Below are 57,671 nucleotides of genomic sequence, written 5' to 3' on the forward strand. Positions count from 1 at the left end.
CGCAGGTTCTAGCGGCGCTGCGCAAGATAGCGCGCCGGTCGCTGGCCCATGGCCTTCCTGAACATGGCGATGAAGGCACACATCAGGTCGTGGCCCCGGTCACGGGCCACCTGCTGCACCGAGGCCTGAGGTCAGCCATTGCAGCGCAACGATCAGCCGCAGACGTTGGCTCCAGTGGCCGAAGGACCTGCCCGTTTCGAACTGCACCAGGCGGGGCAGCGTCCGCTCGCTCATGGCCAGGCGCGACGCCCACTGCGCTGCCGTGGTCCGGTCCGACGGGTCGCGCATCAGTGCATCCATCAGACGGCGCAGGCGTGGCTCCTTCGACACCGGCAGATGCAGGACCTCTGTCGGCATGCGCACCAGCTCGTCCAGCAGCACGACATGCCATCGCTGCGCCCGCGGCTCGCACGGCAGACCTTCGGCCCTTCCTGGCATATGCCTGAACACACATCTGAAGGCAGAGCAATCAACGCGGCGATGATGAGAGCGCACGACTCCAGTCTTCGCGCTCTTCGTCTTCCAGTTGCAGCAAGCTTTCTGGTGAACCGCCTCCGCCGACGACCTGAAGGTCTTGCAGTTGCTTCTGCACCTCGGGCTTGGCGAGCACCTGTGCCACGGCTTCCTGCAACAGGCGATTGGACGCGGCATCCGAATTCGCGGGCGCCCAGAGGCTGAAGTGGTCGTACGCCGTGTAGCCGGTCAAGGGCGCGCTCGAAGCCAGCGTCGGCCACCGCACACCCTCGAAGCTCTGGGGGTGCGCCGGGTCGGCGGTGGTGCCCAGCACACGCAACTGGCCGCGCTGTACTGCCACTTTCACGCCGTTCACTGGCGCGAACAGCAGGTCCACCGCATGCGCTTTGGTGATGACGTCCGAGTCGGGGTGCATGCCGTTGAAGACCACGCGCTGCACGTCGACGCCGCTCAGTGCGCGGAACTGGCCGAAGGCGAGGTGGCCCGTCCAGCCGTCGTCGCCCGTGCCGATGCGCAGGCTGCCAGGGTGGGCCCGTGCGTAGGCCAGCAGGTCATCCGTGCTGTGAATGCCCAGCGTGTCGGCCTTCGTGCTGTCGATGACCAGCACCAAAGGCTCCGACGCCAGCAGCGTGACGGGGCGAAGGGAATGCATCAGCGCATCGATCGGCGCGGCCTGGTGCACGCCCTGGATGCCTCCGCGCGGCAGCCGCAGTGCGGCGAGCAGGACCTTTTCGTTGCCGCCCTCGGTCATCAGCCGGCGATACTCGGCCTCGGTGGCTTTGGGCACGTGATCGACCTGCACGTTCCGACCCAGCAGGTGTGGCAAGTGGGTGGCCAGCATCTGGGCATAGTGGCCGCTGCGACCACCGGGCGGAACCAGCGCGGTCAGGTGCAGCGCAGGCTGCGCCACAGGGGCAAGCCATTGCCCCGCATCGTTCAACAGGCCAAACCGAATGACCCATCGCCCGTCAGTGGAAGCGTTGTGCACCAGGGCTTCAGCCACCCAATAGCGGCCCATGCGAGCGAATTGTCGGATGATCGGGCGGTTCTCTTGCCATCCGGGCGGCCGCCAGTCCTGTGGGAACTCGTTTGCGACAACGGCGTAGCCATTTCGGAACCGACGCGCTTCGCGGAATTGCGGCGCGATCACCCATTGGTCCTGTGCGTTCTGGTACCCCCAGCGGCCGGTGCTCACCTCCTTGACCGGCCGCAGCGCAGGGTCGGCATGGCTGCCGCGCAGCCGCTGCCAGCGACACACACGGGGCGTGCTGGCATTGCGTTGCAGATCCAGCCCAACGGCAGTGCACAGCTGAACGCGCCGCTTGGCAGTCACATCGGGCAAATCGCCGAAGATGAACGGAATCACCATTCTTCCTCTCGCGTCGATCAGGCCCGAGCCCGTGGAGCCAGGTGTCACCATCTGCAGCTTGTAGTCCATCCATTGCGCAGTGGTGATATCCCGCGGCGGGGCCGGGGTGCGCCAGTGTCCCCGTGCATCGCGCAAGCCGGGCTGTGCGTACACCGTGCCCACCTGCAGCTCGGAAGCCCCTTGCGTGAATTCGCCCGGCATCAGGTAAGAGAGGCCGCCGGGGGAGTTGATCGATATCGTCTCCTTGCCATCGCAACTCACGGGCGGAACAGTCCATTGGCCTTGCTCATCAATGCGCGCGATGGACGAGGCGGTCTGCAGTGCGCCTCCAGGCTTTCGCTCCACCAGCCACACGCGGTGCACCGGCTGTAGTGCGGGATTGAGGGAGATAGATGTCTGCCGCACCACCTGCCACCGGCCGTCGCAGAAGCTGAGCGCTTTCGGTGAAAGAAAAAGCGCACGCCCCTCGAGCGAATCGAACAGCCCGGGGGCAAGCTCACTGTGCTTGTTCGGATTCAGGCTCAACCAACGCACCCGGTCAACCAGGTTGAAAGCAATGCCGATGGTGAACGTGAAGATGTCGTCCCACGGCGGCGCTTGCGCATCCACCGGCTGCATTTTCCAGGTCGGCTGCACCGGCATCGTGAGTCCCGGATTGGCATACAGCTCCTGGTAACTCGGCGGCGCTGCGTTGGCCGAACCGAGGGTGATGCCGAGCCACAGCAGGGCTGTGAAGACATTCAGGCGCTTCATCGGGTGATCACCGCAACCCGCGCGACCGAGCATCGCTGCGGTGGTGCGTCCGTAAATTCATACGACTGCGCCTCGTCTGAGAGGCGCCGCAGACTGATGGACCTACCCTCGAGGTAGGGACCGGAATCAGGCATCGATAGCGATAGCTCTGTTGACATGATTTCTAGCGGCCGGCGGGGACGACCACTGTTGGGAGCAGGGGTTTGCGGCCAGATCGTGCCACAGCGTCGAAGGTCTATTCATGGCCGACTTCAGCCGTGGAGCTTCGCCCGCAGCAAGTGCACTGGAAGCCCTTTGTCGGCGCTTCGGGATCGACCTCAGAAGCTCACCCCAGTACATGAAAAGCCATCGGCGGCCCACACGGCAGCCCGAGCAGACCCAAGATGATGGTCAGTCCAATCCAGAGCCAAGGGCGCATCGACAAGGCTCAGACACTCCCTCATGCCAGATCGATGGCCATCGTGCGGACGGCCCATGGTTCTGTTGGAAGTGATGCCTCATGTCGATGCACATCTAGGGCTGGCTGCCCAAGGCGCCAGTTTCACGGGGCCACCACGCCGAAATTTCTCGCACAGTTTGTGCGAGAAAGCACACGCGAGACGCCACGCCCCAGGAATCCAAAGCGCGGCGGCCACCAAGCGGTCAGAACTGCACACGGTGGGGAGTGAAGCATGAGACGTTGTCGCACTGGCCGAGCGTCAGATCCGATCGTGCTTGCCCTGCTTGCTCGCGCCGATGATGGCTTCAACGACCGCCCTGCCCCGACGATTGCCCGATCCGTGCCCTGAACTGCCGAGCGGCCGGACCATCGCTCCAGACCACGGCCCGGCCTTCGTCCACGGGCTGACGTCCGTAGACGATCCATGCATCGCAAACGGTGCCGATGGGCTCGACCACTTCGAAGCGACTCGCATGCGCCGCCGCGAAGGATGCGAAGACGATGCCCGCGTCGTAGCGGCCTTGCGCCAGGCCGGACTGGACCGCGAGCACCGTCGGCTCGTGGACGACGGTCGACCAGCCGGAAAGGTCCGCGTAGGTCTGTGTGGCAGGCTGCACGCCCACCCTGCCGGCGCCCTCCCCGTTTGCCTTGGACCGCACCAGCGCCATGGGCTGACTCGGAGAAATGAAGGCATCGATTGCCGCCATCGCCGTGCGGTACGTGCCGGTGATCTCGGCAGCCGCTGGATGCACGGCGCACTGGAGCACATGGTCCGTCTCACCCGCGATCAGCGCGCGCGCAGCGCTGTGGAAGTCATCGAACAGCGCGATGCCACAGGCCTGCGCGATCCCCAGCGCAGCCAGGTATTGCTCGAGGACGAAGTGATGGTTGCTGCCCTCAGGGCCCAATGTGGAAAAGATCAGCATGTGTTCACCCTGTCGGCTGCGCATCGACCCGCCGAGGGGATCGGACGCGACCGCGGCCCTTGCATGGTTCGCGGCATGCACGAGCCCTCGCAGGTCCGATACCCGCGCTCGTGCCTGCGCAAGACAGCCGGCTTCATGCCGAGCTCGAAGGCACACCGATGATCTCGTCCTCCAGCCGGCAGGTCTCCGTGATGATCAGTTCGTAGAGGGCGCGCAGGAACGCGGGGCTCACCCCGTGCTCGGCGCCGAACGCGGCCGCGCGCTCCTGCACCACGCCGATGCGATGGGGCTGCATCATCGGGATCGCATGGTCACGCTTGTGCAGGCCGATACGGCAGCAGCAGTCGAGCCGTCGCTTCACGGTCTCGAGCAGCGTTCTGTCCAGGCCGTCGAGCTCGTCGCGCAGCAATTGAAGGATGCGCTGCGCGTCCTCGCCGCCGCCCGGAAGGGTCGAGGGCACACCACCGGCTGGGCCCTCGGTCTCGCCATCGCTCGGACGATGCGGTTCTGAATTCATGGGGATCTCCTTATTCAAGCTTGATGCCCCGGCTTGCGATGATTTCGGTGAGCGCGGCCGTGTCGGCCTTCACCCGGCGCACCAGCGCCTCACCCGAGATGCCGGCCGCCTCGTAGCCGTGCTGAAACAGCTTCTGCCGCACCTCGGGCAAGCCGACGACCTCTGCCAGGACCTGGGACAGGCGCTGCGCGAGCGGCGCGGGCAGACTCGCGGGTGCCGCCGCAGCGGTCCAGATCTCGAGTTCGAAATCCTTCAGGCCTGCTTTCTGCAGGCTTGGGTAGTCCGGCACGAGTTCGGAGCGGCGCGCCGAGGTCACGCCGATCGCGCGCAGCTTTCCGGCCTTGACCTGCTCCTGTGCGAGGCCTGGGGGCAGCAGCGCCAGCTGCAATTGACCACCGATCAACGCGGTGACGACTTGCGGGTTGCCCTGATAGGGGACGTGCACGGCGCCCATGCCGGTGCGCGCCTTCAGCAGTTCCATGCCGAGGTGGCCGATGGTCCCGATGCCCGGCGTGCCGTAGCTCCACCGGGCGCCGGCCGCCCGGGCCGCGTCGATGAAGATGCGGCCCTCCGACTTCGAGACCTCCGGTGTCGTGGCGAGCACCAGCGGTGCGGTGCAGATGATGCTCAACGGCATCAAGTCCTTCTGAGGATCGTAGGGGGTCGCCGGATTCAGGATCTTGGCGATCGTCATGTTGCCGTTGATGAGGATGCCGACCGTGTGCCTATCGGTCGACTTGGCCACGATGTCCGCCGCGATGTTGCCGCTCGCGCCGGGATGGTTCTCGACGATCACCGGTTGACCCAGGCGTTGTGCCATCGGTGCGGCGAGCACGCGCGCCACGAAATCCGGCGAGGAGCCGCCGCCGAAGCCGACGACCAGGCGCACCGGCTTGGTCGGCCAGCCCTGCACTGCTGCGGGCGCCGCGGCAGACGGCGAGGCTTCGGCGCGAGCCGCGCCGGACGATTGAGCGCAGGCAAGGCTGGCGCAGCCAAGCAGGCCGGCACCCCACAACAGACGTGCGGCCAGCAATCGAAAAGGAAGGAGGGACATGGCAGAAGAAGTTGGAGATCGGGGAGCGAAGTTTTTCTGCGCCAGCGCGCCGAATCAACTGCTGCTTCAGACGCAAAACGCCCGCGCGTCGCCCACCCCTTGCGGCTGGGCATCTGCAGGGCCGAAACGCACATCGCGGCAGTTCCCCGTTGCCTGCGATGCAATTTCAATGGTTGGCGTCAGTGACCTGCGCACGCGTAGCCCGGCCGCTCCTGTGCATGATTTGTACCTTGCTGCAGCAGCGCGTGCTGCACTCCGGCGCGGGCATGCAAACAAGAGCCGCGCTGTGCCCGAGAAAACCAGTATCGCGCGATAACCGCCACAACGGCGGCGGACGGCACTCGCACGGTCCTACCGTTCAGGGAACGTGACGCCGGCCAGCACTGGGGGATCGGGGATATGTGTCTTGCGCCGCGTGAGTGATCGACTGCCGTACCAGCGCAAGCGCGGCGTCAGATCACCGGCCGAGGTTGCAACGACAACCTGACGGCATCTTCAGGACGATCTAGAGGTTCATGGCGATGCGTTGGTACGCGTTGGCAGGCGCACGATGCCCTGCAACTGCCGCGCAGTGGGCAGCTTGCCCTTCATCTCTGCCGGCAGCTTGTCCTGGAGCTGATACTCGGCCACGCCAATCGGGTTGGACTTGCTCTTGAGCGCGAACTCCACTTCCAGGTTGTCCTTCTCCGCGCACAGGATGATGCCGATCGATGGCGCATCATCGGGGGCGCGCTCCTTCTCGTTGAGCAGGTTCAGGTAGAAATCCATCTTGCCTGCGTACTCGGGCTCGAACTTCCCGATTTTCAGTTCGACGGCCACCAGCGATTTCAGGAAGCGGTGATAAAACAGAAGATCGATGAAGTATTCGTTGCGCCCCAGGGTCAGGCGATGCTGGCGGCCTATGAAACAGAAGCCGTAGCCCAACTCGAGGATGAAGTCGCGCAATTTTTCGATCAACTGGTTCTCGAGCTCACGCTCCTTGACCGCCTGGCGGATGCCCAGGAACTCCAAGTTGTAGCTGCTCTTGAGCGCCTCCTCGGCCTGTTCGGCCAAGTTGGCGGGCAATGCCAGCGGGAAATTGTGGCTCTTGCCCGCGGACTGCGACCGGCCGTGGGCATCGGCCTTGATCTGATTGAGCAAGACGTTGCGGCTCCAGCCGAAGGCGGCGCATGCGCGCAGATAGAAAATCCGCTGCGCGGGCGCATCCAGCTTGCTGAGGATCAGCAGGTGGTGCCCCCAGGGTACTTCTGCGACAAGCTGTCGCAGAACTTCGGTGTCGCGCGTCGCAGCGGAGGCGACGGCAGTTGAGCGCCCCGGACGCCGCAGCGCCGGCTCGCCGCCTTCTGCGGCAAGCTGTCGCAGTACTTCGGGCGCACGTATGCGTCGTAGAACCGGCGCATGTCCCACACGTTGCGCGCCGAGAAGCCCCTGCGTCCCCGGAAACGAGGCGCGCAAGTCACGCGCGATCTGCTCGACCACGGACTGACCCCAGCCAAGGCCGATTGCTTGTCCACGATGGCCTTGCCGATGTCCCAGTAAAGCGCGATGAGGTCCCTGTTGACCGCGCGCGCGGCGGACAAGCGAGCCGCGGCGACACGGGCCTTCAGTTCACCGATGAACAGGGCGTAGTCGCTCGGAGCGTCCAGTTTCGAAATGCGGGTCATGGACACAACTGTAGGCCAGCATCGCAGTCTCGATCGCGGACTCGAAGTCGGTCCACAGCGTCGCGCCGAGGAAGCGCACGCCGTCGATACCAACGCGTCACCATCGAGCAGATCTGTATGGCGAGGAGGTTCGACCAATAAAAGCGAGCGCTCACCTTGTAAACTCCCAACAACGCAGGTCGCGCTGAGAACTCCTTCTCCGGCCCCGCCCCAGATTCGTCGCACAGAGGCGCGATGGGCCGAGTCCTCACACGGCGCCCTCTTCATCACCCTGCATGATGCATGCTTGTCGTGCCGTTGCGCCGAATGAAGCGAGCATTCACATATTCAATTGCAAGCCAACGGTCCATACCGGGACAGCTCCTCCTTTCCGGCTCCCGACGCGGTCGGCAAGAACATCACGTCCCCTCGCGTGAGACGCCGCCGATGCAAAAGCACACCAGGGGTCGCGGCAGGTATTCCGCCGTGAAAAGCGCATGCTCTGATTCCGCCCCGAGTTGCTCCGCGTGGACATGTCCCAGAGAGAAGCACTGCACAGAGAGCGTCGTGCACCTGGAGTGAATGCATACTCACAAACAGTTGGATAGTCGATGCACCGAGGCCGGTGACGTTACGCGTCACACCTGCGGCGCGACAGCCGGCGCTCAGGCGGCTTGTGACAGCAACGGCGCCGCGTTCCAGTCGGCGCCATAGGTGGCGGTCGCATAGGTCTGCACCACCACCGAGCCCAGCAAGCCGTGCATCACATCGCCCTGCGCGGCGCGGCGACTGATGACGGCGGTGAGCAGACCTCGGGCAGCGAGCGACTGCAGCGCCAGTTCCACCCAGTGCTGGCGCACGGCGCTGTCGAGCGCCTCGACCTCGCGGCGCATGGCCCGAATCCGTTCCCCCGCGGCAGCGTCGTCGCCCTTGCTGATCGAGGGCATGGTCACCGCAGCGGGTGGCGGCGCATTGGACACACCAGCAGCGGGCGATGCCGCTGCCTCCGCCTCGGCGGCCTCTGGCGCGTCCGATGCGCCGCCCTGCCGCAGCAGGGAGCGCAGATAGGAATAGGCGTTGTCGACCGCGCGCAGGGACGTGTTCGCGGCGCGGCGCTCCAGCATGTCGAGCTTGGCGCGCACCGCCACATCCCCGAATTCCTTGATCAGCCCGTCCAGCTTGATCTCCCTGATGCCGAGGGTCTCGGCGCGCATCACGAGGTTCGCATCCACCGGTTGCGGTGCACTCGTCTGCGTCCCGCTGCGAGGGCGCCGGCGCACGGCGAACTGCACCTCGTCGACCACCCTGCCCTGGCGATGCTCGATGAGTTCGATCTCCAGGTCGGTCTCCTGGTTGATCTCGGCCACCGCCTCCTTGATGCGCTCGTTCTTGAACTTGCGCCACTCGCGGCGGTCGCCACCCGGCATGTTGCTCAGCGCATCGGTCCACCAGCTCACCGGCTTGCGACTGGTCACGCCGCCCGGGTTGTCGCGGTAGCGCACGCAGATCTCGTACAGGGCGATGGCCGCGTAGGTGCTCAGGCGCGCCAGCACATCCAGGTCGATGCGTGCCCAGCGCGCCGGCTCGCGCAGCGCCGACATGATCGACGGCGGAAAGGACCAGCTGACCCAGGTCTCGCCGCGGCGCACCTCGAGCGCGACTTCCGACAGCATGGAAAAACCGCGCCATTTCACGCCATCGCCCGGCGCCGTCGACTCCCAGTCGACTTCTAGGCTGCGCATCTCGCCCAGGTAGCGCTTGGCGGCCGTGCGGTCGGTCCCGTCCGAACCCGTGGTGCGCAACACCGCCGCCAGCGGCGCCTCGAAGAGGAAGTCCGCCAGCGGCATGGTCGGCATAGCACTCAGCCGAGCCTGTGACACCTGCAGCAGCACCGTGTAGATCCGCCGCGCCGTCAAGGTCACGCGGGCCGAGCGCGGCACCATCACGATCATCTCGTGCGGTTTGCGCAGTTCCCGCTGCTCACCACCCGTGCGGCCAGGGGCGGCGGGAGGCAGAGCAACGTCGGGAATGTCCATGGGCCACGATCATATGTCCGCGCCGCGTTGGACACAAACCCATCGCACAACGTCCGCTGCGCCAGCACCGCCCCGCCGAAACCGAGTAAATCACGGACGCTTGGCCATCAAGGCCGCCTTCCAGGCGAGTAAATCACGGACGGATGGCTCCCAAGGCGCGCTGCAATCCCGAGTAGAACGCGGACGCAGTCCCTGCTGGGACTGAATTTCAGGGCACACAGGTCGAGTAAATCGCGGACGTGGCGGGCAAACGGCTCCCGATCGGCACTGGTCCCACGCTCCTAGGACCGCCCTGTGGATAAATCCCCAGGGCCGAGCAGCGCACGGACAGGAGGCGAGCAGAACACGGACGCTAGCGAGTAATCTGCGGACGCATCCGAGCAAACCACGGACACTTGGCATGGGTCGACGCATCCAACTCCTTGTCCCCATTGAGGATTTCGGCAGAAGGAGGGCCCAGTAATTATCTGAATTCTTAAGAGTTCTATTTGAACTCGGGAGGTGTAGAGTCAAACAACCCCCCAGGGGACCCTCGGAGAACAATCGGACAAGCAAGCAGTCGCAGATTCTTCGATTTTTCAAGGGTGATGGGCATAATCGCGCGACAGTCAAACTTTTAAGGTTTCTTCGCGTGGATATCAAACAAACGATCCGTCGTCAGTCGCTCGAAGATATCGAGCTTCAAGCCCAGCGCATCGCCGGCATGATGGACCATATCCGCAAGGCGATGCTCGCGCCTTCGGCGGTCAAGATCGCTCCCTCACTCACCAGCGCACAACTGGCCGACCTGTGCGGCGTCGACAAGTCGAAGATCGCTTACCGCTTGACGCGGGGCGATCTGCCGGGAGGCGCGATCCACGGCAATCGTCGCGAGTGGACGATGGCCGAGGCGCAGACCTGGTCGCGCGACTTGCGCGAGAGCCACATGCGGCCCGAAGGCGCTGCAGGCATCACCATTACGGTCGCCAACTTCAAGGGCGGCGTGGCCAAGACGACCTCTGCCGTCACGCTGGCCCAGGGCCTGTCGATGCGCGGCCACAAGGTGCTGCTGCTCGACCTGGATCCGCAGGGTTCGGCCACTACCCTCTTCGGCGTGCTGCCGGATGCGGAAGTCGAGACCGAACACACGGCCATGCTGCTGTTCGGTGGTGAGGAAGAGGACCTGAGCTACGCGGTGCGTCCCACCTACTGGCCGAACATCGACCTGGTGTGCGCCGCGCCCTTGCTCTACGGCGCCGAGTTCATCCTGCCGGCACGCCAGGCCAAGGATCCGGGCTTCGAGTTCTGGCGGGTGCTCGATCGCGGGCTCGACGCGATGCGCGAGAGCTACGACGTGATAGTCATCGACACGCCGCCATCGCTGAGCTACGTCACGATCAATGCGCTCATGGCGGCCGACGGCGTGATCATGCCGCTGCCGCCCTCGGCGCTGGATTTCGCCAGCTCCGCCCAGTTCTGGGATCTGTTCTCCGACCTGTGCAATCAGCTGATCCGCAGCCGCGGCAAGAACAAGAGCTTCGAGTTCATCGACGTGCTGCTCTCGCGCGTCGAAGCCTCGGACGCGGCCAGCTCGGTGGTTCGCCAGTGGGTGCTCGAAGGCTACGGCGACAAGGTGCTGCCGATCGAAATCCCCAAGACGGCGGTCGCCGCCACGGCCAGCGCTGAATTCGGCACGGTCTATGACCTGCCGCGCGGGTCCGTGAATTCCAGAACCTTCGCCCGTGCCCGCGACGCCTATGACCGCCTGTGCGAACTGGTGGAACAGCAGGTGGAAGCGGTATGGGCCCGTCAACTGGCCGAACAGTCCGAACTGGAAGCAGGAGTTTGAAATGAGCCTGAAGTCCAAAGCCTCGAAGATCGATTTCGCCTCGATGGTCAATGCCCATGCACAGGTGCCCGACGCGCGGCAGCCCAAGACTGCACCGGGCGCCATGATGGCTTTCGCCAACGACCAGCGTTCGGACTTGCTTCGCGAAAACGAGGAATTGCGCCAGCGCGCGGAGCGCGCTGGCGAGCTTGAATCCAAGCTCGGTGAAGCGCTCGAGGACCTGCGTGGCTGGGAGGAGGCCAAGCCCACCCGCCTGCTCGATCCCGCCCAGGTGCTGCGCAGCCGCTATGCCAATCGCCACGACAGCAGCTTCCTGAACGACGACTTCACGCGGCTCAAGCGCGAGATCCAGGAAGCCGGCGGCAACGTGCAACCGATCAAGGTGCGCGCGCTGCCAGCCGTGGACGGCACGCCGCGCTATGAGATCGTGTTCGGACACCGCCGGCATCAGGCCTGCCTGGAGCTGGGCCTGCCCGTGCTGGCGATGGTGGACAACCTGGACGACCGCTCATTGTTCGTGGAAATGGAGCGCGAGAACCGCGAGCGCCAGGACCTGTCACCGTGGGAGCAGGGCGTCATGTACGCCCGCGCGCTCGAGACGGGGCTGTTCAGCTCGAACCGCCAACTGGCGGCGCAGCTGGGGCTGGACCACAGCAACATCGGCAAATCCCTCGCACTGGCCCGGCTGCCCGAAGAGGTCGTGGCCGCTTTCAGCAGTCCGCTGGAGATCCAGCTGCGTTGGGCGCCGCTGCTGAACCAGGCGCTCGAGGTGGATCCCGACGGCCTGAAGCGCCGCTCACAGGAGATGGCCACGGGGCGCGGCAACCGTTCCTCCAAAGCCGTGCTCGCCTACCTCGTCAACCAGCTGACGGCCGAAGACCTGGGCGCGTCCAAGCATTTTGAGACCGACGGCAGGCGCGTGGCGACCGTCGTCTATGACGCGGTCGGACGTGGCTCGGTCCGGTTCAACGTGGCGCTGTCGGCAGAACGCCGCTCGGAGTTGGAGCGGTTTGTTGATGATTTCGTGCAGAGACTGAACTAACGCCGGCTGTCGGTGGGGGCGGAAAAGGGGGTGTGGTTCGGAACCACACCCCCTTTTTTCATTTCTCAACACCTCAGTCGGACTGGGCAGGAAGCGTCGGTCAAAGCACGCCCGGTGTGCCGGACCCGTAGATTTCCGCCAGCGGTTCGATGGGCCAGACGTCTTCGCAAACTGGCGCAGACTGGGCCTATCTCCTGCGAGACGCGGCTGCAAATGCCATGAAGTGTTGTGGCCCCAGCGGAGATGACGACACGGGCTCCCACGTCGCGCGAGGTCGCGGGCAGCCTCGCTACCCCGAAAAGAACAAGAATCGACAGCGGCATCGCGTCACAAATCCGGCCCAGCGATGAGCGAAGGGGACCGGATCCAGGCGCTGGCCACCACCCATCCGTCACAGATCGCCACGCCTTCTCAACTCAGGGACGGGAGCCGCCTGGATGGGCTGGGGCCACCCCGTCAGGGCAACTGCAAGCTGGGACGAATGCGTGGCGCGCGGGTCCTGGGCGGTTGAGCAAAGCACTCGTCGGAACGACGTGCACGTATCCCGACGATCCCCATCCCGGGCGGCTCGTTTCTCAACGCTCTGCAGATCGACTGCGGCAGCAACGATGCCCCCAATGGGAGGGACACCGACGACCTTGCGAAGGGACGTGGGCCCATTGCGCCCACGCACTCTTTTTCGCCAAGGAGCCACTCGGCGCATCACTACGCCGGAGCGCTTCGGAAGCGTCCGTGATTTACCCACCCGCAATGACCAAGCACACGGGACCCTCGGTGGATCGTTCGTCCGCGTCGTCGAATGAGTGCTTAAGGCCAGCGTGCGCTGCCGTGCCTTTGGGGGGTGTGGTTCCGAACCACACCCCCTCGTTCGTCAATCTGTCGGTGCCTGGGCTGCAGCGGGGACGTCAGAAGTCGTGCTCGTCTTCAATGACGTTGCAAGCGAATTCGGGGCGATAGGAATGGCCGGGTGCGGATCTGAGATCAGGGGAGATGGCCTCGCCCAAGACTGGCAACTGGATCTATATCGGCACCCGAAGGCCGTGCCTCTCCGTGCCTGGTTCGGTTGATCAGCGGCAAGGACTGCCTACTCGCCGATGCGGAGAGGGCGCAAGTCCACGCTGAGCAATCGCGCAAAAGGGCAGCGACACGAGCGCGTCGTCATTGCATTGGGGGCCGCACCGGAACCCGCGGCACCTGTGCGACCCCGCAAGGTGCCCCAGCCCGTCCGGCTCGCCAGTCGGCAGCGGCAGGTCGATCAGAGTGCCGCCAAGAGCACTTCGGGCCTGCTTAGGACGGCTACTTGAAGTGAAATCGAACTTCGCAGATTGAAGCTAACTCCTTGTCGCACAAAGAAGTATTTCTGACCAGCCTCCGAGAAAGGCGACTTTCCCTCTTTAAATGAGAGGGATGATTAATATACACTCCAGCCATGGCTCCACGCCCTCCCATCAACCGCGCTGTCGACCTCGAAAGTCGGGATGGGGCCTTGGCCTTGCGCCGTCTGCACCCCGGGCACTTTGCGTTCATGCGTGCCGTGGTGCAGGGGATGGACGAGCGCGCCAGTTGGGAGCGCTACCTGCGCGTGGCCGGCGAGCCCACCGACTTGCGCACGATCCGGCGCACGGTGACGTGGATCCGGGATGCCTTCGCCGCTGCCGCGTATCGGGAGCAGCGCCCGGGTACGGCGCGTCTGATCCTGATCAATCCGGAAGCGGTCTCCACGGCTGCCCCAGCGGCGGCCACGGCGGTCGCAGCTCCGCCCCCCAGCCTTGAAGAATTCGCGCTATCACGGGGGCTGGAGGACTTCTCCGAGGATGAGCAGATCGAGGCCTACAAGGAGGCCTACCCGCCACGTGCGGCCGCGGCGCCGGCAACGGCGTTTGCGGCGCGGCGGGCCCAATCCCGACGCGCCCGTCTCATCGCACGCCAACTCGAGGCGCTACGCTGGCTTGAACAGCGGGTGGCCCAGGCGCCACGCGCGACCGATTCGGTCGAGGCCTGGCTGGCGCCCGCGATGGCCCGGCGGTTGCGGACCGCCGGCATCGTCACGCTGGAGGCTCTGGTGGCGCGAATCAATGCCCGTGGCGCCCGGTGGTGGCGTGGCGTTAGGGGCATCGGACAGGGCAAGGCCGCGCGTATCCAGGATTGGCTGCGCGTGCACCAGCAGGCCATCGGCGTGCGGCCGGGCGATCACGCCTGGCGACCGCGCCGCCAACTGACGGATGCCGAGCTGGCCTCGGTGGTGCCCAAGGGCACCGGGGTGCTTCCCTACGAGAAGTTCGATGTTCCGGCCGGTCTGGAGGGTCAGGGCAAGGCAGGCCAGACCGATCGCGAGGCCCTGGATGCCTGGATCGGCAAACCGGGCGAACAGAGCCGCGCGCCTGCCACGGTGCGCGGCTACCGAAAGGAGGCCGAGCGCCTGCTGCTGTGGGCCGTGCTCGAGCGGCGCAAGCCACTGTGCCAGATGGACGGCGAGGATGCGAAGGCCTATCTGGCGTTTCTTGCGGCCCCGCCGCCGCACTGGTGCGGGCCACGCCATCACCAGCGCTGGTCGCCCCTGTGGCGACCGCTCGAGGCGGGCTTGGGACCGGCGGCGTTGACGCAGGCGCGCGCCGTGGCGCGCGTGCTGTTCTCTCATTGGGTGAAGGTGGGGCATGTCGCGACCAATCCCTTCGAAGCAGCCGTGGTGCCCGAGCAGGCCGCGCAAAACACCGCGCCCGAGCACGCACCGATGCAGCCCGAGCACTGGGATGCGATCGAGGTCGCTCTGGCCCGGCGAGGCGAAGGACCGCGAAGGCAGCGTCTGCAGCTCGCGATGGCATGGCTGCGTCATGGGACTCTGCGTCCCTCGCAGTTGCTGCAGGCTGTGTGCGGTGACCTGACATCCGTGCGGGGGCACGGACGTCACGACGCATGGCAGGTCCTGGTGCGGCGTCGAGGTCGAACAGCCCGGGTGCTGTCCCTGGTTCAGCCTCTGATCGAGCTGCTGCCGCCGCAGCCCGCGCCGCCAGAGCGGCCACTGTTGTCGGTCGGGCAGCAGGGCCGCGAGGAGGGCGCCGGATGGCGAACGCCCTCGGGACTGTACAAGGCGGTCAAGGCTTTGTTGATCGAGGCTGCAGCGCTCGTGCATCCGAGTCGTGCCAACACCCTGCGGGCCGCGTCTCCTTCACGACTGCTCGTTCGCACGGCGATCACGTGACCCGTGTCACGGCCGTCCGCACGCCTGGTGGATTCTGGGTCCCGACCACGCAGCACGACAACATCCGCAGCACATTGCCGCGTTGCGGACTTTGCGGTCTACGAGGCGATGGCGCATGACTGCGTGCAGGCCGTGCTGCCCAAGCATGTGAAACGTGCCGGAACATTCCGCGTGCACAGGCGGGGGAGCCGCCGTCTGGCGCCAAACCGGCGCGTGTTCATCGAATCCCGGAACGAGCGCGTGTTCCCGGATTCGGCAGGCATGTGCTGAAAGGCCGTGGCAACCGCCCACGGGTTGACGCGCCGGATGGATTCCAAAACGTCATGAGAAGACCACGACTAATCGTTTGTGCGCCCCAGCACGAAACCCGAAACTGCCTGCAACCAAGGCCCTGAGGCGAACGCACGAAGCGCTGCCGAGTGGAACCAAGGTACCCCATTGGTCAGAGACACACGGAGTGCACCATGCAGCAATACAAACTCTTCATCGGCAATGAATGGAAGGACCCGGCGTCGGGCGAATGGTTCGATTCTCTCGATCCGTTTTCCGGCGAGCCGTGGGCCAGGCTTCCCAGGGGCAACGGTCAGGACGTCGATCGTGCAGTGGCGGCCGCCAAGGCCGCCATGGATGGGCCGTGGCGCACGATGTCGGCGACCCAGCGCGGCATGCTCCTGCACAAGCTGGGCGAGCTCATCGATGCCAATGTCGAGGAGCTGACGGAGGTGGAGGCGCGCGACAACGGGAAGCTTCGCACCGAAGTGCGCGGCCAAGTTTCCTACATGGCCAAATACTTCTACTACTACGGTGGCCTGGCCGACAAGATCCAGGGGGCCGTCATCCCCATGGACAAGCCCAAGGTCTTCAACTACACGCGCTATGAGCCTGTCGGCGTGGTCGGGACCATCACGCCATGGAACTCGTCGCTGCTGCTGACGGCATGGAAGGTGGCGCCGGCGCTTGCCGCGGGCAACGTTGTGGTTGCCAAGCCATCCGAACATACGTCGGTATCGTTGTTGGTGCTTGCCGGATTGTTCGCGCAGGCCGGCTTCCCGCCGGGCGTATTCAACGTCGTCACGGGATTCGGAAAAGACGTGGGCGAGCCGCTCGTTGAGCATCCCGACGTTGCCTGCGTGGCGTTCACCGGTGGTGACGAAGGTGGCCGCCGCGTGAGCGTCGCCGCGGCCAAGCATTTCAAGCGCGTCACCCTGGAGCTGGGAGGCAAGTCGCCCAACATCGTCTTCGATGATGCAGACCTTGCGCGGGCCGCCAACGGCGTCATCACGGGCATCTTCTCTGCCGGTGGGCAAACCTGCATGGCGGGCTCAAGACTTCTTCTGCAGGAGAGCATTCATGACGAGTTTGTCGAGCGCCTGATTGCCATCGCCTCCAAAGCCAAGCTGGGCGACCCGGCGCTGCCCGATGTGCAGGTCGGCCCTGTGGCCACGAGGCCGCAGTTCGACAAGGTGGTCAGCTACATCGACGTGGCGAAAGCCGAGGGCGCGAAATGCGTGCTCGGCGGCAATGTGCGCAGCGGACCGGGTTTCGGCGCGGGCCAGTTCGTGGAGCCGACCATCTTCACCGGTGTCGACAACGGAATGCGCATTGCGCAGGAGGAAGTTTTCGGCCCGGTGTTGTCGGTGCTGAAGTTCAAGGACGAGGAAGAAGCCATTCAGATCGGCAACGACATCCGCTTTGGACTGGCCGCCGGCGTGTGGACCCAAAGCCTGCACAGAGCCATGCACATGTCGGAGCGCCTGAAGGCCGGCACCGTGTGGATCAACAACTATCGCTCCACGAGCTTCACCACGCCGTTCGGCGGCTACAAGGACAGTGGCCTGGGCCGGGAGGGCGGCGTGGAAGCCGTCAAGGAGTTTCTCGAGGTCAAGAGCGTCTGGATTTCGACCGATCTCGACATGCCGGATCCGTTCATCCGCAAGTACTGAGGCCGCCTTGCTCGATCAACAACAAGAGGTGCAGACATGAAAGAAGACGATAGGGCTCTCGCGACCTGCGACGTGCTTGTCATCGGGTGCGGCATCTCCGGACTGAGCGCGGCGGTAGCCTCGGCCGCGGCCGGTGCAAGCGTCGTCGTCCTGGAGCGGGCGACGAGCGATGAATTTGGCGGCAACACGCGTTGGACCGAGTCCTACTTGCGGATGAAGGACGAGACCCAGGTCAGCGACGACTTCGAGGAATTGCTGGTGGCCAATGCGGGCCATCACATCGATCCGAACATCGTCCAGAGCGTCGCAGCCGCCTACGAAGACTGGCCCGCGTACGTCAAGGCGCATGGCATGCCGGATCCCGAACTGATCTCGACACTCGCGGCGCAGGCGGGCCCGACCGTCCAGTGGCTGAAGACGTTCGGCATCCGCTTCGCGGCCCTGCCGACCTACTTCGTGACCGCAGCGGCGCCTCGCCTCATGCCGGTAGGCGGTGGCCTGGCGCTGATCGAGGCCCTGCGCGACGAAGCGGTGCGCCTGGGTGTCGACATCCGCTACGAGACCACTGCGCAGGCATTGGAGCGCGATGACGGCGGCGGGCATGTGGCCGTGCAGACCTTCGGGTCCGACGGCCGAATGCGGCGGCTCAGAGCCAAGGCCGTGGTGCTGGGGAGCGGTGGATTCGAGGGCAATCCGGAAATGCTCACCCGCTACATCGGCCCGGAGGCGCGCTTTCTTCGGCCAGTGGCGCGCGGCGGCTACTACAACAAGGGAGAAGGCATTCGCATGGCGCTCGATGCCGGCGGTGCGCCGGCGGGTGACTTCGGGTCCTATCACGCAGAGCCGATGGATCCGCGTTCAGGCCAGGTCGAACCGTTGGTGATGAGCTTTTCCTACGGCCTTCTCGTCAACAAGGAGGGGCGCCGGTTCGTCGACGAGGCACCCGGTCCGGTCGATGTTCACTACGACCACATCGCCCGCGCCATCAAGAGCCAGCCGGACGGCCTCGCATACATGATCTACGACCAGCGCATCCACGACGTGCCCAACTGGAAGAAGGGCATCCGCACCGACCAGCCACCCATCGAGGCTGCGACCTTGACGGAACTGGCGCGGGCCTGCGGCATCTGCGAAGCGGGCCTGCTCAGGACCGTCGAGTCGTTCAACGGCGCCTGCCCGCAAGGGCAGTTCTCGCCCCTGAGCACGGACGGCCTTGCGACCGAAGGGATCGAACCGCAGAAGTCGAATTGGTCGCGGCCCATCGACCACGGGCCGTTCTGTGCCTATCCCGTCATGTCGGGCATCTGCTTCACCTATGGCGGGGTGAAGACGAACAAGCAGGCGCAGGTGGTCGACAACGACGGAAGGGCCATCCCTGGCCTCTACGCCGTGGGGGAGGCGGCCGGCCTCTATTACCAGGTCTACACGGGTGCCACGTCGGTGCTTCGAGGTGCCGTGTTCGGAAAGATCGCCGGAGAGCATGCATCAAGGCACGCACAGGCCGGGCATGCCAGCACTGAAAGCCTGACCCGGCACGCATGACGCGCTGCCGGGCCCGCCCGGCAGCTCGAGATCTGAATCGGAACGCACCGGCGGTGAGCGGGGCGCTTCGGTGCACCTTTCAAATCAAAAGGAGACAACATGACATCGGAAGCACTCTCAACTGCACCATGCAGGACCAGGGACCGCCGGGCGCGGCGTGGTCACATGGCCCGGCGCCTGTTCGCGAGCGTTGCGCTGGCGTGCGTGATGCCCTGGAGCCTTGCGGCCGCGCCTGCGTGGACACCGCCCGGCCCCGTGAGGCTGGTGGTTCCCTATGCGCCGGGAGGAGGAACGGATGTGCTCGCTCGCATCGTGGCCAGTCACATTGGGAATGCGCTGGGGCAGCCGCTCATCGTCGAAAACAGGCCGGGAGTGAACGGGATTCTCGGGGCGAACCATGTCTACGGCGCGCAGGCCAATGGCACCACGCTCTTGTTCGCTGCCGCTGACTTCATTTCCGTTTCCCCGCACATCTACAAGAAGGCGGTCAAGTACGACCCCAACGGTTTCACGCCCGTTGCGCTCGTGGCCAGAATGGGCTTCGTTCTCGCATCCAAGGAGTCCAGCGGCACGAAGAGCGCGGCCGAATTCGTCGCGCAGGCCAGATCCAGGGAGATCACCTACGGTCACTGGGGGCCCGGCAGCATGTCCCAGATGGGCATGGAACTCTTGCGATCAAAAGCGCAGGGAACCAAAGCGCTTGCGATTCCGTACGCAGGTGCCGCACCTGTACTGGCTGCCGTCATGGCCGGCGATGTCGAGTACGGTTTTGTGCCGACCCCACTGGCCGTGGCGAGCAAGTCCAAGCTCAAGCTGATCGCGCTCGGATCGCCTGAGCGGTTTCCCGCGATCGGCGATGTTCCAACACTCAAGGAGCAGGGCTACGGTGTCGACTCGGACACCTGGTTCGGTGTGCTCGCGCCGCCCCATACGCCACGGGCGGCCATCGAGGTCCTTCAGGCGCACGTCAACAAGGTGGTTCAGGACCCTGCGGTGCGTGCGCGCATGTCAGAGATCGGGTACACGCCGTCGAACATCGAGCCGCGTGATTTCGGCGCCTTCGTGCGCACGGAAAACGCCCGCTGGGGCGCGGTGGTCAAGGCGGCCAACATTCAGGTCGAGGAATAGACGCCGCTGGCGTCGCTCTCGTCGTCAACTCTGTGACGGGTGGAGGCGAATGGTCCTGGTCAAGAATAGGGTGCCGACCAAACGGCCCGGACCACCCATGAAGCGAAAAATACCCAGTACCGTCGCCCTGTCCCTTTTCGAAGCTGCAGCGCGACACGAGAGCTTTGCTCGCGCGGCGGCCGAGATGTACCTCACCGAAAGCGCCGTGAGCCGACAGATTGCCGTGCTGGAGCGCTTTCTCGGGGTCAGGCTCTTCAGCAGAACCAAGAAGCAGGTCATCCTGACCGATGCGGGAAGGCAATACAGCCGCGCCATCCGCGGCAATCTCGACGAAATCGAGATGCACACCAAATCATTGATGGAGTCGAAGGGCAAGGGCGGCGTGCTCGAACTGGCGGTCATCCCCACGTTTGCGAGCCGCTGGTTGTTGCCCAGGCTCAATGATTTCCTGCACCGGAATCCGGACATCACGGTCAATCTGTCCGAGCGCGCAGATCCGTTCACTTTCCGTGGCACCAACCTTGACGCCGCATTGCATTTCGACGACCCGTTCTGGGACGGTGTTGAAAAAATACATCTCTTCGAGGAGGAAGTGGTTCCCGTGGCAAGTCCACGCCACTTCGACCTGCTCGAGATAAGGACGCCCGCCGCATTGATGTCGCTGCCCCTGCTTCACAAGCGTGCTCGACCGGAAGCGTGGCAGCGCTGGTTTGAGACCGCCGGTTGCACGCAAGCCATCCCCGCGCCTGCGATGCGCTTCGAGCTTTACGCGATGGTCATCGATGCGGCGCGAGCGGGCCTTGGCGTCGGCCTGGTGCCCCGCTTTTACGTTCAAGAGGACATCGAACGTGGCGCACTGACCATTCCTTTCGATGTCAGCCTGAAGCACGAGAAGCGGTACTGCCTGGTCTACCCGGAGCACAAGCGAGATTCTCCTGTGGTCCAGGCGTTTCGCGACTGGGCGATTCGCACGGCGGAAGATTTCAGCCGTCTCGGGAAAAGCGCAGAGGAGTCGAAGACGCCTGAGAGTTGACGCGCCGATCCTGCAGCTCGCCATCGACTTCACCCGCGCCATTCCGCCCTTGAAGGTCCGCCGCTCGATGATGTCTTTCAAGTACGCGTGCGACTCGGTATCGTCGAAGCAATGCGTCAGCGCCGAGTCGATGCGCGTTCGCGAAGAGAACCAAAGGCCGTGGTTCCCGATGCCTGACGCGCAAAGCGCTGCAGAAGCATGGCGGTCTACCAATCGGTGAGACGAAAAAAGTACAGCGAGAGCACGAGCAGACTGTATTGCCAACCGTTCTCGGGAGCTTGTTCTCTCGACGCAACAGCCTGCAGGTAAGGCACGTCAAACCCGCTGAACTCCCCTTCCTGACCGCACAGTAGTCAATGCCTACGAAGAGGCAATCGTTCTAAACGATCCGCAGGAAAAATCAAAAGACGTGCGTCGATGTAGATGCAAGACTTCGTTGTCCAGCAGAGGTCGCCTACGACCTTGCCAGCCCATCCTTCGAAGCTATTCAAAGGCTCTCGTCTGGAGGCTCACGATCTTTGTCCATCCGAACGAGAGGGTGGATGCGAAAAGCGTTCTCATAACAACGAGACAAACATGCGACGCAGGAAATTCATATCGCTGACGGCGACGGCCGTCAGCCTGAAGGGCGGGATGGCATGGGCCGAAGGGGCTTATCCGAACAAGCCTATTCGACTGATCGTTCCCTACAGCCCCGGTGGGGGTACGGACAACGTCGCGCGAATCGTTGCGCAGAAGCTGGGCCACGAATTGGGACAACCGGTGATCGTCGAAAACAGGCCAGGCGCTGGCGGGATCATCGCTTTCGGCGAAGTGCTTCGCAGCAAGGCGGACGGTTACACGCTCACGACGAGTACCGGCAATCGTTCGACGCTCAATCTGATGAACGACAAGCTCTCATTCAACACGGGGGCGGATTTTGTCTCCATCGTTCCATTGGCCAATGTGCCGATTGCGCTGGTTGCCAGCAATGCTTTGCCCGTCAAGTCGATGTCTGAGCTGGTGAAGTATGTCAAGACCCATTCAGGTCTGCGATTCGGGACGCCCGGGGCAACGACTCCGAATCATCTTGCAGGCGTGCAGCTGGGATCGATGATGGGAACCGATTTCGTGCACGTCGGCTACAAGGGCACGGCGCCGGCACTCCAGGATGTGATCGGCGGTCATCTTCCATTGGCGATCGTCGGGTTGTCCTCTGCCATCCAATACCTAGGCACAGGCCAACTCAAGGTGCTGGGGATGGGAGGAGAAAAGCGCTCGGAGTTGGCACCGCAGATTCCGACGATTTCGGAAGGCGGCGTAAAGGGCTATGTGGCCAGCTACTGGTATGACATCACAGTTGCCAAAAAAGTACCGCAGCACGTGATCGACCTGATTCATTCCTCGGTCAACAAAGTGGTTCAGCGCGCTGAGGTGAAGGCGGCGTTTGCGCGCTACGGATACGAGGCCATGTTGATGTCGCGAGATGACTATCTGGCTCTTCTTCAGAAGGAGCAGATCAAGTGGGAGCGGGTGATCAAAGCGAACAAGATTCGCGTGGACTGAGCTGAATGTTCGGCGGCATCCACCGCCTCCTAAAGTCTCTCGATCTCACGCAGGTCATTGCTGGGTTCGGCTGTATGCCGGAAATCGCGATGACGTGCGCAGTTGTAGTCCAAGTTGATTCCCTCCGCTCAGGCTTGGCACCCCGACTCTCATCGTCGAAGGTGGCTGCTCCGTTGGGCGTCGAGGGTGCACCACGCCAGACGGCGCAGGGCCACTGAAGGAGGGACATTCAGCACAGATAAAGCGGCGGGTGATTTCCGTGAGTGTCAAGACAGCGAGTAGACACCTCCTTGCACTGCAGCTTCGCGCTGCGACTCAACATCTGATGTCGTCGAGTTGAACAAGCCCGCTCACTTGCACCGTACGAGTTGCGGCGTTGGGGCACATGATCTGGCGTTGTTGGGGCGAAGCCGGCCGATAGTTCTTCTGCACGAAGGCTCCTGGAACTGGACGCACTGGGTGCGCAAGAACCCTGTCGTTGTCGCACCGAGGTTTCGGAGAGATCGAGCCACATTGAGGCCTCCCCATTGCATCGACCCCTCTGCTCGCCAGACCTCGAAATCGCTCCATTCGACTGGGGAGATGCGCGGACCGGGGGAATGTGAGGGCGGCGGAACGCGCCCTTGTGCACGCAGTGCTTGGCATGGTCCGAGTCGGCGATCCGCGCAGTACAGGGTGGACGTCCCGGCCGCGTGCGGGCACGCAACGGCTGACCTCCACGCGCGAGACACCCCTATGGGCCACGTGGCGCTTGACGGAATATCATTCCGTGTAGCAGAATGATATCCGGTCGTGCTTTCGGGGCGCAGCGCTTGGAGAGAAACTTGAAGTTCGGAACAGGAAAAGTGGTTCGCGCCAATGGCATCCGGCAGCACTACCTGCATTTCCCAGGCGTTGGCCCTCGCGTGCTCATCGTGCCGGGCATCGTGAGCCCTGCAATTCTTTGGAGTCACGTGGGCAGGTGGCTCATGTCCGACCATGATTGCTTCGTGCTTGATGTCCGTGGCCGTGGGCTGTCCGAGTCCGGACCGCATCTGGACTACGGCCTGGATGCATGCGCAGAAGACGTCGCAGCCTTCATTCGCGAAACCCACATCGGGTCGACGACCTTGATCGGGCATTCAATGGGTGCGCGGATCGCTCTGCGAATGTCAACGAAAGCTCCGGAACTCGTTCGCGCGCTCGTGCTGGTCGATCCGCCCACCAGCGGGCCGGGCAGAAGGAGGTATCCCATCCCCATCGCGCGGACGCTGAGTCTGTTGCAGGCGGCTCACCGGGGAGAAGCGGCAGAGGCCTTGCGTTCGAGCATTGCGGCCCCCTGGCCGGAGGACCTGCAACGCTTGCGCGCGGAATGGTTGTCGACTTGTGACGAGCGCGCTGTCTATGCAGCCTATGAGGACTTCCACTCTCAGGACATGTTTGCGGACCTCGCAAGGACCGCATGCCCGGTCTCCCTCATATGCGCAGGCGAGGGGGGCGTGGTTTCCGATGCAGATATCGAGGAGATGCGCCACCTGCGTCCAGATATGGAGGCATCCCGTCTGGCAGGCGCCGGACATCAGCTGCAAGCAGAAAACTTCGCTGGATTCAGCGAACTTTTGGGAGCCGCTTTGCGCCACCAATATTCATCGAACTAGGAGAAGAAATTGAAACTTGATGTCGAGATGTTTGAGCTGTTCACTCGTGAGTTGGAGCTTTGCCGGGTAAAGCCGGGGGAGAACATCGTGGTGCTGACGGCCGATGACGAATGGCAGGAGCACGCGCAGGCATTCATGGCCGCCGCTGCGCACCTGGGGGCCACGACCTTCAACATGAATCTGCGCAGAGGCCAGAAAAACGCTGTCGGTGTGCAAGGACGGCACCCGCTGGTGGGCAATGCGCTTGCGATGACCACCTTGAAATCCGCGAGCATGGTCATCGACATGGTCGGTCTTCTTTTTTCGCGTGAGCAGGCGGAGATCCAGGCCGCCGGCGTGCGCATCTTGCGGGTGATGGAGCCATTCCATGTGCTCAAGCAGATGTTCCCCACGGCGGACCTGCAACGCCGAGTCGAGTATGCGAAGGGTCTGTTGGAGTCTGCAAGGCAGCTGCGCTTCACCTCGGATGCCGGCACTGACATCGTCTACAAGCTCGGGCAATATCCGGTCATTTCAGAGTACGGATTCACTGCCGAGGCAGGGCGCTGGGACCATTTTCCGTCCGGCTTTTCCTTCACCCAAGGCGACGATGGCGGGGTGGACGGTGTTGTCGTGATGCAGCCCGGTGACATCCTTTGTACATTCAAAAAATATGTCGAGTCGCCGGTGACGCTGCGTGTGGAGAAGGGCTACGTCGTTGAAATAACCGGCCAGGGGTTGGATGCCCAGCTCATTCGCAGCTATATCGACAGCTTCAACGACCCTCGGGCCTACGCGATCTCTCACATTGGATGGGGCCTCAATGAGAAGGCGCGCTGGTATCAATTTTCAGTGACCCGCCAGCTGACAAGCGAGCACGTCATGAATGCGCTTTCCTTCTATGGCAACGTGCTCTTCTCGCTTGGACCGAACCTGGAGCTTGGCGGTACGAACGACACGGCGTGCCACCTGGATCTGCCCATGCGGAACTGCAACCTTTGGCTGGACGAGGTCCAGATTCTGAAGAACGGCGAGGTCATTCACCCGGAAATGCGGGTCGAACTCACGTCTTCTGGCGCGTGAGGGGTGCAGGCGCTGCCACCCGCAGCGCTGGGTTGGAACCGACTCTTCGTGGACGATCCGTGCCCTCCTGATGCTGAACTTGTTCTACCCACGGAGCATTTGTGGGCATCGGCTTCCTCGGAGTCCGTGATGCGCCATGCCACTTCCCGCCATCATGACTGTCGAGTCCGCTCTGTCGTGAGCGGGCGTCATGCGTGCTCGGTGGCGCGTTCGAACCTTGGGAATGACGGTCGCGATGGACCCTTGTTCTTCTCCTTTTCGGGTGTTTTCGCGGCCTGGCGCATGACCGGCGGGTGAAGGAGAGTCTGTGGCTCAGCTGTATCAGCCGATCAAGGGTTGCCTCAGCGGTCGTGACGTCACCACCCCAAACGTGCCAGTGCTCGATCGGCAGCACGTCGGTCCTGCCCGGTTCGATCCGACATTTGCCGACAGTCCCACGCCGCCGTGGCTGCACCGGTGCCGGCGAGCCGCGGCATGCGCTGGTAGCAGGCGAAGCGACCGCGTCGGCACCCATGCGGTAGCCCTATCGACCGGCCGCCCAGGGTTGGGTTCATCGCGGCGTTGCGGGCAATGGCGTGACCAGCGCGCATCCACGCCCGTGATGGTGCCTGTGGGCACTTCCGAGGCGCGTTCTCCAGTGGCGCTCTTGCCGTTGTCACCGCGCCAATGCACCTTGCACTTGACCAGCAAGGCTATGCGCTTCGAAGTCCATGGCCGTCATGCCGGCGCGGGTGCGCGCTGGCCCTGCTGCTCTCGCAGTGCCATGCTCATCAGCTTCAGGCGTGCCAGAGCAGCAATCGGAGACCTGCCTGAGCGCCGTGCTGGGGTGACGGCCTTCTTCGATCTGGCGTGCCATCAACCGGCCCGTTGCCCCGCCGAGCTTTGCCCAATGAGCCAGGCGCTCGTGCGGTCACTGGAAGCGCACGCAGTGCGCGACAGGCAGGTGGGCGATGCCCGTCGTGAAGCACGTTTGCGTGCGTTGCGCTGATGCGCGTCTGCGGCAGCTGGTCCAGGAGGTGTTGGAGCACGCTGTCGCGATGGCGCTTGATCTGCAAAGGATGGTCGACCTGCACCCGCGCGCTCTTGAGAGCTGCCGCCCCCAAGGGCCGCAGTGGTGACGCTCAGGCGCAGTGCGCAGCGGCGACACCGCTCGCTGCACCGGCAGCAGTGATTGGCCGGATTCCGAGACCAGTCCTTGGGCCGATTCCGAGCCCAGGCTGCGGTGAGAACGCGACATCGCCAAGCATGTCTGCAGCCGGCCCTTCGGACGGACTTCGCCCTGCTGATGCCTGTTGCGTCGCGAAGGAAAGTGGAATTCCGTCTTGAACTCTTGCGCTTTCCCGAATTCGCACCCAAAATTCATTCCCAACAGCACAATAGCATTCTGTCTGAGGGAATGACTTGAAATGAAAGGCGCAATGTACCGAGCAGACGTTCTGGGAATCCGGCGACGTGGACCTTCAGGCAAAGCCTGCTATTCGCAGCTTCGCGTCAGCCTTCCCCTCTGGGCAATTCGCTGGTCTGGCCGCTCGGCCTGGGTCGTCGGTTCTTGTGCTGCGACGCGCAAAGGCCCGTGTGACACGGATCGGCGCTTTCGTCCGATGCCACCGACGGTTCGCCTTTCGGGACGGTTCCATGCCCTTCCGCGGCCCCGGGACCGCCGAGCGTCGACTCCATTCGTTTTCCATCCGAAAGCCCTCTCATGACCATCAAGGGAAAAGCCTGCATCGCGGGTGCGTTCGAACATCCACTGCGCAAAGCGGAACATCACTCGGTTGCCCAGTTGCATGCGGAGTGCGCCCGGGGGGCACTCGCCGACGCAGGGCTCTCGATCCGAGACGTCGATGCCTACTTTTGCGCTGGTGACGCGCCCGGGTTGGGCCCTTTGTCCATGCTCGACTACATGGGCCTGGAAGTGAAGCACCTGGACACGACAGAGACCGGAGGCTCCTCGTATCTCATTCACGTTGCGCATGCGGCCCAGGCCATCGCGGCGGGCAAGTGCAACGTGGCGCTGATCACGTTGGCCGGCAAACCACGCACCGATCCGTCCACTGCCAAGCCGCGTGAATATGGTGCCACGTCGCCCGATGTCGCCTTCGAACAGCCATTCGGTATGAACACGCTCGCCGGCTACGCCCTCGCCGCGCGCCGCCACATGCATGTTTACGGTACGACCGCCGAGCAACTGGCCTGGATCAAAGTCGCGGCCTCAACGCACGCGCAGCACAACCCGCACGCGATGCTGCGCCAGCCAGTAACGGTGGAGGACGTCGTCAGCTCGCCGCTGGTCGCAGATCCGCTTCATCGTCTGGATTGCTGTGTGGTCAGTGATGGCGGCGGCGCACTCGTGGTGACCCGGCCAGAAATCGCGAAAAGTCTCAAGCGCCCGATGATCAGCGTGCTGGGCGCAGGAGAGTCGGTGCGCGGCGTCTATGGCGGATGGGAAGACCTGCTGGTCACCGGGGCGGCGCATTCGGGCGCGCAAGCCTTTGCTGAAGCGGGGGTCAAGCCCGCCGATATCCAGTACGCCTCCATCTACGACAGCTTCACCATCACGGTGTTGCTTCAGCTGGAAGACCTGGGGTTCTGTCGCAGGGGAGAGGGTGGTCGCTTCGTACAGGACGGCGGGCTCATCTCCGGCATCGGCAAGCTGCCCTTCAACACGGATGGCGGCGGCCTGTGCAACAACCATCCCGCCAACCGCGGCGGCATCACAAAGGTGATCGAAGCCGTGCGCCAGTTGCGTGGCGAAGCGCACCCGAAGGTGCAGGTTCCCAGCTGCGAGATCGCTCTGGCCCAAGGCACAGGCGGCAATTTGGGGGCGCGTCACGGCAGCGCCACGCTCATTCTCGGACGGAGCTAATCAGATGTTTCTCTCAGACGACCGCCAGTGGCCGGCTCCCGCCACCAATCCGGAAAATGAGGCGTTCTTCGCCGCCGCTGCGCAAGGGCGTTTGCTGATCGGCCAATGCCGCGACTGCGCAAAACGCCACTACTACCCTCGGCGCTGTTGCCCGCATTGCTTTTCGGCCGAGGTCGATTGGGTCGACGCAAGCGGCCGTGGGCGCATCTACTCGTACACGATGAGTGGGGCGGCCTCCGACCGGCAGATTCTCGCTTTCATCCAGTTGGAGGAGGGCGTTCGCATGTTGTCCAACATCGTGGACGCGGCACCTGCAGAACTGGCCGTCGGCGGCGCGGTGCGCGTCGCGTTCGCTCGCGCCGGGAGCGTCAAGGTACCTGTCTTCGTGCTCGACGCTGCAGGAGCTAGGGCGTGAACGTCGATGCCGTCAGGGCTTGGAGCCGAACGGTCGTTCACGACTACACCGCGCGCGAATCGGCGCTCTATGCGCTCGCGATCGGTGCCGTATCCGACCCACTCGATCCGTGCCAGCTGCGACTGGTGGACGAGGTCGACCAGGTGGTTGTACCGTCCATGGCCGCCGTGGTCGCATCGCCCGGCTTCTGGGCTCGTGACGAAAAGTCCATGGAGATTGACGCTGCGCGCTTGGTACACGGCGAGCAGCGAATCACCTTGGCGCGCGCGTTGCCTGCGCACGGACGGGTCGTCGGCACTTCTCGCGTTTCCCGGATCGTCGACAAGGGCGAAGGAAAAGGCGCGCTGATCACCGTGTGCAAGACCCTGCAGTGCGAGCAGGGTGAGCACTATGGAAAGGCGTGGCAGCTGTTCTTCTGCCGCGGCGACGGAGGCTTCTCGACAGGCGGTGCGACGGACCTGATTCTGGACGACGAGCCATTGCCGCCACTGGAGGCATCGCCCTCACGCGAACCCGACCAGTGCGTGCGCTACGCGGTACGCAACGACGCAGCGCTGCTGTATCGCCTGTGCGGGGATACCAACCGTCTTCATATTGATCTGGAAGCAGCGCGGCGCGCCGGCTTTCCCCGGCCGATTCTTCATGGTCTGGCCACCTATGGCTTGGCAGCCGTTGCAGCCATTCGCGCCTTCGCTTCGGGTGACGCGCCGAAGTTGCATGGCTTGGACGCACGGTTCTCCGCGCCGTTCTATCCCGGCGAGGAAGTCGAGTTCCGGATATGGGACGAAGGCGCGCATGTCGCGCTTGAGGGCCACGTCGCCGCGCGCGGCGCTGTCGTGATCAGTCACGCCCGAGCACGTTTTCAATAGACGAAGGTATCGCAATGAGTAAATTCATGGACGGCAAGGTTGCCGTGGTCACGGGTGCAGGCGGCGGCATCGGCCGAGACATCGCACTGCAGCTGGCACAAGCCGGCGCGCAGGTCGTGGTCAACGACATCGGCGCATCACTCAGCGGCGAGGGTGGGGATGCGGGCCCGGCGGACGCCGTGGTCGCAGAGATCCGAGCAGCCGGGGGAGAGGCCAGCGCCAACACAGACTCCATCGCTGCGCAGGACGGCGCCCGCCGGCTGATCCAGCAGGCGGTCGACACGTTCGGCCGAATCGATTGCGTGATCAACAACGCGGGGATCCTGCGCGATCGGTTCTTCCACAAAATGAGCGAGGAAGAGTGGGACGCCGTGGTGAAGGTGCATCTGTACGGCTCGTTCTACACAAGCAGCGCCGCGGCCGGCTTCTTCAAGGAGCAGGGCAGCGGCTCCTTTGTCCACATGACGTCGACTTCGGGACTCGTCGGGAACCGGGCGCAGGCCAACTACGCGGCGGCCAAGATGGGCATCGTGGGCCTGTCGCGTTCCATTGCCCTGGACATGCAGCGATCGGGTGTCCGATCCAATTGCATCGCTCCTTTTGCTTGGGGGCGCATGGTGGCTTCGGTTCCGATCACGACGCAAGCCCAGCAGCTCGCGGCGCAGCGAAAGCAGCAGTTGATGACGCCCGCCAAGGTCGCGCCTTTGGCCGTTTTCCTTGCGAGCGAACTGGGCGCCGATGTCAACGGCCAGGTGTTCGCCGTGCGCGCCAACGAAATCATGCTCATGAGCCAGCCGCGCCCGGCCAAATCTGTCCATCAGTCGGAAGGATGGACGCCGCAGAGCATTGCCGAACACGCGCTGCCCGCCATGCGGCACGCGTTGACCCCGCTTGAGGAAACAGCGGACGTTTTCAACTGGCCGCCCATTTAACGCCAGGCCTTCGCATCCAGTCGGAGCGTTCGCAGCGGCACGGCAGTGCCACTGCGCTGCAGCCTCGCGAGCGATTGCGGCGGCTCTTCAAGTCGAATCAATGCACAAGGAGAAGATGTGGATCTGAACTACAGCGCGGTGGACCTGGCGTTCCGCGACACCGTGGTGGCTTGGCTGCGGCAGAACTTGCCCGAAGACCTGCGGGACAAGGTGCTCAACCACAAGCGGTTGAAGCGCGAAGACTTCGTGCGCTGGCACAAGATTCTGGCCGCCAAGGGATGGGTCGGTACCAACTGGCCTGTCGAACATGGGGGGACCGGCTGGTCTGCAGTTCAGCGCCATATCTGGGAGGAGGCGTGCGCCGCCGCCGGTGCGCCGATCGTCATGCCCTTCGGTGTCAACATGGTGGCGCCCGTGATCATGGCTTTCGGCAACGAGGCGCAGAAGCGTCACTACCTGCCGCGCATCCTGAGCTGCGACGACTGGTGGTGTCAGGGCTATTCAGAGCCCGGCGCCGGCTCCGATCTGGCTGCGCTGAAGATGCGCGCCGACCGCGTCGACGATCACTACGTCGTGAACGGCCAGAAGACGTGGACGACATGGGCGCAGTACGCCAACATGATCTTCTGTCTGGTGCGAACGGATGCAAAGGCCCGCAAGCAGGAGGGCATCTCTTTCCTGCTGATCGACATGAACAGCCCCGGCATCACCGTGCGGCCCATCATCATGCTCGACGAGGAGCACGAGGTGAACGAGGTGTTCTTCGACAACGTCAAGGTTCCGGTCGCGAACCTGATCGGCCAGGAGAACCGGGGCTGGACTTATGCCAAGTACCTGCTGGGTCACGAACGCACGAACATCGCCGCGGTGGGACGCTCCAAGAGAGAACTGCGCCTGCTCAAGCGGCTCGCGCAGAAGCAGCACAAGAACGATCTGCCGCTGCTGAGTGACCCCGTGTTCGCCGCGAAGGTCGCATCCCTGGAGATCGAGCTGATGGCGCTCGAGATGCTTGTGCAAAAGACCATCTCCCAGGAAAGCCATGGCAAATCGCCAGGCCCCGAAGCATCGATGCTGAAGATCAAAGGCAGCGAGATCCAGTTGGGAATCACCGAACTGATGCTCGAAGCCGTTGGCCCGTACGGCGCTGCCTTCGACCCCGCGTTCCTCAACGGCGAGTGCACACACAGCGTGACGCACAACGACGACGCTGCGCCTTTGGCGTCGCTTTATCTCAACTACCGAAAGATCGCGATCTACGGCGGATCGAACGAAATTCAGAAGAACGTCATCGCCAAGCTCGTGCTGGGCCTGTGAGGGATCAAAACATGAACTTCAACTACACGCAGGAACAGCAGCAGTTCGCCGACAGTCTGCGCCGCTGGATCGAGAAGGACTACAGCTTCGAACAACGAAAGGCCATCATCCACTCGCAGACGGGTGTTTCGCCGCAGGCATGGACAGCCCTGTCGGACCTGGGAGTGACGGCGCTGGCGTTGCCCGAGTCGCTTGGCGGACTCGATGGCAGCGTCGTGGACATGTTCATTGTGATGGAGGAGCTCGGACGCGGTCTGCTGGTCGAGCCTTGCCTTTCATCGGCCATGGGCGCAGAGTTTCTCAAACGATCCGGTCGTCACACTGCGGTGCTGGAAGAGGTCGCTGCGGGTCGGATCAAGCTGGCTTGCGCGCTTGGGGAGCGGCAGTCCAGGCACGATCTGTTCGACATCGCGACAACGGCGCGTGTGATCGACGGAGGGTATCTGCTCGCCGGCACCAAGACGGTGGTGACGCATGGCGCGCAGGCAGCGCATCTCATCGTGTCAGCCCGCAGTGCTGGTGCTCGCCGGGAGACGGACGGCATCTCCATCTTCTTGCTGCCTGCCGATGCGCCGGGGGTCGTGCTGCGCGACTACCGCACCATTGATGGCCTGCGTGCGGCCGACGTCGAGCTCAAGGATGTTCGACTGCCGACATCGTCCCTGTTGTGTTGCGAAGGTCGCGGCTGGGACCTCCTGGAGGCTGCAACGGACTACGGCATCGTATTGCTCTGCGGTGAAGCCGTCGGCGCGATGGAGGCCCTGAACGCGGCGACGCTGGGGTATCTGAAGGAGCGCCAGCAGTTTGGCGTGCCGATCGGCAGCTTCCAGAGCTTGCAGCATCGCATGGTCGACATGGCGATTCACCTGGCTCAAGCGCGCGCCGTCTCCACGCTGGCGGCTGCCAAGCTCTCGGCGCACGCAGACCCGCAGGAGCGTCGGCGGATGACGTCTGCGGCCAAGGCTCGCACCGGGCAAGCCATGAGATTCATCGCACAGCAAGCGGTGCAATTGCATGGCGGCATGGGACTGACCGATGAGCTCCCTGTCTCCCACTATGTCAAGCGGCTCACGGTGATCGAGATGATGCTGGGCGACACGGATCACCACCTCGCCCGCTTCGCTGCGCAACCGGCATTCCTCGACGAAAGCGCTGTGCCGTGAGCTGTTGCCGGGTCGAGCTTCGCTTCGACCATCCTGCCCACCGGTTTCCTTGTTAGATGCATCAACGGAGTCTCATCATGAAGTGTCGCGTTTTGTTCTTCTCAAGCTGCAGGAACCTTCTTGTCGTCGCCGCCATGGCGTTGGCGACTACGCTGGCTGTCGCGCAGGCCACTTTCCCCAACCGGCCCCTGAAACTCATCGTGCCCACCAATCCGGGCGGAAGCATCGACACCATCGCGCGGATACTCGGTGAGGAGCTGTCCAAAGAACTGAAGCAGCCGGTCATCGTCGAGAACAAGACCGGTGCAAGTGGAATGATCGCAGCAGCTGCGGTGTCGCATGCGGCGCCTGATGGCTATACGCTGCTCGTGACCCACACCGGCGTTCTACAGGCGGATTTGCTTCGCAAGAATTCGTCCTATCGGCTGAAAGATCTTGCGCCGGTGGCGGAGGTGTCGAATACGCCAGTGGCGTTCGGGGTGAACAGCAGCGTGCCGGTCACGGACCTGAAGTCGTTCATCGCGCTTGCAAAGTCGGAGCCCGGAAAGCTCAGCTATGGCTCCTACGGAAAAGGTACGTCCGCACATATCTGGGCGGAGCAATTCACCCAGCATGCCGGCATTGAACTGGTGCATGTCCCCTACGCTGGAGAGATCCCCGCTTTGCAGGACGTCCTTTCGGCGAACCTCACGTCCGGCTGGGGCGCCGTCGGCACGTACAAGCAGCATGCGGATGCCAACAAGATCCGTATTCTTGCCGTAGCGAACCCGGTGCGCTCGGTTTTGCTGCCGAACGTGCCGACCTTCATCGAAGCGGGTTTCCCCGAGATGAATGCCAGTGGATGGTGCGGAATCTTTGCTCCCGCTGGAACCCCCAAAGCCATCGTTGCTCAGCTGTCTCAGCTCATCGTCAAGATCGTGCAACGGCCTGAGATCTCGGCGCGCATCTTGCCGACTGGACAGGAGCCGACCGGCGCTAGCGAAGAGGTCTTCAGCAAACGAGTGGCTCGCGATCGAGAGGTCTGGGCCAAGGCGATTTCTGCCTTCAACATCTCTCTCGATTGACTTGTCGTCGATGGAATGACGCAGAACGATGAACCCGCAGCAAATCAATACCTGGCCTCAGCATCTTCCGCATGAGCTGACGACACCGGCCACGAATCTCTACTTCAACCTGTTCGTATCGGCCGCCCGCTTTCCTGAAAAGACCGTTCTGGTCGACGCGCATGGTTCTCTCGTGTACCGAGAGCTGCTGGATCAGGTGGATCGGATGGCAGGATTTCTAGAGCAGGACCTGCGAGTGCGAAGCGGCGACCGGGTGATTCTGTATATGCAGAACTGTCGGGAATTCGTCATCGCTTATTACGCGATCCTGCGCATTGGCGCCGTGGTCGTGCCCGTCAATCCGATGAACAAGCGCGCGGAGCTCGGGCACTACAGGACGGACAGTCAGGCCATGGTCGCGTTTTGTGGCAAGGAAAACCTGGAAGAGCTGCTGGCCATGGAAGGTGCCAAGGAACTTGCTGGGGTGGTCGTTGCGCGCGGGCAGTCCATGGATGGTTCTCCTATGGAACGGGCGCCATCATGCTCGCCTGCACCGGTCCACGATTTTCAATCGTCCATCGCGGCCGCGCATGCGAGCGCAAGCTTGGCTGCGAAGGATGTCGAGCAGCTGGCGGTGATTCTTTACAGCTCAGGAACCACCGGCAGCCCCAAGGGGTGCATGCATACGCACCGCTCGATGATGGCGAGCACCAACTCGGTGGCTCACTGGATGGGCATGCAATCGGAAACGGTCGTGCTGGCAGCGCTGCCTTTCTTCCACATCACCGGGATGCAGAACATGATGAACACTCCGATCTATGTGGGTGGAACGCTGGTCTTGCTCCAACGATGGAACCGGGATGCTGCAGCAGAACTGATCGCACGGTGCAAGGTGACACACTGGAACATGATGCCCACCATGCTGATCGACTTCCTGGCCAGCCCCCATCTGAACACCTATGACCTGCGCTCGCTCAGGCGGCTGGGCGGCGGCGGTGCCGGCATGCCGCAGGCGGTGGGCGAGCGCATCAAGGCGCTGATCGGACTCGACTTCTTGGAAGGCTATGGATTGTCCGAAGGCATGCCCTTCACAGGCAATCCCGCCGCGCATTTCAAGCGGCAGTGTCTGGGAGTTCCATTGTTCAACACCGATGTGAGGATCCTGGAGCCAGACAGTCTGCGGGAGTTGCCGCGAGGGGAGGTAGGGGAGATCGTTGTCTGCAGCGACAAGACGTTCAAAGGCTACTGGAACAACGAAGCCGCCACGCGCGATGCATTCGTCGACCTGCACGGCAGCAGGTTCTTCCGAACCGGGGATCTGGGCTACATGGACGGCGAAGGCTACTTCTTCATCGTGGATCGGCTCAAGCGCATGGTCAATGCGGCCGGATACAAGGTGTGGCCCACAGAAGTCGAGGCGCTCTTGCATGAGCACCCCGACGTGAGAGAAGCCTGCGTGATCGCCGCCAGCGACAGTTACCGCGGCGAGACCGTGAAGGCTGTGATCGTGCTGCATGAGGCTGCGAGAGGACGCGTGACCGCTGCAGATGTCATTGAATGGTCCAAAGCAAAGATGGCTGCCTACAAATATCCTCGGATGGTGGAGTTTGTTGAAGAGCTTCCGAAACTGGCCACCGGGAAGATCGCTTGGAGGCAGCTGCAGGAAGCCCAGCGAGCCAAAGACCGCGCGACCTCAGAAGCGCCGCAGGTAGACACTGCCGCCACTCGGGAGTCGCATCCGCCAGCCATGCCGTGAGGGTCGACGCCGGTGCCCATGACAGGGATCTTCCCAGGGCCTTTTCTTCCCTAATGCAGTCACGACCTGGCAAGTCGTGAAAGCCTTGCTGGCATCGGCCCTGACCCAGCCAGAGCATCGAGAGCATCAGTTCTCCGCTGGTGCCCCGCACGCCGAACCTTCGGGCACGGTCACTCTCGACCGGATGCTTATGCGTTGGGCGATGCTGCGTTGTCGCTGCTGCGCACACGCCGTGCAGGATGCCAGGTGGACAGAGGCGCGATGCTAGGTCGCGCTCGCGGATGGCGCCGATGGCGCCATGGAGGCAAAGTCGAAATTTGCGGACGCGGTTTCGAAAACAGCCGGGTCGCCGCCGAGGCGTCGGGTCAAATCAGACGCCGCCTTGAGCAAGGCCAGCGTCATGCCAGGTATGAAATCCGATGAGAAACGCGCGGACGGGCCAGAAATGGCCAAGGCGCCGCGCAGACTGCCCATCGGACCAAAAACCGGTGCAGCAATTGCGCCAATGTCGGGCTCGCGCTCTCCAATGGTCACGATGAATGGCTGCTGCGGAAAGTTTGCGGGGGGAGTAAGTGCACGGTCGAAGCTGTGCAGCACTCTGCCAGCGGCCCCCTTGTCCAGGGGCAGCAGGTCACCCGTTCGGATGTGATCGCGCACAGATTTGGGCGAGTCCACTCGAAAAAGGCACACGCGCAGATTGTCCTCCCGAGTAAAGAAGGAGGCGCCTTCGCCTGTTTCCTGGACCAGCCGTCTCAGGATCGCGGGGACGTGATCGTCGAGCCGCAGGGCCGATTGATAGAGCCCACCCCAATGCAGAAGCATCGAGCCTAGTTGATACGTGCCGTCGTCCAGGCGAACGATGCAATGCTCGCGGATCAGCGAGGTCATGGTTCGAAGGATCGTGCTCTTGTACATCCCGGTGCGCTGCGCCAGTTCGCTCAGGTTGAGCGACGTGTCGCCCGCGCGGAAGGCGTGGAGGATCGCAAAAGCTCTTTCCACAGCGGCAACGCCTCCGACCTTTTGCTCTTCTTCTTTCTCAGCTGCCATCAGTTGCTCCGTATGTTCAGTTGTTTTCGGCGCCACCTGCCGATATAGATCAGCCGGCCTGCAAGCGGTAGCTCGCATCTGCCGGCGCCACGAGCGAGAGGTGTTAGGTCGCACTCTTGCGGCGACCGGACCCAGTCCGCACGATCACGTTCTGGGGTCCAGTGCCGGATCGTGCTGCTGGCGCTCGCTGAATGTCCTGAACTCGGGCCAACGGCTGCCTGCAGCGAAACCTGGCGGTCCTCCGCAGCATTCCACATGGCAAAAATCCCTGAGTAATTTCGAACGCGCACAGATTCTGCTTGACATCATAGCGTGGCGCCAAACAGAATTGCGTTCCCTCAAGCGATATCACGTTCTGCTGTACGCAACAAACGAGATGGAGCAGATAGCTAGTCCCCTTGCTGGAGTTACTCATGTTCACGATGAAAAAGCTGCTTGCGGCGTGCTGCGGTGCCGCACTGGCTGTACTTGCGATCCCGGTACAAGCACAGACCTATCCCAGCAAAGCCATCACGATCGTTGCGCCGTACCCGCCAGGCGGTGCAACCGATCTCTACGCCCGGTCGGTGGCCAATGGACTTGCCGAGTTCGGGCAGCCCACGATCGTCGACAACAGGGCTGGTGCCTCAGGTTTGATTGGCGCCGAGTACGTATCGCGGCAGCCGGCGGACGGTCACACGCTGCTCATCGGCGCGTCGTCGATGTTCTCCATCCTGCCGCAGTTGCTGCCTCGCATGAAGGACGTTGCCAGCCATGTCGAGCCTGTCTCCATCCTGGGGTTCAATCCCTCGTATGTGGTCGTGCCGGCTTCGCTGCCGGTGAACACGATCCAGGAGCTCATCAGCTACCTCAAGGCAAAGCCGGGCGAGTACGCCTACGGTTCGGCTGGCAAGGGCACGTCCCAGCATGTGTTCATGGAACTGTTCAAGCAGCGCGCCGGGGTCGACCTGCTACCGGTTCAGTACAAGGGCAGCAGCCCCATGGTGGTGGACCTGATCGCCGGGCGGGTTGCGATGGCGATCGAGCAGGGTCCAGCGGTGCTGTCGCAAATCAAGGCCGGCAGGCTCAAGGCCCTGGCGGTGACAACGGCCAAGCGGGCGCAGGCAATGCCAAATATTCCGACGCTGTCCGAGACCGTGCTTCCCGGCTTTGAAGCTGTCACCTGGTTCGCCCTCTATGCGCCCTCTGGCGTTCCAAAGAGCGTCATCGCGAAGATGGTTCCGCAGATCGCTAAAACCATGAACTCTGCGGAAGTGAGGGAGCGGATGTACGCAGTAGGTGTCGAGCCGGCGTCCAGCTCGCCCGAGGATGTCGCAAAGCGTCAAGCTGCAGAGACGAAGACCTGGGCAGGCGTGATCTCCCAGTCGCGCATCACGCTGGACGAGTAACTTCCCTTTCTCGGTATGCACTCACATCCGAAACTTCCGCTCCATCAGGAGCCTCGTGCCGACTATCTGCAAAAGGTGACGGGTGCGGCGATCTTCGCCAGCGACGTGGAGGTGCCGGGCATGCTGCAAGGCAAGATCTTGCGCAGCACGGTGCCGCATGCACGCATCCGCAGCATCGACACGAGCGCTGCCTTGGCCATGCCGGGTGTTGTTGCGGTCCTTACCGGGGCCGACATGAAGAATCTGCCTGGGACTGCCCACCGGTGGGGCCTGTATCTGCGCGACCGCGAAGTGATTGCCATCGACAAAGTTCGCTATGTCGGAGATCCGGTCGCAGCGGTCGCGGCTGTCGACGAGGTCACCGCCGAGGAGGCCGTGGATGCCATCGTCGTCGACTATGAGCCGTTGCCCTTCGTGACAACGGCCCGGGAGGCGATGGCAGAAGGCGCAGCACTCGTTCATGAAGACATGGACAAGTTGAAGGACTTCTATTTCCGCGGCGAAGCGAGCCCTGTGGAAGGCACGAATATCTTTCAGCACTGGAAGTACAGCAGCGGGGATGTCGATCAAGCCTTCGCGGCGGCAGCGCGCGTTTTCGAAGACACCTTTACCTTTCCGATGGTGTTCCATTTCGCGATGGAGCCCCATGTGAGCATCGCGGACTGGAAGCCGCATGCACTGGAGATCTGGAGTGGCGGTCAAACGCCAACTGCCATTGCCCGGGTTTGCGCGGAAATGCTTGGCATTCCACTGGCATGTGTGCGCGTGCACTCGCCCTACATCGGCGGTGGCTTTGGAGGAAAGGCATCGGTCAAGATCGATCCGCTCGTGGCGGCGCTGTCCTGGAAGGCTCGCTCACCCGTGCGTGTCTGCCTGTCCATCGCCGAGTCGATGCTGACCTGCAGACGCCTCGATGCCGAAATCACGCTCAAGACCGCAGTGGGCCAGTCCGGCCGGATCACGGCCAAGGCCATCAAGGCCGTGCTGAACGGTGGCGCCTTTGCCGATACCGGTCCAGCGATCGCCATCAAAGCAGCCATTCGCGCCATTGGCCCGTACCACATTCCCAACCTTCAGCTGGAGTCTTACGGGGTCTACACCAACACGGTTCCGGGCGCCGCGTTCCGATCTATCGGCGGGCCGCAGGCCGTCTGGGCGACAGAGTCGCAGATGGACATCATGGCCGACGCATTGGGCGTAGACCCGATCGAGTTCCGCATGTTCAACATGGCGGACAAGGGGCAGACCATCAAACCGGATCTGCGTCCCCTGGACGTGGATATGCGCAATTCCTTGCGCAAGGCTGTGGGTGCGCTCGAGGCGCTTCCGCAGATGGCGGGACAACAGCGTCGCGGCCGCGGCGTTGCGGTCGGTGTGAGTGATCCCGGCATCATGCCCATCGGCGGGGCCACCGTTCGCCTGCGCGCGGACGGCTCGATCAACGTATCGGCAAACTCGGTCGAGATCGGGCAAGGCAATCGAGGTGTCCTGCGGATCGTTGCGCAGAAGATGCTGCGTCAGCCCCTGCGCATGATTTCCGTCTCGGAACCCGACACCCTGCTCGCGCCGTACGACTGGGGAACCGGCGCCAGTCGATCGACGGTGATCATCGGTCTGGCCGTGCAGATGGCATGTGAAGACATCTTGCGCCAGATCGGGCAGACCGCCGCCACCGTGCTCGGGGGCTCGCCCGAGGACTACCAACTCGAAGAGGGGCGAATCGAAGGGCCGACCGGATCGATCTCCATCCTCGAACTGCTCAGGCGCTTCAACGGCATGAGCGCCGGCGAGTTCCTTGGTGTTGGCCGGGTGAATTCGGAGACGAAGAATGGCGCGTTCAAGCTGGCCCCTCTCTTCTGGGAGACAGGTGCAGGCGCCTGCGAAATCGAGGTGGATGAGGGCACTGGCGCGATCCGCCTGGTGCGCGTGGGCGGCGCCGCGGACCTGGGTTACGTCATGAATCCCAAGGCCGCCGAAGGTCAGGACGAAGGCGCGATGGTGATGGGCCTGGGTCACACACTCTTCGAGGAATACGTCTACGAGGACGGGCAGGTGGTCAACGGTACCTTGTTCGACTATCGGGTGCCGACCATGGAGGACGTGCCGTTTCATGTGGGAACCGTCCTGATCGAAAGCCTTGACGGGCCGGGCCCGTTTGGCTCCCGTGGCGGTGGCGAAGGCGCCATCCTCCCCGTCGCCCCGGCCATCGCCAATGCACTCTTCCAAGGCTGGGGGGTGCGAATCAAAGACCTTCCACTCACACCCGAGCGGGTCTGGCGAGCGCTCAAGGCGGCCAAGGCAGCCAAAGAAACCTAACGAGGACAACATGGATTTCAGGATTGACGCCACCCTCCCGGCATCGGCCGCCCAGCTATGGGCCATCTTCTTCGACGTCCAACGCGTTGCTGGCTTGATTCCGGGCTGCGAGGACGTGACAGAGGTCGAGCCGCTCAAGCAGTTCTCGGCACTGATGAAACAGAAGATCGGCCCGTTCAAGCTGGAGCTTCCGACCACCATCGTGCTTGGCGACTACACGCTGGAGCGCCACGTCGAACTCAGTGCCACCGGCCGCGACAAGTTCACCGGAACGACCATCGATGTACGCATGAAGGTCAATCTCGATGAGAAGCCAAGCGGCGGCAAGGTCGAATGCACGCTCGGGATCGATGCGCAAATGCAGGTCGCCGGCCGCCTCGCGTCGCTGGGTTACCCGGTCGTCAAGAAGCGCTCGGAAGAGCTCTTCGGTGAATTCGAGAGGCGCCTGCGCAATGAATTGGCAGGTTTCTCGGAGCCCAAGTCCTCGGACGATACCGCGGTGCCTGTTGCTCCAAGATCTTCTGCCGCTCCCGCCACAGCCGCATCGCCGGAAGTTCCCCGTTCGGCTGCAACCGTGGCGACCCCGGCGGCGTCGGTCGCCGCGCAAGCGGCTCCAGCTTCGTATGCGCAACCTGCGTACGCCTCTGAGCAGCCAGCGCCACAGTCCAGGGCTTCTCGCGGCGTCGAGTTGGTGCTGCAGTGGCCGCGAGTGGGCGTCAGCGTGGCGGTTGCATGCGTGGTCGCGTATGCGGCGACCACCGCATTCGCCCAGTCGCCAGGATGGTGGATCGTGGCACCGCTGCTGGGTGTCGCGGCCGGACTCGGACGGAGAGCGGACTGATGCGTCCAGCGCGCTTTGCGCTCCATCGGCCCACGAGCCTGCGCGAAGCGCTGGCATTGAAGGCCGAGTTTGGAGATGCCGCGACATTTCATGCCGGGGGGACCGAACTGCTGGTCGCCTTGAAGGCCCGGGTGCTGCACTACGACCATGTCATCGACATCAAGCAAGTCGATGAGCTGCGCGACATCCGCATCCTGGACGACGGCACGCTCAGCATCGGGTCGCTGGCCACGCATCATGTGATCGCCAATGACCCGCTCGTTCAACAGCTGATTCCCGGCTATGCCCATCTCAGCGAGCATGTGGCCAACATCAGGGTGCGCGTCGCCGGGACCCTTGGCGGTGTGCTCTGCTTTGCGGAACCACACGCCGACGCGCCGACGATGTTGTGCGCGCTGGACGCCCGCATTGTCCTGGCCAGCGCAACAGGTCAACGCACCGTTTCCTCGAGACAGTTCCACGTCGGTGAGTTTGCGACGGCGCGCGAAGATGACGAGCTGCTCGTATCCATCGATGTGCCTCCACAGCTGCCGAGCGACAAATCCGCATATCGATCGTTTGGTCACACCGAGCGTCCTGCCGTCGGCGTGGCCGCCGTCTGGTCCCCGCAAGGGCCGCAGCGCCTGCGCCTTTGGGTCGGCGCCATCGTCGCTGTTCCTGGGCCGCTGTCAGGCGCGCAAGAAGCGGCCGAGAGTCTCCCGCCTGACGCGCCCTTCGAAGAGGTATGGCAAGCCCTCGAGCCGGTGATCACCGCAGATGCCGAGAAGATCGACGCGCATGACGATCTGCACGGCGGTGCCGACTACAAAAGGCATCTGATCACCGTCCTTGCTCAACGCGCCCTCCAGGAGTGCATGAAATGAGCCAAACAACCGGAACCTTTCCACTGGTTCGCGTGGATATGTCGCTGAATGACACTGAACGGTCCGTCGAGATCGAGCCACGAGAACTCCTCATTGACGTGCTGAGAGAGCGCTTCCGAATGACGGGCACGAAGCGCTCCTGTGATGTACAGGTCTGCGGCGCATGCACTGTCCTGATCGACGGAATGCCCGCCTCAAGTTGCACCACGCTGTGCGCGGATGTCCACAACCGCCACGTCACGACGATCGAAGGCCTGGCGTATGAGGGAAGGCTGGATCCTGTTCAGCGTGCGTTCATCGCCCACGGCGCACTGCAATGCGGCTTCTGCACTCCCGGAATGATCCTGGCGGTGAAGTCGATGCTCTCGCTACACGAAAACCCGTCGGAAGAAACCATTCGTCATTTCCTGCGCGGCAACATCTGCCGATGTACGGGATACGTAAAGATCCTCGAGGCCATCAAGGACCTCGTGCAGAACCCACTGAGCTTTGAACCGGAGAGAAAATGACTCAAGCTAAACCAAAGGGCGACAAGCCACACGTGATTATTGCCGGCGCAGGCATGGGGGGGCTGACCCTTGCCCTTGCACTTCTGAAAAAGGGATGCGACGTCGATATCTACGAACAATCTCCTGAACTTCGAGAAGTAGGCGCGGGGCTCTGGATCTCGGCGAACGGCAGTCGCGTCATGGCGGATCTGGGCCTGAAGGAAGCGCTTCAGGCAATCAACCTGGCTCCCGAGGACCGCGTCATCCGTTTCTGGAAGACTGGGGAAGAACATTCCGTCTACATCCGGGACACCAACGATTCCAAGGTCGACCACACGTTGATCCAGGTGCTGCGTGGCGAACTGCAACGCGTGCTCTACGAGGCGGTGATCAAACTCAAGCCGAATGCGGTCCATTTCGGTGTTCGCTCCTTGGGCGCCGAGACGGTCGGCGATCGTGCACGACTGTTGTTCGATAACGAGGCATACGCTGAAGGCGATGTTGTCGTCGGCTGCGACGGCGCACATTCTCGTGTGCGCCAGTCCCAGTTTGGTCCCGCCCCTGCGCGCTTCACAGGTGCGGTGGCCTGGCGCGGCTTGGCGCCGATGTCCAGTCTCAAACCTCAGCACCGGCGCGCGCTGGCGTCGACGTGGGTGGGACCGACGGCGCATGTGACGTGCTATCCGGTTCAACGCAATGGCGAGCAGTTCGTCAGCTTTTCGGCTCAGGTAGACAGCGAAGTTTGGCAGACCGAATCCTGGTCCGAACGCGGCGAGCTGTCCGACGCGCTCAAGGACTTCGAAGGTTGGAACCAGGACATCCTGGACCTGTTCATTCACTCCGAGAATCTGTTTCGCTGGGGCCTGTTTGTCCGTGATCCGCTCGCACGATGGTCCAAGGGACGCGTGACGTTGGTGGGCGATGCATGCCACTCGATGACGCCCTATCTGGGCATGGGCGTGAATGTCACGATGGAGGATGCCTATGTCCTGGCGCGGTGCCTGGAAGATCAGCCGGACGATATCGAAAAAGCGCTTGAACGCTACGACACGGCGCGCGTTGAGCGCACGAACCTGACAAAGGCCAGATCGATGGAGATGCTGAAGATCTTCCACGACCCGGCTCTTGAGCAAATCGAGACCGCGCGGCCATATATCGAAAAGAACTGGGCCCCGGATGTCGTGCGTCAGCGCTACGACTGGCTGCTTGCCTATGACGCCACGACGGTGGAGGTCTGAAATGCTCGCTGCCACTGAAACACGAGGTCGACCGTGGGACGGCGTCATCCCAGAGGAAGAGCAGGCCATCTATCGGAAGACCGGCTGGGGGACGCCGACCGGTCTTGGCAAGCGCCCGGCGCTGCTGGTGATCGACGTGCAATATCGCTCGATGGGTGACGCACCCATGCCGATCGAAGAGGCGATCACGACGCTGCCAACGAGCTGCGGTGAATATGGCTGGCGCGCCGTGCCCCACATCGCGAAACTCCTGGCGACATTCAGGGACATGGGAGCTCCGATCCTCTATCCCTATGTTGCGCCCAAGGGACCCCAGAACCGAGGTCAATTCGAACTCAAGGTGCCTGGGGTCATGGGTATCCCGAAGCACGGCTACGACTTCGTTGCCGAGGTTGCGCCCGCTCAGGCTGACATCCTGATTCCCAAGTTTCAGGCCAGTGCTTTTCATGGCACTCCCCTGACCAGTCATCTGATCGGCTTGGGAGTGGATACCGTCATCGTCACTGGCTGCACGACCAGCGGCTGCGTGCGTGCGACGGTCATCGATGCGTGCGCCCTGAACTTCAAGGTGGTCGTGCCCGAGGATGCCGTGTATGACAGGTCGCAGACGTCGCATGCCGTGAATCTGTTCGACATGGCAAGCAAGTATGCCGATGTCATGCCTACCGAGAATCTGGTTCGCGCGCTGCGCTGTGCTCTGAACAGAGAGTGAGCAGGGCGGCGTTGCCTGCCGTCGCCCAGCGTGCAGGTCGTTGGATGCGCCAGCGCGCATGAGAGCCTCAAGCACTTCCCGTTGTGCACGCAGGGCTGCACTGTGTGTTTCAACGTGATGGAGTGACGGACCTGTCTTGAGCAAGAAGGATGCAGACGAAGATTGCGTCGACGCAGTTCTGATGATTCCTGTGGTTCGGTCGACGGAACACTCCGAATCAACAACCAGCAGCAGTTATCCGCGAGTTTGCCTGGTGGGTTTCTTGGCTCTCGTCGCATTGCGCCTTCGCTGCAGGGCACGTGCCGGCGTTACGTCATGCTGGCTTGCCCGCACGGTGAAGTCGCAGGTCTTGACCGCCAGCTCGACGATGCGCGCCAGCGCAGGGCTGACGTTGTCGCGCCGGTAGACTGCGCTGTAGACCAGCGGCGGCGGCATGGGATCGCTCTTGACCACCCGCAGCAGGCCGCTTCGGATGTCCGGTCGCACATAGTCCAGCGCCTGCTGGCTCAGGCCGAAGCCGCTGATCGTCAGCTCGCGCAGGACGGTCGTGCTGTTCGTGAGCATGACCTTGCCGAAACGAAAACCGTGCTCCGCGCGCCAGGCCTCGTAGAACCTGTTCTTCGAGGCGCCGGCGGGCTGCTCGATCACCGGGTAATCGGCAAACTCGTGCGGCTTCAGCGCGCGAGCGGGAATCTGCAGGCGCGGGCTTGCGATCCAGACTTGTTCGACCTGCGTGACCTTGATCGATTCGAAAGCCTGACCCCAGAAGGCGCCGGGCATGATGGCCAGATCAAGCTTGTTGGTTTCCAGGCGCTCGAAGAGCGTGAGCCCCGCGTCCACCACGGGCTCGATGTTCACCTCGGGGTGCATCTTCTGCAGTAGCTGGATCAACCGCGTAAGCCAAGTCATGGCGATGAGCTCCGTCACGCCCACCCGGAAGGTGCCGCGCAATGTCTTGTCGACGCTGATGTCGTGCGCGATGCGCCGCCACAGGCGCTGTGCCTCTTCCGCGAGCGGCAGCAATTCGCGGCCGACCTGGGTCAGCTCCAGGCCGTGCGTGGTGCGATGCAGCAGGGGGCCGCCCAGCGCCACCTCCAGTTCCGCCAGGCGTTTGGAGATCGCCGATTGCGTGGTGTGCAGCTTCACAGCCGCTGCGCTGAAGCTCTGGAGCCTGACGCTGAACAGAAAGGCCTCCAGTTGCTTGAAAGTGAAGTTCATTCGGCGGAATGTACGCCCATGGCCGCGCAGGAAAAAAAGGAATGGCGTGCTCAGCGGATTTCTCGTTTGTCCCGTGGCAAACGCACTTCGATACTGCGTGCATGCTTCACATCGCACCACGCCTGAACCGAATCAAACCGTCTCCCAGTTCCATGGCGGGCCAAAGGGCGCGCGAGCTGCGCGCCACCGGCCGGGACATCCTCAGCCTGACTGCCGGCGAGCCCGACTTCGAGACGCCTGCACACGTCAAGGAAGCGGCCATCCGCGCCATGGCAGCCGGTCAGACGCGTTACACGGACGTGGGCGGCACGCCGGCGCTGAAGGAGGCCATCGCCGGCAAGTTCCTGGGCGAGAACCAGTTGGCCTATGCATCGAACGAGATCATCGTCGGCACGGGTGCCAAGCAGGTGATATTCAACGCGCTCATGTGCACGGTCGCAGCGGGCGACGAGGTGATCGTGCCGGCCCCGTACTGGGTGTCCTACCCGGACATCGCACTGCTTGCCGGCGGCGTTCCGGTTTGCGTCGACTGCCCGGCGGCCATGGGCTTCAAGCTCCAGGCCGCTGACCTCGAACGCGCCATCACCAGCAGGACGCGCTGGTTGATGCTGAATTCGCCGAACAACCCGAGCGGGGCGACCTACGGGCGGGCGGAGCTGCAGGCGTTGGCGGAGGTGCTGCGCCGCCACCCGCATGTCTGGATACTCACCGATGACATCTACGAGCACCTCATCTATGGTGACGCCGAATTTGCCACCATGGCGCAGGTAGCTCCCGATCTCAAGGACCGCACGCTGACGGTGAACGGCGTTTCCAAGGCCTATGCGATGACGGGTTGGCGCATCGGCTACGGCGCGGGACCGTCGGAGCTCATCAAGGCGATGGTCAAGCTCCAGTCGCAGAGCACCTCGGGTCCGAACTCGATCGCGCAGGCGGCGGCCGTGGCGGCGCTCACGGGCCCTCAAGATTCCATTGTCGCGAACCGGCGCGAGTACGCGCAGCGGCGTGACATCGTGGTGGCAGCGCTTAATGCCATCGACGGCATCGATTGCGCTGTGCCGGATGGTGCGTTCTACGTCTTCGCATCATGCAGCGCACTGTTCGGTCTTCGCACACAGCAAGGCATTGCGATCGAGACCTCTGACGATTGGGTGATGCACCTGCTTGACGCGCAGAACCTGGCGGCGCTGCAGGGCAGTGCCTATGGGGTGCCGACGCATTTCCGCCTCTCGTTTGCCGCCGGCACCGACGAACTGCTGGAGGGTTGCCGCCGCATCGCCCGAGCGCGCGACGAACTCCAAAGCCAAGCCATCAACCAGGAACCGCAATGAAACTCCGATTCTTCCCGAAGCTGCTGTCCGTCCTTGTCGTGGGCACCGTCTGCCTTGGCACCGCCGCGGCGCAGGGCGTGGATGCCTTTCCGTCGAAACCCGTGAAGATCCTCGTGGGCTTCTCGCCAGGCGGCTCCAACGACGTCGTCGCACGCTTGATCGCGCCGGAGCTGTCCAAAGGGCTCGGGCAATCGATCCTGATCGAGAACCGCCCCGGCGCCGGCGGCAACATCGCAGCATCGGCCATGCTCGGTGCGCCCGCAGACGGGCACACGCTGCTGATGTGCACCACGGGCACCCTGTCGATCCAGCCGCACATCCTGAAGAGCATGCCCTTCGATCCCGAGAAGGACATCGCACCGGTCACGCAAGTCGTCGGCGCGCCCTACATGCTGATGGTGAATGCGACCTTGCCGGTGACGAGCGTGAAGGAACTCGTCTCCTACGCCAAGCGCAAGCCCGGCGAAATCAACTTTGCGTCCTCGGGCACCGGCACCGGCGGGCATCTTGCCGGGGAGATGCTCAAGAGCCGCGCGGGCATCGACATCGTTCACGTGGCCTACAAGGGCACCGGCCAGGCGATGACGGACCTCATCGCAGGTCAGGTATCGATGATCTTCGACCAGCCTGTGAGCTCGATGCAGTACGCGCGCTCGGGCAAACTGCGCGCGCTCGCGGTGGCCAGCCCGCGCCGGCTGGCCGCCTTTCCCGACATTCCGACCGTGACGGAGGCCGGCGTGCCCGACTTCGAACCCGTGACGTGGGCGGGCATCTGCGCGGCGAAGAACACGCCACCGGCCGTGGTCGATCGCATCCAGCGCGAAATCGCCAAGGTGCTCGCGATGCCCGAGATCGCCAAGCGGCTCACTGCCGACGGCCTGGAGCCTGTGGGAAGCACACCCGAGCAATTCCGTGCCTTCCTGGCTGCGGACAAGCGCAAGTGGGGCCGTGTCGTGAAAGACGCCGACGTCAAGGCCGAATAGGAAAGAGACCGGCGATGAACCAGCTATCCGACATCATTCGCGACTTCGAGCGCGTCTCCCCCGATCTGGTCAGGCAGGCCTCGGCTTTCCAGTCGGCTATCCTCACCGACGTCGCGGGCCGCCGCGGTGCGCTGCACGGACGGATCCAGGCTCTGCGCCACCGGATGAAGCTGGCCGGCAGCGCGCTCACGGTCGAAGTGCGCCCGGGCGACAACCTGATGATCCACGCGGCCATCGCGCTGGCCCAGCCTGGCGATGTGCTGGTGATCGACGGCAAGGGTGACCTGAGCGCCGCGCTCATGGGGACGATCATGATGAATGCCTGCCGGCAGGTCGGTATTGCCGGTGTGGTGATCGATGGTGCGGTGCGCGACAGCGCCGAGATCGACGAGATGGACTTTCCCGTCTTCTCGCTCGGCACCAATCCCAATGGCCCGACAAAGCTGGCCTCAGGGCGAATCGGACACCCGGTTTCGGTCGGCGGTGTAACCGTCTGTCCCGGTGATCTCGTCGTCGGCGATGCCGATGGGGTGGTGATCGTCGAGCGGGAAAGAGTGGAGTCGCTTCTTCCAGCCGCAGCGCAGAAGGTCGTCGACGAAGCCGCGCGCATCGAGGCCGTCAAGAAAGGCAGCACGTCGGCCAAATGGCTGGACTCTGCCATGCGCAATGCCGGTGTACTCAAAGAGAACGAAAGACTTTAAGGCCCCAACGGCTGTTCGCTTCTACGCACGGGATAGGTGATGGTCACGTGGAGCTCCGAAGCCGCTCAGCGGACTTCGAAGACGTTCTGGCGATCTCGTGCTCGTTCGATGGAGAGCAATTGCTCGAAGTTTCATTGTGGGCGACGAGGATCCAAGCGGCACAGCGTCGATCCTGAGAGTTAGGGAACATCTGATCAAGTCCACCGAAGGATGATTTGAACGTTGATCACGCATGCTGAAGGAGCGCCAACGATGAGCCAGATCAGTTTTTCGGATGCCGAGCAGGCAGGCAAGAGGAAGAAGACACGTCGGGAGATCTTCCTTGCCGAGATGGAACTGGTGGTGCCCTGGAGGGCATTGCTCAAAGTCATCGAGCCGCACTACCCGGTGGCAGGTCGTGGACGCCGGCCATATCCGCTCGAAGCGATGCTTCGTGTGCATCTGATGCAGAACTGGTTTGCGCTGAGCGATCCGGCGATGGAGGAAGCCTTGTACGAGATCGCCTCGCTGCGCACGTTTGCGAGGCTGGGGCTGGAGTCGATTCCCGATGAGACGACGATCCTGAACTTCCGCCACCTGCTGGAGGCCAACGACTTGGCCGAAGACATCTTCAAGCGGGTCAACGCCCATCTGGCCAGGAAGGGACTGCTTCTGAAGAGGGGCTCCATCGTGGATGCCACGATCATCGCAGCGCCCAGCTCGACCAAGAACGAGAGCGGCGAGCGAGACCCGCAGATGCACCAGACGAAGAAGGGCAACCAGTGGCACTTCGGGATGAAGGCGCACATCGGCGTGGACGCGGACTCGGGATTGGTGCACACAGTGACGACCACGGCCGCCAACGAGGCGGACGTGGAACAGGTGAGCGACCTGCTGCACGGCAAAGAAGATGCAGTGTGGGCAGACTCGGGCTCTCGGGGAGCACAGAGCCGAGTAAAGCGGGATGTGCAATGGCACATTGCGGGCCGACCCAGCGACATGGCAAAGATGCCAGAGGGCCGGGCTAAGGCTCGGGCACGCAAGCAGGAATATCAGAAGGCCAGCATCCGTGCGAAGGTGGAGCATCCATTCCGCGTGATCAAGCGGCAATTCGGTCTGATGAAGGTGAGGTTCAAGGGGCTGGCCAAGAATACGGCGCATGTGATCACGCTGTTTGCGCTGTCGAACCTGTGGATGGCCAGACGCAAGCTGATGGCGATGCAGGGACAGGTGCGTCCAAAGGCCGCGTGAAGGGGCCACAGAGCCTCGCAAACGCATGAGATGCACGCTGCGACAAGCCTGCGAGCGCAGAGGACAGCATGCACTCTCGTCATCAAGCCAATTTACGACTTGATCAGACGTTCCTTAGGTCCGGCTCGCAGATACACAGCCAACGCCTGCTTGGCGTCAGACAGCATGTGGTGGGATCGGCTGTCAGCGACTGCAACCGCTTCGCAGCCGCACTTCGGGTTTGCCCGCTTTAGACTTGACTGGTTGCGAACTTGCGGCCCCAAACGTCCCAATGACCACTTTGATCAACACCGCAGTTCGACTCTTCTTCCGGCGGGTGGCCGACCTGCCCTCCACGTATAAAGTAGAAAGCGCACGCACGCAAATGATCAGCCTGGTGCACATGGCTGAGTGGCCCTCAAAGTTGACGGCGAGAGAGCGCCCTCAACGAATCGCGTGGGTCGTTGAAGAGGGGGGATTTCCCCGATGGCTTCATATGCATTGACGCCATGCTTGCCAGCTCGTTGGCATTGTTGCGCAGTTCGCGCGGTGTCGAGCCCCAGCACGATTTAACGGCATGCCAGAAGGAACTGGGCTCGGTGTAGCCCAAGTGTTCAGCCACGTCGGGCAGGGGCATGCTGCCATGGGTCAAAAGAAGCAGAGCTTCCTCCATTCGGGCTGCCTCCAAGACACGACGAAAAGGCATGCCGTTCTGGCTGAGGCGCCGCTGTAGTGTGCGCGAAGTGATGCCGAGGTCATTTGCCACATCGTCACACGACACGTGGCCAAAACCACGTTGGCCAATCGCCGCTCTCACAGCGGCCTCAAGCGAGTCGGATGAGTTTTGTGCCCGCAGCAGGCCATCGGCTTGCGCGCGGAGCAACGCCAGAAGAGCGGGGTCGGCGCCTTGAAAGGGTTGGTCGAGCTTTTGGTCCTCGTAGGCAACGCATACGTAGCGCTCGCCGAGCGTGACTGGACTTCCGAGTAGCGCTGCGTAACGTGAGCCGAGGAGTTTGTCTGGCGCGGTGAGGGCGATGTGCCTGGGTGCAATGCTTCGCGTGCTACAGCGCTTGAGGAAGGCCAGTAGCCCGCCGAACACCGATTCAATCTGCATGTGGTGCATGTCGACATGGCACGGCGTAACGGTGTAGCCCAGTTCCAGCCCGCCCGGCACCTTGTGCGTCGTGATACGCCCGCTGTTGCTCACGAGCTGCTGGTAGCGTTCCATGTGCGTCAAAGCCTCCCGCAATGTTGGACTGTGCATCATCAGCAGTCCCGATACGTTCATGGCCTGCAACGGCAATCCGATGCCGACCTTCAGGCCCAGAAGTGGGTCCGTGCAGAGTTTGGCTGCCCGTTGCCACAGACGCCGAGCAAGTACCAGGCCGACATGGCGTGTTGGTGCGAGACGCGCTAGGCCCGGACCCCACAGGCCAGCGGTGAGATCGTCTGGGTTCAGATCCTGTACTTCCAACTGATCGACGACAGCGTCGAGCCAGGTCGAGAGGATCGTCATATGGGCTGCCATGCCGCCTAGGCTAGGTGCGCGTGTTCTTTGCGTCAAGCGTGCTTGGTAGGTCAGAGCAATTTTCTGTCGCCCTGAAGCAATGACAGTCTGCAGTGCAGACCGGACACTGCCCCTGCGCAGAACGCAAAGGTCTCTGTGCAGCGAGTCTTAACAATGAAGGAGACATATGGTGGAGAACCACTACAAGCACATTCGCGTGCGGCTGCAGCCGCGCGCCTTCGGCGCCGAGATCACCGGCCTGTCGATCGACAAGCCCTTGTCCGCTCCCGTCCTCGACGAAGTGAAGAAGGCCTGGGCCGCACATTCGGTCGTCTACTTCCCCGATCAGCCGCTCACGCACTCCGAACTGGAAGCGTTCACGCTGCAGTTCGGCGAATTCGGCGTCGACCCCTACATCATCCCTATGGAAGGCCACCCGCACATCCTCGAACTTCGGCGCGAGGCCGACGAGAAGGCAGTTAATTTCGGCGCACAGTGGCACTCCGACTGGAGCTTTCAGGAAGAGCCGCCCGCCGGGACCATCCTGCATGCCAAGGTGACCCCGCCCGTTGGCGGCGACACGCTCTACGCCGATGGCTATCGGGCCTACGACGACCTGTCGGACACCATGAAGCGGCTGCTCGACGGCCTGGTGGCGATCCATTCCGCAGGTATGCCTTATGGCAAGGACGGCCTGTTCGCCAAGGAAACCGAGACGCGCTCGATGAAGATCGTCGTCAGCGAGGATGCCGACAAGACATGGCCGCATCCACTGGTTCGCGTCCATCCGGTGACGCGCCGCAAGGCCCTGTACGTGAGCCCGGTCTACACACAGGGCATCGAAGGAATGACGCGCGGCGAGTCCGCGGCGCTGCTGGGGTATCTCTACCAGCACATGGTGCGCGACGAGTACGTCTATCGCCACCGCTGGGCGCCCAACATGCTCACGCTCTGGGACAACCGCTGTACCTTGCACAACGCCGATGGGGGCTATGACGGCCACCTACGCGTGATGCACCGAACCACCATCGCCGGCGAGCGTCCGCTCGCAGCCTTTTGATCCCTAGCAAAAAAAGAGCAACGCCATGATCAAGGTAAGCATCCTCTATCCGAACGACGCCGGCTGCAACTTCGACTTCGACTACTACAGCAATAGCCACATGCCGATGGTCAAGGAGAAGATGGCCGGCGCGTGCAGCCACTTCACCATCGACAAAGGACTGGCTGGCGGTGCACCGGCCTCGCCGCCGGCCTACGTCGCGATGGGACATCTTTTTTTCGGGTCGCTCGACGCGTTTCTCTCCGCCTTCGGGCCGCACGCCGGCGCCATTGCCGCGGACATTCCCAACTACACCAACGTGAAGCCGACCGTCCAGATCAGCGAAGTCCTGGTCGGCTGACCCGGGACGCACAAGAACGAAAACCCAATGAAGACATACGACAAGTTTTTCATCAACGGTCGCTGGATGGCCTCCCGGTCCCGCGAGTTTGCTGACGTGGTGAATCCGTCTAGCGAAGCAGTCATCGGGCGTGTCTGCATGGGCGATGCCGGCGACGTGGCCGCTGCGGTGGAAGCCGCTTCCGCCGCGTTCGACAACTGGGCGAACACCCCGCCCGCCGAGCGCGCTGCCTGGCTTATGAAGATTCAGTCCGGTCTGCAGGCACGCGCAGAGGAGATCGCGCAACTGATCTCTGCGGAGGTAGGGACGCCCATCGGGTTCTCGCGGTTCGCCCAGGCGGGCCTGCCCATCGGTTCGTTCGGCGTGGCCGCGCAGTTGCTGGGCGACTACGCATTCAGCGAGTCCGTGGGCAACTCCGAAGTGGTGCGCGAAGCCGTTGGCGTGGTCGCCTGCATCACGCCGTGGAACTACCCGCTGCATCAGATCGCAGCCAAGGTGGCGCCGGCATTGGCTGCCGGCTGCACCGTGGTGTTGAAGCCTTCGGAAGTCGCACCGCTGAACGCTTTCCTGCTGGCCGAGGTTATCGAATCGATCGGTCTGCCCGCAGGTGTCTTCAATCTCGTGTGCGGCGCCGGTCCCGTGGTGGGCGAGGCGCTGGCGTGCCACTTGAAGGTGGACATGGTGTCGTTCACGGGTTCCACCCGGGCCGGCAAGCGCGTCTCCGAACTGGCCTCCCAGACCGTCAAGCGGGTGGCGCTGGAACTAGGCGGAAAGTCGGCCAACATCCTGCTGGACGACGCCGATCTCAGTCGCGCCATTCCAGGCGCCATCCAGGCCTGCTATCAGAACTCCGGCCAAACCTGCACCGCGCACACGCGCCTGCTGGTGTCCGAGAAGCGCTACGAGGAGGCTGCTGAACTGGCTGCCGAAGCGGCACGCCAGATCCGAATCGGCGATCCGTTCGCGGCCGACACGAACCTGGGTCCGCTCGTTTCGGAGATGCAGCGCGAGCGTGTGCGCAGCTTCATTCAGAAGGGCATCGAGGAGGGCGCGGAGCTGCTCGCGGGCGGCGCGGAGGCGCCGGGCGACCTGCCCGTCGGCTACTACGTCAAGCCCACCGTGTTTGGGCGCGTGACATCCGACATGACCATCGCGCGCGAAGAGATCTTCGGGCCCGTGCTGTCCATCCTGACCTACCGGGACGAGGACGACGCAGTACGCATTGCCAACGACTCCGTGTACGGGCTGGGCGGCGGCGTTTGGAGCGGCGATGTCGAGAGCGCAAAGCGTGTGGCGCGCCGGTTGCGCACCGGCCAGGTCGAGATCAATGGCGGCGGCTTCAACCTGATGGCGCCATTCGGTGGCTACAAGCAATCGGGCAACGGACGCGAGCTGGGCAAGTTCGGCTTCGAGGAATACCTCGAATACAAGTCGATGCAGATGCCACCGCGCTGAGTCGCCGACACCGGCACGTGATGCGGGGCAGGGCGCGCGACACGCGGCCTGCCCGGCTTGGCCCTGCGCATCGCTCGCAGCGACACACACAACAAGAACGAGATGGAAGACACAAGATGAAAGACGACGTACACCGGTTCCTCCCTGGACAGATGATGAGCACCCCATTGCTCATCTCCGGCATCCTGCAGCGCGCCGACCGGTATTTCGGCGATGTGGAGGTGGTGTCGCAGCTGTCTTCCGGCAGCACGCATCGCTACACCTATCGCGACTGTCATCGTCGCGCACGCCAGCTTGCTGCAGCCATGGTGGCGCAAGGCATGCGCGTGGGCGACCGCGTCGGTACGCTTGCATGGAACAGCTACCGGCACCTGGAGGCCTACTACGCGGTGGCGGGTGCGGGCTCGGTGTTGCACACGCTCAATCCGCGCCTGTTCCAGGAGCAGATCGTCTACATGGTCAACCATGCGCAGGACGGTTGGCTCCTGTTCGATCCGGCCTTTGCCGGGCTCGTCCAGGCCATTGCACCGCGTTGTCCGGGCGTGAAGGGATGGATCGCGCTGTGCGGGCGCGACGAGATGCCGCAGATGGATGGCATGCCGGCGTTGCGGTGCTACGAAGAGTTGCTGGACGCCAGTGCAGGCACCTACGAATGGCCGCAGTTGGATGAGAACGCCGCTTCGGGCCTGTGCTACACGTCGGGCACAACGGGCGGTCCCAAGGGGGTTCTCTACTCTCACCGATCCACCGTCCTGCATGCCATGTCGTCGTCGCTGCCCGATTCCTTCGGGTTGTCGGCGCGGGACGTGGTGTGTCCCGTCGTCCCGATGTTTCACGTCAACGCCTGGGGGCTGCCTTATGCGGCGGCGATGACCGGTGCGAAGCTTGTCCTTCCCGGGGCGGCGCTGGACGGAGCCTCGGTGTACGAGCTTTTCGAACGGGAGGGCGTGACCTTCTCGGCGGGAGTGCCGACGGTGTGGATGGGCCTGCTCGACCACGTCGCCAAGCAGGAAGCCGGTTTCTCGACCTTTAAGCGCACCGTGATCGGCGGCTCCGCCTGTCCCGCCGCGATGATGAAGACCTTTCGCGAGCGCTACAGCATCGAGGTCATCCATGCGTGGGGCATGACCGAGACCTCGCCGCTGGCCACCACCGGGAAGCTGTTCGCCAGGCACGACAACCTGCCCGAGGCGGAGCGCCAAGCGATCCTCGGAAAGCAAGGCACCACGATCGTCGGCGTCGACATCAAGATTGTCGATGACGAAGGGCGGGAACTGCCTTGGGACGGTGAGACGGCGGGCAACTTGATGGCCAAAGGCCCGTGGGTGGTCGAGCGCTACTACCGCGACGAAGCGCCGGCGGTCGACGCCGACGGCTGGTTCACCACCGGCGACGTGGCCACCATCGATGCCGACGGCTACCTGAAGATCACCGACCGCAACAAGGACGTGATCAAGTCTGGCGGCGAATGGATCAGCTCCATCGAACTCGAGAACCTCGTGATGGCGCACCCGGCAGTGCAGCAGGCGGCCTGCATCGGGGTCTATCACCCCAAGTGGGACGAACGGCCTTTGCTGGTCGTCGTGAAAAGGCAGGGCATTGCGCTGGAGGAGAAGCAGCTGCTCGATTTCCTTGATGGCAAGGTCGCGAAATGGTGGCGGCCCGACGAGGTGGCGTTTGTCGAGTCTCTGCCGTTGGGAGCGACCGGCAAGGTATTGAAGAACAAGCTGCGCGAGCAGTTCCGAGCGTCTCGCCTGGCCGCGGAGGCCTGATCCGTGGACATGTTCCTTCAACAGATCCTCAACGGTCTGACGCTCGGCAGCGTTTATTGCCTGGTGGCCCTCGGGCTGACGCTGGTGTACGGGATTTTGCAGGTGCCCAATTTCGCGCACGGCGCGTTCTACATGGCCGGAGCCTTCGTGGCCTTCCAGCTCATGTCGGCGCTCGGCTGGAACTACTGGCTCGCCATGTTGGCGGCGGCCGCGAGCGTGGCGGCTCTGGCAGCGCTTGCCGGCCGTTGGGTGTTCCATCCGCTGCGCAAGTCGTCGGGCCTGCATCCGATGATTGCGGCCATCGGACTGCTGCTATTCCTCGAAGCCTCTGCCCAGGCGATCTGGGGCGCCGACTTCCGCCGCATGCCCACGCCCTACACGGGCATGGTGGAGGTCGCCGGCATCGGCATTGGGCAGCAACGCGTGCTGCTCGTCGCAGGTGCCTTCGTGCTGATGGCGGCACTGCAGCTGTTCCTCAAGCGCACGGTCGTTGGCGCCACGATCGTCGCGCTGGCACAGAACCGCGAGGGTGCCGCGCTCATGGGCATCGACACCCACCGCGTCGCGATGCTCACCTTTGCTATTTCCGGCGCGCTTGCTGCTGCGGCGGCGGTGCTCTACGCGCCGATCAATCTGGTGTATCCCGCCATGGGCAGCCTGGTGATCACCAAGGCCTTCGCGATCATCGTGATCGGTGGCATGGGCAGCGTGCCTGGCGCCATTGCAGGTGGGTTGATCATCGGCTTTGCGGAGAGTTTCGGCGCCTTCTATGTTTCGTCCGATGCCAAGGACCTCATCGCCTTCGTGCTGTTGGTGGTGATCCTGTCTGTGCGGCCGCAGGGCCTGTTCACGCGCGGGGTGCTTTGACATGAACGCATGGAACGCACGTACCGGCTGGGGCCTGTTGCTGCTGCTGGGCCTCGTCTTCCCCCTTCTGACCGACAACGATTACCACCTGACGGTGATGAGCAGCGCCTACATCTTCGCGTTGGCGACCCTGGGCCTGAACCTCATCACGGGATATACGGGGCAGTTCAATCTCGCGCATGCGGGCTTCATGGCGATCGGGGCCTACACCGTAGGGATCTTCACGGTGGACCACCAGTGGCCGTTCTGGGTCGCGTTCTGCCTGTCGGGCCTCGTGCCGGTGGTGCTGGGCTTGCCCATCGGGCTCCTGTCGTTGCGCCTGAAGGGACACTTCTTCGCCATCTTCACGATGTGCGTGGGCTACATCCTGTTCCTCGGCATCGAAAAGTGGGAAAGCCTGACGCACGGGGCGGTTGGCATCATCGGCATTCCCGTGCCGGAGGCACTCCCCACGCCGTTTGGCGATGTCTCCTTTGATTCGCCGCGCGCGCTGTACTACCTGGTGCTGGGTTTTCTCACTCTGGGACTGTGGGTCATGCACCGCATCGTCGGTTCGCTGCTGGGGCGCACCTTCGTTGCCATCCGCAACGGCGACGACCTGGCCGAGTCGCTGGGCATCAACCTGATGCGCAACAAGCTCCTGGCCTTTTTGCTGTCGGTGTTCTATGCGGGCACGGCGGGCGGCTTGTATGCGGGCTTCGTGCGTTTCCTCAGTCCGGATCTGGCCGGTGTCGAGCGTACTTTCGACATGACCATGTACATGCTCATCGGCGGTGCTGGAACGCTGCTCGGTCCGCTGCTGGGGGC

Annotated in this window: 46 protein-coding genes and 1 pseudogene (2 of these 47 only partly in view); 36 read left to right on the forward strand and 11 right to left on the reverse strand. The window is 63.2% G+C overall.

Annotation, left to right across the window (positions count from 1 at the left end):
• Positions 1–12, forward strand: the 3' end of a protein-coding gene (locus tag RZE79_RS30695) for an acyloxyacyl hydrolase (protein WP_319362020.1). The gene continues 588 nt to the left of window position 1, outside the view; 12 of the gene's 600 nt are visible here — the last part of the coding sequence; the start codon falls outside the window, past its left edge; its stop codon occupies positions 10–12.
• An 87-nt stretch (positions 13–99) separates the two neighbouring features.
• Here RZE79_RS30695 and RZE79_RS30700 read toward each other — a convergent pair whose 3' ends face one another.
• The 8 genes and pseudogenes from RZE79_RS30700 to RZE79_RS30730 form a co-directional block, all read right to left on the reverse strand.
• Positions 100–381: an AraC family transcriptional regulator gene (locus RZE79_RS30700; protein ID WP_319362021.1), complete on the reverse strand. Its 282-nt coding sequence runs from the start codon at positions 379–381 to the stop codon at positions 100–102.
• Positions 382–469: 88 nt separating this feature from the next.
• Positions 470–2,596, reverse strand: a complete 2,127-nt coding sequence (locus RZE79_RS30705; protein ID WP_319362022.1) for a tripartite tricarboxylate transporter substrate-binding protein — start codon at positions 2,594–2,596, stop codon at positions 470–472.
• 744 nt (positions 2,597–3,340) lie between these two features.
• Positions 3,341–3,961, reverse strand: a complete 621-nt coding sequence (locus RZE79_RS30710) for a hypothetical protein (protein WP_319362023.1) — start codon at positions 3,959–3,961, stop codon at positions 3,341–3,343.
• A 133-nt stretch (positions 3,962–4,094) separates the two neighbouring features.
• Complete coding sequence (locus RZE79_RS30715) at positions 4,095–4,478, reverse strand: chorismate mutase family protein (protein ID WP_319362024.1); 384 nt, start codon at positions 4,476–4,478, stop codon at positions 4,095–4,097.
• 10 nt (positions 4,479–4,488) lie between these two features.
• The gene (locus tag RZE79_RS30720; RefSeq protein ID WP_319362025.1) at positions 4,489–5,532 is read right to left on the reverse strand and encodes a tripartite tricarboxylate transporter substrate binding protein; all 1,044 of its coding nucleotides are present in this window, start codon (positions 5,530–5,532) and stop codon (positions 4,489–4,491) included.
• A gap of 513 nt (positions 5,533–6,045) precedes the next feature.
• The gene (locus tag RZE79_RS30725) at positions 6,046–7,011 is read right to left on the reverse strand and encodes a PDDEXK nuclease domain-containing protein (RefSeq protein WP_319362026.1); all 966 of its coding nucleotides are present in this window, start codon (positions 7,009–7,011) and stop codon (positions 6,046–6,048) included.
• Positions 6,951–7,463: pseudogene (locus RZE79_RS34795) on the reverse strand (hypothetical protein); the annotation flags it as partial. The gene RZE79_RS30725 and the pseudogene RZE79_RS34795, both read right to left, overlap by 61 nt.
• Positions 7,464–7,840: 377 nt before the next feature.
• On the reverse strand, positions 7,841–9,211 hold the full coding sequence (locus tag RZE79_RS30730; RefSeq protein WP_319362027.1) for a replication initiation protein: 1,371 nt from the start codon (positions 9,209–9,211) through the stop codon (positions 7,841–7,843).
• 631 nt (positions 9,212–9,842) lie between these two features.
• Here RZE79_RS30730 and RZE79_RS30735 point away from each other — a divergent pair.
• The 18 genes from RZE79_RS30735 (at position 9,843) to RZE79_RS30820 (ending at position 35,528) form a co-directional block, all read left to right on the forward strand.
• Positions 9,843–11,039 (forward strand): ParA family protein, encoded by a 1,197-nt coding sequence (locus tag RZE79_RS30735; RefSeq protein WP_307587995.1) that lies wholly within the window; start codon positions 9,843–9,845, stop codon positions 11,037–11,039.
• A gap of 1 nt (position 11,040) precedes the next feature.
• Complete coding sequence (locus RZE79_RS30740; protein ID WP_319362028.1) at positions 11,041–12,081, forward strand: ParB/RepB/Spo0J family partition protein; 1,041 nt, start codon at positions 11,041–11,043, stop codon at positions 12,079–12,081.
• Positions 12,082–13,567: 1,486 nt separating this feature from the next.
• Positions 13,568–15,280, forward strand: coding sequence for a phage integrase family protein (locus tag RZE79_RS30745; RefSeq protein WP_319362029.1), 1,713 nt, complete (start codon positions 13,568–13,570; stop codon positions 15,278–15,280).
• A 464-nt stretch (positions 15,281–15,744) separates the two neighbouring features.
• Complete coding sequence (locus RZE79_RS30750; RefSeq protein ID WP_319362030.1) at positions 15,745–17,223, forward strand: aldehyde dehydrogenase; 1,479 nt, start codon at positions 15,745–15,747, stop codon at positions 17,221–17,223.
• Between the two features lie 36 nt (positions 17,224–17,259).
• Positions 17,260–18,765 (forward strand): FAD-dependent tricarballylate dehydrogenase TcuA, encoded by a 1,506-nt coding sequence (tcuA, locus tag RZE79_RS30755; protein ID WP_319362031.1) that lies wholly within the window; start codon positions 17,260–17,262, stop codon positions 18,763–18,765.
• 165 nt (positions 18,766–18,930) lie between these two features.
• Complete coding sequence (locus RZE79_RS30760; protein WP_319362032.1) at positions 18,931–19,893, forward strand: tripartite tricarboxylate transporter substrate binding protein; 963 nt, start codon at positions 18,931–18,933, stop codon at positions 19,891–19,893.
• Positions 19,894–19,990: 97 nt separating this feature from the next.
• Positions 19,991–20,926: a LysR family transcriptional regulator gene (locus RZE79_RS30765; RefSeq protein ID WP_319362033.1), complete on the forward strand. Its 936-nt coding sequence runs from the start codon at positions 19,991–19,993 to the stop codon at positions 20,924–20,926.
• A gap of 576 nt (positions 20,927–21,502) precedes the next feature.
• Positions 21,503–22,471, forward strand: a complete 969-nt coding sequence (locus tag RZE79_RS30770; protein WP_319362034.1) for a tripartite tricarboxylate transporter substrate binding protein — start codon at positions 21,503–21,505, stop codon at positions 22,469–22,471.
• A gap of 824 nt (positions 22,472–23,295) precedes the next feature.
• Positions 23,296–24,108, forward strand: coding sequence for an alpha/beta hydrolase (locus RZE79_RS30775; RefSeq protein WP_319362035.1), 813 nt, complete (start codon positions 23,296–23,298; stop codon positions 24,106–24,108).
• A gap of 9 nt (positions 24,109–24,117) precedes the next feature.
• Positions 24,118–25,170: a 2,5-dihydroxypyridine 5,6-dioxygenase gene (locus tag RZE79_RS30780; RefSeq protein WP_319362036.1), complete on the forward strand. Its 1,053-nt coding sequence runs from the start codon at positions 24,118–24,120 to the stop codon at positions 25,168–25,170.
• A 1,702-nt stretch (positions 25,171–26,872) separates the two neighbouring features.
• Positions 26,873–28,036 (forward strand): thiolase domain-containing protein, encoded by a 1,164-nt coding sequence (locus RZE79_RS30785; RefSeq protein ID WP_319362037.1) that lies wholly within the window; start codon positions 26,873–26,875, stop codon positions 28,034–28,036.
• A gap of 4 nt (positions 28,037–28,040) precedes the next feature.
• Entirely contained in the window at positions 28,041–28,451 is a 411-nt protein-coding gene (locus RZE79_RS30790; protein WP_319362038.1) for an OB-fold domain-containing protein, read from the forward strand.
• On the forward strand, positions 28,448–29,320 hold the full coding sequence (locus RZE79_RS30795; RefSeq protein WP_319362039.1) for a MaoC/PaaZ C-terminal domain-containing protein: 873 nt from the start codon (positions 28,448–28,450) through the stop codon (positions 29,318–29,320). The genes RZE79_RS30790 and RZE79_RS30795 overlap by 4 nt, the downstream gene beginning before the upstream one ends.
• Before the next feature lie 14 nt (positions 29,321–29,334).
• The gene (locus RZE79_RS30800; RefSeq protein ID WP_373696596.1) at positions 29,335–30,252 is read left to right on the forward strand and encodes an SDR family NAD(P)-dependent oxidoreductase; all 918 of its coding nucleotides are present in this window, start codon (positions 29,335–29,337) and stop codon (positions 30,250–30,252) included.
• A gap of 117 nt (positions 30,253–30,369) precedes the next feature.
• Positions 30,370–31,566 carry an acyl-CoA dehydrogenase family protein gene (locus RZE79_RS30805; RefSeq protein WP_319362041.1) on the forward strand — a complete coding sequence of 399 codons (1,197 nt, stop codon included), beginning with the start codon at positions 30,370–30,372 and terminating at the stop codon, positions 31,564–31,566.
• A gap of 11 nt (positions 31,567–31,577) precedes the next feature.
• Positions 31,578–32,729: an acyl-CoA dehydrogenase family protein gene (locus RZE79_RS30810; protein ID WP_319362042.1), complete on the forward strand. Its 1,152-nt coding sequence runs from the start codon at positions 31,578–31,580 to the stop codon at positions 32,727–32,729.
• Between the two features lie 77 nt (positions 32,730–32,806).
• Positions 32,807–33,793 (forward strand): tripartite tricarboxylate transporter substrate binding protein, encoded by a 987-nt coding sequence (locus RZE79_RS30815; RefSeq protein WP_319362043.1) that lies wholly within the window; start codon positions 32,807–32,809, stop codon positions 33,791–33,793.
• 28 nt (positions 33,794–33,821) lie between these two features.
• The gene (locus RZE79_RS30820; protein WP_319362044.1) at positions 33,822–35,528 is read left to right on the forward strand and encodes a long-chain-fatty-acid--CoA ligase; all 1,707 of its coding nucleotides are present in this window, start codon (positions 33,822–33,824) and stop codon (positions 35,526–35,528) included.
• A gap of 264 nt (positions 35,529–35,792) precedes the next feature.
• Here RZE79_RS30820 and RZE79_RS30825 read toward each other — a convergent pair whose 3' ends face one another.
• Positions 35,793–36,575, reverse strand: coding sequence for an IclR family transcriptional regulator (locus RZE79_RS30825; RefSeq protein ID WP_319362045.1), 783 nt, complete (start codon positions 36,573–36,575; stop codon positions 35,793–35,795).
• Between the two features lie 413 nt (positions 36,576–36,988).
• Here RZE79_RS30825 and RZE79_RS30830 point away from each other — a divergent pair, with 413 nt between their 5' ends.
• Genes RZE79_RS30830 through RZE79_RS30860 form a run of 7 tightly spaced genes read left to right on the forward strand, consistent with a single transcriptional unit; the run spans position 36,989 to position 44,421 of the window.
• Positions 36,989–37,963: a tripartite tricarboxylate transporter substrate binding protein gene (locus RZE79_RS30830; RefSeq protein WP_319362046.1), complete on the forward strand. Its 975-nt coding sequence runs from the start codon at positions 36,989–36,991 to the stop codon at positions 37,961–37,963.
• Positions 37,964–37,978: 15 nt separating this feature from the next.
• Positions 37,979–40,279: a xanthine dehydrogenase family protein molybdopterin-binding subunit gene (locus tag RZE79_RS30835; RefSeq protein WP_319362047.1), complete on the forward strand. Its 2,301-nt coding sequence runs from the start codon at positions 37,979–37,981 to the stop codon at positions 40,277–40,279.
• Between the two features lie 10 nt (positions 40,280–40,289).
• Entirely contained in the window at positions 40,290–41,120 is an 831-nt protein-coding gene (locus RZE79_RS30840; RefSeq protein WP_319362048.1) for an SRPBCC domain-containing protein, read from the forward strand.
• Positions 41,120–41,983, forward strand: a complete 864-nt coding sequence (locus tag RZE79_RS30845) for an FAD binding domain-containing protein (RefSeq protein WP_319362049.1) — start codon at positions 41,120–41,122, stop codon at positions 41,981–41,983. The genes RZE79_RS30840 and RZE79_RS30845 overlap by 1 nt, the downstream gene beginning before the upstream one ends.
• Positions 41,980–42,492: a (2Fe-2S)-binding protein gene (locus RZE79_RS30850; protein WP_319362050.1), complete on the forward strand. Its 513-nt coding sequence runs from the start codon at positions 41,980–41,982 to the stop codon at positions 42,490–42,492. Before RZE79_RS30845 ends, RZE79_RS30850 begins: the two co-directional genes overlap by 4 nt.
• Positions 42,489–43,709: an FAD-dependent monooxygenase gene (locus RZE79_RS30855; protein ID WP_319362051.1), complete on the forward strand. Its 1,221-nt coding sequence runs from the start codon at positions 42,489–42,491 to the stop codon at positions 43,707–43,709. Before RZE79_RS30850 ends, RZE79_RS30855 begins: the two co-directional genes overlap by 4 nt.
• Before the next feature lies 1 nt (position 43,710).
• On the forward strand, positions 43,711–44,421 hold the full coding sequence (locus RZE79_RS30860) for an isochorismatase family protein (protein WP_319362052.1): 711 nt from the start codon (positions 43,711–43,713) through the stop codon (positions 44,419–44,421).
• 234 nt (positions 44,422–44,655) lie between these two features.
• On the opposite strand, the gene RZE79_RS30865 is transcribed toward RZE79_RS30860, so the two are convergent.
• Positions 44,656–45,639 carry a LysR family transcriptional regulator gene (locus RZE79_RS30865; protein WP_319362053.1) on the reverse strand — a complete coding sequence of 328 codons (984 nt, stop codon included), beginning with the start codon at positions 45,637–45,639 and terminating at the stop codon, positions 44,656–44,658.
• A gap of 101 nt (positions 45,640–45,740) precedes the next feature.
• Between RZE79_RS30865 and RZE79_RS30870 the strand changes: the two genes are divergently transcribed.
• The 4 genes from RZE79_RS30870 to RZE79_RS30885 all read left to right on the forward strand — a co-directional run bounded on the left by RZE79_RS30870 (position 45,741) and on the right by RZE79_RS30885 (position 49,884).
• The gene (locus RZE79_RS30870) at positions 45,741–46,970 is read left to right on the forward strand and encodes a pyridoxal phosphate-dependent aminotransferase (protein ID WP_319362054.1); all 1,230 of its coding nucleotides are present in this window, start codon (positions 45,741–45,743) and stop codon (positions 46,968–46,970) included.
• Positions 46,967–47,953, forward strand: coding sequence for a tripartite tricarboxylate transporter substrate binding protein (locus RZE79_RS30875; RefSeq protein WP_319362055.1), 987 nt, complete (start codon positions 46,967–46,969; stop codon positions 47,951–47,953). The genes RZE79_RS30870 and RZE79_RS30875 overlap by 4 nt, the downstream gene beginning before the upstream one ends.
• A gap of 14 nt (positions 47,954–47,967) precedes the next feature.
• Complete coding sequence (locus tag RZE79_RS30880) at positions 47,968–48,654, forward strand: RraA family protein (RefSeq protein ID WP_319362056.1); 687 nt, start codon at positions 47,968–47,970, stop codon at positions 48,652–48,654.
• A 252-nt stretch (positions 48,655–48,906) separates the two neighbouring features.
• Positions 48,907–49,884 carry an IS5 family transposase gene (locus RZE79_RS30885; protein WP_319362057.1) on the forward strand — a complete coding sequence of 326 codons (978 nt, stop codon included), beginning with the start codon at positions 48,907–48,909 and terminating at the stop codon, positions 49,882–49,884.
• 397 nt (positions 49,885–50,281) lie between these two features.
• Here the strand turns inward: RZE79_RS30885 and RZE79_RS30890 are convergent, their stop codons facing one another.
• Complete coding sequence (locus RZE79_RS30890; protein WP_319362058.1) at positions 50,282–51,379, reverse strand: AraC family transcriptional regulator ligand-binding domain-containing protein; 1,098 nt, start codon at positions 51,377–51,379, stop codon at positions 50,282–50,284.
• A 178-nt stretch (positions 51,380–51,557) separates the two neighbouring features.
• On the opposite strand from RZE79_RS30890, the gene RZE79_RS30895 reads away from it, so the two are divergent.
• The 6 genes from RZE79_RS30895 to RZE79_RS30920 all read left to right on the forward strand — a co-directional run.
• The gene (locus tag RZE79_RS30895; RefSeq protein ID WP_319362059.1) at positions 51,558–52,430 is read left to right on the forward strand and encodes a TauD/TfdA family dioxygenase; all 873 of its coding nucleotides are present in this window, start codon (positions 51,558–51,560) and stop codon (positions 52,428–52,430) included.
• A 25-nt stretch (positions 52,431–52,455) separates the two neighbouring features.
• Entirely contained in the window at positions 52,456–52,770 is a 315-nt protein-coding gene (locus tag RZE79_RS30900; protein ID WP_319362060.1) for an EthD family reductase, read from the forward strand.
• 27 nt (positions 52,771–52,797) lie between these two features.
• A complete protein-coding gene (locus RZE79_RS30905; RefSeq protein ID WP_319362061.1) occupies positions 52,798–54,225 on the forward strand; it encodes an aldehyde dehydrogenase family protein in 1,428 nt (475 codons plus the stop codon).
• Between the two features lie 116 nt (positions 54,226–54,341).
• Positions 54,342–55,997 carry a 3-(methylthio)propionyl-CoA ligase gene (locus RZE79_RS30910; protein WP_319362062.1) on the forward strand — a complete coding sequence of 552 codons (1,656 nt, stop codon included), beginning with the start codon at positions 54,342–54,344 and terminating at the stop codon, positions 55,995–55,997.
• 3 nt (positions 55,998–56,000) lie between these two features.
• Positions 56,001–56,864, forward strand: coding sequence for a branched-chain amino acid ABC transporter permease (locus RZE79_RS30915; RefSeq protein ID WP_319362063.1), 864 nt, complete (start codon positions 56,001–56,003; stop codon positions 56,862–56,864).
• A 1-nt stretch (position 56,865) separates the two neighbouring features.
• On the forward strand, positions 56,866–57,671 hold the 5' portion of the coding sequence (locus RZE79_RS30920; RefSeq protein ID WP_319362064.1) for a branched-chain amino acid ABC transporter permease. 229 nt of this gene lie beyond the right edge of the window; the window shows 806 of its 1,035 coding nt (coding positions 1–806); its start codon is at positions 56,866–56,868; its stop codon lies off the right edge, out of view.

Source organism: Variovorax sp. EBFNA2, from assembly GCF_033802765.1.
GTDB classification, from domain to species: Bacteria; Pseudomonadota; Gammaproteobacteria; order Burkholderiales; family Burkholderiaceae_C; genus Variovorax; species Variovorax paradoxus_H.

What these genes read in the sequence shown, in the direction of transcription:
- RZE79_RS30705 (WP_319362022.1), bottom strand. Translation starts at nt 2,596, where the DNA reads ATGAAGCGCCTGAATGTCTTCACAGCCCTGCTGTGGCTCGGCATCACC.
- RZE79_RS30710 (WP_319362023.1), bottom strand. Translation starts at nt 3,961, where the DNA reads ATGCTGATCTTTTCCACATTGGGCCCTGAGGGCAGCAACCATCACTTC.
- RZE79_RS30715 (WP_319362024.1), bottom strand. Translation starts at nt 4,478, where the DNA reads ATGAATTCAGAACCGCATCGTCCGAGCGATGGCGAGACCGAGGGCCCA.
- RZE79_RS30720 (WP_319362025.1), bottom strand. Translation starts at nt 5,532, where the DNA reads ATGTCCCTCCTTCCTTTTCGATTGCTGGCCGCACGTCTGTTGTGGGGT.
- RZE79_RS30730 (WP_319362027.1), bottom strand. Translation starts at nt 9,211, where the DNA reads ATGGACATTCCCGACGTTGCTCTGCCTCCCGCCGCCCCTGGCCGCACG.
- RZE79_RS30740 (WP_319362028.1), top strand. Translation starts at nt 11,041, where the DNA reads ATGAGCCTGAAGTCCAAAGCCTCGAAGATCGATTTCGCCTCGATGGTC.
- RZE79_RS30750 (WP_319362030.1), top strand. Translation starts at nt 15,745, where the DNA reads ATGCAGCAATACAAACTCTTCATCGGCAATGAATGGAAGGACCCGGCG.
- tcuA (WP_319362031.1), top strand. Translation starts at nt 17,260, where the DNA reads ATGAAAGAAGACGATAGGGCTCTCGCGACCTGCGACGTGCTTGTCATC.
- RZE79_RS30760 (WP_319362032.1), top strand. Translation starts at nt 18,931, where the DNA reads ATGGCCCGGCGCCTGTTCGCGAGCGTTGCGCTGGCGTGCGTGATGCCC.
- RZE79_RS30765 (WP_319362033.1), top strand. Translation starts at nt 19,991, where the DNA reads ATGAAGCGAAAAATACCCAGTACCGTCGCCCTGTCCCTTTTCGAAGCT.
- RZE79_RS30770 (WP_319362034.1), top strand. Translation starts at nt 21,503, where the DNA reads ATGCGACGCAGGAAATTCATATCGCTGACGGCGACGGCCGTCAGCCTG.
- RZE79_RS30785 (WP_319362037.1), top strand. Translation starts at nt 26,873, where the DNA reads ATGACCATCAAGGGAAAAGCCTGCATCGCGGGTGCGTTCGAACATCCA.
- RZE79_RS30790 (WP_319362038.1), top strand. Translation starts at nt 28,041, where the DNA reads ATGTTTCTCTCAGACGACCGCCAGTGGCCGGCTCCCGCCACCAATCCG.
- RZE79_RS30800 (WP_373696596.1), top strand. Translation starts at nt 29,335, where the DNA reads ATGAGTAAATTCATGGACGGCAAGGTTGCCGTGGTCACGGGTGCAGGC.
- RZE79_RS30810 (WP_319362042.1), top strand. Translation starts at nt 31,578, where the DNA reads ATGAACTTCAACTACACGCAGGAACAGCAGCAGTTCGCCGACAGTCTG.
- RZE79_RS30815 (WP_319362043.1), top strand. Translation starts at nt 32,807, where the DNA reads ATGAAGTGTCGCGTTTTGTTCTTCTCAAGCTGCAGGAACCTTCTTGTC.
- RZE79_RS30820 (WP_319362044.1), top strand. Translation starts at nt 33,822, where the DNA reads ATGAACCCGCAGCAAATCAATACCTGGCCTCAGCATCTTCCGCATGAG.
- RZE79_RS30825 (WP_319362045.1), bottom strand. Translation starts at nt 36,575, where the DNA reads ATGGCAGCTGAGAAAGAAGAAGAGCAAAAGGTCGGAGGCGTTGCCGCT.
- RZE79_RS30830 (WP_319362046.1), top strand. Translation starts at nt 36,989, where the DNA reads ATGTTCACGATGAAAAAGCTGCTTGCGGCGTGCTGCGGTGCCGCACTG.
- RZE79_RS30835 (WP_319362047.1), top strand. Translation starts at nt 37,979, where the DNA reads ATGCACTCACATCCGAAACTTCCGCTCCATCAGGAGCCTCGTGCCGAC.
- RZE79_RS30840 (WP_319362048.1), top strand. Translation starts at nt 40,290, where the DNA reads ATGGATTTCAGGATTGACGCCACCCTCCCGGCATCGGCCGCCCAGCTA.
- RZE79_RS30845 (WP_319362049.1), top strand. Translation starts at nt 41,120, where the DNA reads ATGCGTCCAGCGCGCTTTGCGCTCCATCGGCCCACGAGCCTGCGCGAA.
- RZE79_RS30850 (WP_319362050.1), top strand. Translation starts at nt 41,980, where the DNA reads ATGAGCCAAACAACCGGAACCTTTCCACTGGTTCGCGTGGATATGTCG.
- RZE79_RS30855 (WP_319362051.1), top strand. Translation starts at nt 42,489, where the DNA reads ATGACTCAAGCTAAACCAAAGGGCGACAAGCCACACGTGATTATTGCC.
- RZE79_RS30860 (WP_319362052.1), top strand. Translation starts at nt 43,711, where the DNA reads ATGCTCGCTGCCACTGAAACACGAGGTCGACCGTGGGACGGCGTCATC.
- RZE79_RS30865 (WP_319362053.1), bottom strand. Translation starts at nt 45,639, where the DNA reads ATGAACTTCACTTTCAAGCAACTGGAGGCCTTTCTGTTCAGCGTCAGG.
- RZE79_RS30870 (WP_319362054.1), top strand. Translation starts at nt 45,741, where the DNA reads ATGCTTCACATCGCACCACGCCTGAACCGAATCAAACCGTCTCCCAGT.
- RZE79_RS30875 (WP_319362055.1), top strand. Translation starts at nt 46,967, where the DNA reads ATGAAACTCCGATTCTTCCCGAAGCTGCTGTCCGTCCTTGTCGTGGGC.
- RZE79_RS30880 (WP_319362056.1), top strand. Translation starts at nt 47,968, where the DNA reads ATGAACCAGCTATCCGACATCATTCGCGACTTCGAGCGCGTCTCCCCC.
- RZE79_RS30885 (WP_319362057.1), top strand. Translation starts at nt 48,907, where the DNA reads ATGAGCCAGATCAGTTTTTCGGATGCCGAGCAGGCAGGCAAGAGGAAG.
- RZE79_RS30890 (WP_319362058.1), bottom strand. Translation starts at nt 51,379, where the DNA reads ATGACGATCCTCTCGACCTGGCTCGACGCTGTCGTCGATCAGTTGGAA.
- RZE79_RS30895 (WP_319362059.1), top strand. Translation starts at nt 51,558, where the DNA reads ATGGTGGAGAACCACTACAAGCACATTCGCGTGCGGCTGCAGCCGCGC.
- RZE79_RS30900 (WP_319362060.1), top strand. Translation starts at nt 52,456, where the DNA reads ATGATCAAGGTAAGCATCCTCTATCCGAACGACGCCGGCTGCAACTTC.
- RZE79_RS30905 (WP_319362061.1), top strand. Translation starts at nt 52,798, where the DNA reads ATGAAGACATACGACAAGTTTTTCATCAACGGTCGCTGGATGGCCTCC.
- RZE79_RS30910 (WP_319362062.1), top strand. Translation starts at nt 54,342, where the DNA reads ATGAAAGACGACGTACACCGGTTCCTCCCTGGACAGATGATGAGCACC.